General features: G+C 56.4%; 53 protein-coding genes, 2 tRNA genes and 1 rRNA gene. 17 read left to right on the forward strand and 39 right to left on the reverse strand.

Annotation, left to right across the window (positions count from 1 at the left end):
* Window positions 1-157: 157 nt before the first annotated feature.
* The 4 genes from CLM71_RS18415 to gmhB all read right to left on the reverse strand — a co-directional run bounded on the left by CLM71_RS18415 (window position 158) and on the right by gmhB (window position 3,009).
* Window positions 158-233: transfer RNA gene (locus CLM71_RS18415), tRNA-Ala, on the reverse strand.
* 129 nt (window positions 234-362) lie between these two features.
* A tRNA-Ile gene (locus CLM71_RS18420) sits at window positions 363-439 on the reverse strand.
* A 74-nt stretch (window positions 440-513) separates the two neighbouring features.
* A 16S ribosomal RNA gene (locus tag CLM71_RS18425) occupies window positions 514-2,055 on the reverse strand.
* A gap of 390 nt (window positions 2,056-2,445) precedes the next feature.
* Window positions 2,446-3,009: a D-glycero-beta-D-manno-heptose 1,7-bisphosphate 7-phosphatase gene (gene gmhB / locus CLM71_RS18430; protein WP_105232278.1), complete on the reverse strand. Its 564-nt coding sequence runs from the start codon at window positions 3,007-3,009 to the stop codon at window positions 2,446-2,448.
* Window positions 3,010-3,194: 185 nt separating this feature from the next.
* On the opposite strand from gmhB, the gene metN reads away from it, so the two are divergent.
* The 7 genes from metN (at window position 3,195) to CLM71_RS18465 (ending at window position 9,763) form a co-directional block, all read left to right on the forward strand.
* Complete coding sequence (gene metN / locus CLM71_RS18435; RefSeq protein WP_105232279.1) at window positions 3,195-4,226, forward strand: methionine ABC transporter ATP-binding protein MetN; 1,032 nt, start codon at window positions 3,195-3,197, stop codon at window positions 4,224-4,226.
* Window positions 4,219-4,872: a methionine ABC transporter permease MetI gene (locus CLM71_RS18440; protein WP_105232280.1), complete on the forward strand. Its 654-nt coding sequence runs from the start codon at window positions 4,219-4,221 to the stop codon at window positions 4,870-4,872. Before metN ends, CLM71_RS18440 begins: the two co-directional genes overlap by 8 nt.
* Before the next feature lie 56 nt (window positions 4,873-4,928).
* Window positions 4,929-5,744, forward strand: a complete 816-nt coding sequence (locus CLM71_RS18445; protein ID WP_105232281.1) for a MetQ/NlpA family lipoprotein — start codon at window positions 4,929-4,931, stop codon at window positions 5,742-5,744.
* A 154-nt stretch (window positions 5,745-5,898) separates the two neighbouring features.
* Window positions 5,899-6,303, forward strand: a complete 405-nt coding sequence (rcsF, locus tag CLM71_RS18450; RefSeq protein ID WP_105232282.1) for an Rcs stress response system protein RcsF — start codon at window positions 5,899-5,901, stop codon at window positions 6,301-6,303.
* Window positions 6,300-7,007, forward strand: coding sequence for a tRNA (N6-threonylcarbamoyladenosine(37)-N6)-methyltransferase TrmO (tsaA, locus tag CLM71_RS18455; protein ID WP_105232283.1), 708 nt, complete (start codon window positions 6,300-6,302; stop codon window positions 7,005-7,007). Before rcsF ends, tsaA begins: the two co-directional genes overlap by 4 nt.
* A 120-nt stretch (window positions 7,008-7,127) precedes the next feature.
* A complete protein-coding gene (gene proS / locus CLM71_RS18460; protein WP_105232284.1) occupies window positions 7,128-8,846 on the forward strand; it encodes a proline--tRNA ligase in 1,719 nt (572 codons plus the stop codon).
* Between the two features lie 77 nt (window positions 8,847-8,923).
* Window positions 8,924-9,763 carry a YaeF family permuted papain-like enzyme gene (locus tag CLM71_RS18465; RefSeq protein ID WP_105232285.1) on the forward strand — a complete coding sequence of 280 codons (840 nt, stop codon included), beginning with the start codon at window positions 8,924-8,926 and terminating at the stop codon, window positions 9,761-9,763.
* A gap of 61 nt (window positions 9,764-9,824) precedes the next feature.
* On the opposite strand, the gene nlpE is transcribed toward CLM71_RS18465, so the two are convergent.
* The 3 genes from nlpE to CLM71_RS18480 are packed head-to-tail and all read right to left on the reverse strand — an operon-like array spanning window position 9,825 to window position 11,511.
* Entirely contained in the window at window positions 9,825-10,505 is a 681-nt protein-coding gene (gene nlpE / locus CLM71_RS18470; RefSeq protein WP_105232286.1) for an envelope stress response activation lipoprotein NlpE, read from the reverse strand.
* A 40-nt stretch (window positions 10,506-10,545) separates the two neighbouring features.
* Window positions 10,546-10,959, reverse strand: a complete 414-nt coding sequence (gene arfB, locus CLM71_RS18475; protein ID WP_105232287.1) for an alternative ribosome rescue aminoacyl-tRNA hydrolase ArfB — start codon at window positions 10,957-10,959, stop codon at window positions 10,546-10,548.
* A 3-nt stretch (window positions 10,960-10,962) separates the two neighbouring features.
* A complete protein-coding gene (locus tag CLM71_RS18480) occupies window positions 10,963-11,511 on the reverse strand; it encodes a YaeQ family protein (protein WP_105232288.1) in 549 nt (182 codons plus the stop codon).
* Window positions 11,512-11,714: 203 nt separating this feature from the next.
* Between CLM71_RS18480 and CLM71_RS18485 the strand changes: the two genes are divergently transcribed.
* Window positions 11,715-11,915, forward strand: coding sequence for a YaeP family protein (locus CLM71_RS18485; RefSeq protein WP_015673539.1), 201 nt, complete (start codon window positions 11,715-11,717; stop codon window positions 11,913-11,915).
* Window positions 11,902-12,165: a Rho-binding antiterminator gene (gene rof / locus CLM71_RS18490; RefSeq protein WP_105232289.1), complete on the forward strand. Its 264-nt coding sequence runs from the start codon at window positions 11,902-11,904 to the stop codon at window positions 12,163-12,165. Before CLM71_RS18485 ends, rof begins: the two co-directional genes overlap by 14 nt.
* 52 nt (window positions 12,166-12,217) lie before the next feature.
* Here rof and CLM71_RS18495 read toward each other — a convergent pair whose 3' ends face one another.
* From CLM71_RS18495 to rpsB, 24 genes are all read right to left on the reverse strand, one after another.
* Window positions 12,218-12,532: a cytochrome c gene (locus CLM71_RS18495; protein WP_105232290.1), complete on the reverse strand. Its 315-nt coding sequence runs from the start codon at window positions 12,530-12,532 to the stop codon at window positions 12,218-12,220.
* Between the two features lie 19 nt (window positions 12,533-12,551).
* Window positions 12,552-13,862 carry a tRNA lysidine(34) synthetase TilS gene (gene tilS / locus CLM71_RS18500; protein ID WP_105232291.1) on the reverse strand — a complete coding sequence of 437 codons (1,311 nt, stop codon included), beginning with the start codon at window positions 13,860-13,862 and terminating at the stop codon, window positions 12,552-12,554.
* Window positions 13,863-13,918: 56 nt separating this feature from the next.
* Window positions 13,919-15,379: a dipeptide permease DtpD gene (dtpD, locus tag CLM71_RS18505; RefSeq protein ID WP_105232292.1), complete on the reverse strand. Its 1,461-nt coding sequence runs from the start codon at window positions 15,377-15,379 to the stop codon at window positions 13,919-13,921.
* A 70-nt stretch (window positions 15,380-15,449) separates the two neighbouring features.
* The gene (gene cadA / locus CLM71_RS18510) at window positions 15,450-17,591 is read right to left on the reverse strand and encodes a lysine decarboxylase CadA (RefSeq protein ID WP_105232293.1); all 2,142 of its coding nucleotides are present in this window, start codon (window positions 17,589-17,591) and stop codon (window positions 15,450-15,452) included.
* Window positions 17,592-17,686: 95 nt separating this feature from the next.
* Window positions 17,687-19,030: a cadaverine/lysine antiporter gene (gene cadB, locus CLM71_RS18515; RefSeq protein ID WP_105232294.1), complete on the reverse strand. Its 1,344-nt coding sequence runs from the start codon at window positions 19,028-19,030 to the stop codon at window positions 17,687-17,689.
* 354 nt (window positions 19,031-19,384) lie between these two features.
* Entirely contained in the window at window positions 19,385-20,929 is a 1,545-nt protein-coding gene (gene cadC / locus CLM71_RS18520) for a lysine decarboxylation/transport transcriptional activator CadC (protein WP_105232295.1), read from the reverse strand.
* Window positions 20,930-21,019: 90 nt separating this feature from the next.
* Window positions 21,020-21,409 (reverse strand): VOC family protein, encoded by a 390-nt coding sequence (locus tag CLM71_RS18525; protein WP_105232296.1) that lies wholly within the window; start codon window positions 21,407-21,409, stop codon window positions 21,020-21,022.
* A gap of 157 nt (window positions 21,410-21,566) precedes the next feature.
* Window positions 21,567-22,526 carry an acetyl-CoA carboxylase carboxyl transferase subunit alpha gene (gene accA / locus CLM71_RS18530; protein WP_105232297.1) on the reverse strand — a complete coding sequence of 320 codons (960 nt, stop codon included), beginning with the start codon at window positions 22,524-22,526 and terminating at the stop codon, window positions 21,567-21,569.
* Window positions 22,527-22,538: 12 nt separating this feature from the next.
* A complete protein-coding gene (dnaE, locus tag CLM71_RS18535) occupies window positions 22,539-26,027 on the reverse strand; it encodes a DNA polymerase III subunit alpha (protein WP_105232298.1) in 3,489 nt (1,162 codons plus the stop codon).
* An 82-nt stretch (window positions 26,028-26,109) separates the two neighbouring features.
* On the reverse strand, window positions 26,110-26,703 hold the full coding sequence (gene rnhB, locus CLM71_RS18540) for a ribonuclease HII (protein ID WP_105232299.1): 594 nt from the start codon (window positions 26,701-26,703) through the stop codon (window positions 26,110-26,112).
* Entirely contained in the window at window positions 26,700-27,848 is a 1,149-nt protein-coding gene (lpxB, locus tag CLM71_RS18545) for a lipid-A-disaccharide synthase (protein ID WP_105232300.1), read from the reverse strand. The genes rnhB and lpxB overlap by 4 nt, the downstream gene beginning before the upstream one ends.
* A 3-nt stretch (window positions 27,849-27,851) precedes the next feature.
* Window positions 27,852-28,640: an acyl-ACP--UDP-N-acetylglucosamine O-acyltransferase gene (gene lpxA, locus CLM71_RS18550; protein ID WP_105232301.1), complete on the reverse strand. Its 789-nt coding sequence runs from the start codon at window positions 28,638-28,640 to the stop codon at window positions 27,852-27,854.
* 3 nt (window positions 28,641-28,643) lie between these two features.
* A complete protein-coding gene (fabZ, locus tag CLM71_RS18555; RefSeq protein WP_015673553.1) occupies window positions 28,644-29,099 on the reverse strand; it encodes a 3-hydroxyacyl-ACP dehydratase FabZ in 456 nt (151 codons plus the stop codon).
* A gap of 283 nt (window positions 29,100-29,382) precedes the next feature.
* Window positions 29,383-30,417, reverse strand: coding sequence for a UDP-3-O-(3-hydroxymyristoyl)glucosamine N-acyltransferase (gene lpxD / locus CLM71_RS18560; protein WP_105232302.1), 1,035 nt, complete (start codon window positions 30,415-30,417; stop codon window positions 29,383-29,385).
* A 3-nt stretch (window positions 30,418-30,420) separates the two neighbouring features.
* Entirely contained in the window at window positions 30,421-30,918 is a 498-nt protein-coding gene (skp, locus tag CLM71_RS18565; RefSeq protein WP_105232303.1) for a molecular chaperone Skp, read from the reverse strand.
* Window positions 30,919-31,074: 156 nt separating this feature from the next.
* Window positions 31,075-33,477, reverse strand: a complete 2,403-nt coding sequence (bamA, locus tag CLM71_RS18570) for an outer membrane protein assembly factor BamA (protein WP_105232304.1) — start codon at window positions 33,475-33,477, stop codon at window positions 31,075-31,077.
* Window positions 33,478-33,512: 35 nt separating this feature from the next.
* Window positions 33,513-34,865, reverse strand: a complete 1,353-nt coding sequence (gene rseP, locus CLM71_RS18575; RefSeq protein WP_105233490.1) for a sigma E protease regulator RseP — start codon at window positions 34,863-34,865, stop codon at window positions 33,513-33,515.
* Between the two features lie 28 nt (window positions 34,866-34,893).
* The gene (gene cdsA / locus CLM71_RS18580; RefSeq protein WP_015673558.1) at window positions 34,894-35,742 is read right to left on the reverse strand and encodes a phosphatidate cytidylyltransferase; all 849 of its coding nucleotides are present in this window, start codon (window positions 35,740-35,742) and stop codon (window positions 34,894-34,896) included.
* Window positions 35,743-35,751: 9 nt separating this feature from the next.
* The gene (ispU, locus tag CLM71_RS18585) at window positions 35,752-36,510 is read right to left on the reverse strand and encodes a (2E,6E)-farnesyl-diphosphate-specific ditrans,polycis-undecaprenyl-diphosphate synthase (protein WP_054306199.1); all 759 of its coding nucleotides are present in this window, start codon (window positions 36,508-36,510) and stop codon (window positions 35,752-35,754) included.
* A gap of 282 nt (window positions 36,511-36,792) precedes the next feature.
* Window positions 36,793-37,989 (reverse strand): 1-deoxy-D-xylulose-5-phosphate reductoisomerase, encoded by a 1,197-nt coding sequence (ispC, locus tag CLM71_RS18590; protein WP_105232305.1) that lies wholly within the window; start codon window positions 37,987-37,989, stop codon window positions 36,793-36,795.
* Between the two features lie 156 nt (window positions 37,990-38,145).
* Complete coding sequence (gene frr, locus CLM71_RS18595; RefSeq protein ID WP_105232306.1) at window positions 38,146-38,703, reverse strand: ribosome recycling factor; 558 nt, start codon at window positions 38,701-38,703, stop codon at window positions 38,146-38,148.
* 117 nt (window positions 38,704-38,820) lie between these two features.
* The gene (gene pyrH, locus CLM71_RS18600) at window positions 38,821-39,546 is read right to left on the reverse strand and encodes a UMP kinase (RefSeq protein WP_105232307.1); all 726 of its coding nucleotides are present in this window, start codon (window positions 39,544-39,546) and stop codon (window positions 38,821-38,823) included.
* A gap of 227 nt (window positions 39,547-39,773) precedes the next feature.
* Entirely contained in the window at window positions 39,774-40,625 is an 852-nt protein-coding gene (gene tsf, locus CLM71_RS18605) for a translation elongation factor Ts (protein WP_105232308.1), read from the reverse strand.
* Between the two features lie 186 nt (window positions 40,626-40,811).
* Window positions 40,812-41,537, reverse strand: a complete 726-nt coding sequence (gene rpsB / locus CLM71_RS18610) for a 30S ribosomal protein S2 (protein WP_105232309.1) — start codon at window positions 41,535-41,537, stop codon at window positions 40,812-40,814.
* 368 nt (window positions 41,538-41,905) lie between these two features.
* Between rpsB and map the strand changes: the two genes are divergently transcribed.
* From map to CLM71_RS18630, 4 genes are all read left to right on the forward strand, one after another.
* Window positions 41,906-42,700 (forward strand): type I methionyl aminopeptidase, encoded by a 795-nt coding sequence (gene map, locus CLM71_RS18615; RefSeq protein ID WP_015673564.1) that lies wholly within the window; start codon window positions 41,906-41,908, stop codon window positions 42,698-42,700.
* 79 nt (window positions 42,701-42,779) lie between these two features.
* Entirely contained in the window at window positions 42,780-45,449 is a 2,670-nt protein-coding gene (gene glnD, locus CLM71_RS18620; RefSeq protein WP_105233492.1) for a bifunctional uridylyltransferase/uridylyl-removing protein GlnD, read from the forward strand.
* Window positions 45,450-45,616: 167 nt separating this feature from the next.
* On the forward strand, window positions 45,617-46,441 hold the full coding sequence (dapD, locus tag CLM71_RS18625; RefSeq protein WP_105232310.1) for a 2,3,4,5-tetrahydropyridine-2,6-dicarboxylate N-succinyltransferase: 825 nt from the start codon (window positions 45,617-45,619) through the stop codon (window positions 46,439-46,441).
* A 95-nt stretch (window positions 46,442-46,536) separates the two neighbouring features.
* Window positions 46,537-46,926, forward strand: a complete 390-nt coding sequence (locus tag CLM71_RS18630; RefSeq protein ID WP_105232311.1) for a DUF3461 family protein — start codon at window positions 46,537-46,539, stop codon at window positions 46,924-46,926.
* Between the two features lie 33 nt (window positions 46,927-46,959).
* Here CLM71_RS18630 and CLM71_RS18635 read toward each other — a convergent pair whose 3' ends face one another.
* Genes CLM71_RS18635 through CLM71_RS18645 form a run of 3 tightly spaced genes read right to left on the reverse strand, consistent with a single transcriptional unit; the run spans window position 46,960 to window position 48,542 of the window.
* Entirely contained in the window at window positions 46,960-47,409 is a 450-nt protein-coding gene (locus CLM71_RS18635; protein ID WP_105232312.1) for a flavodoxin, read from the reverse strand.
* A gap of 33 nt (window positions 47,410-47,442) precedes the next feature.
* Complete coding sequence (gene truC / locus CLM71_RS18640; protein ID WP_105232313.1) at window positions 47,443-48,213, reverse strand: tRNA pseudouridine(65) synthase TruC; 771 nt, start codon at window positions 48,211-48,213, stop codon at window positions 47,443-47,445.
* Window positions 48,213-48,542 (reverse strand): YqcC family protein, encoded by a 330-nt coding sequence (locus tag CLM71_RS18645; protein ID WP_172606260.1) that lies wholly within the window; start codon window positions 48,540-48,542, stop codon window positions 48,213-48,215. Before CLM71_RS18645 ends, truC begins: the two co-directional genes overlap by 1 nt.
* Window positions 48,543-48,719: 177 nt before the next feature.
* Between CLM71_RS18645 and CLM71_RS18650 the strand changes: the two genes are divergently transcribed.
* Window positions 48,720-49,958, forward strand: coding sequence for an MFS transporter (locus CLM71_RS18650; RefSeq protein ID WP_105232315.1), 1,239 nt, complete (start codon window positions 48,720-48,722; stop codon window positions 49,956-49,958).
* 576 nt (window positions 49,959-50,534) lie between these two features.
* Here the strand turns inward: CLM71_RS18650 and syd are convergent.
* Window positions 50,535-51,086 (reverse strand): SecY-interacting protein, encoded by a 552-nt coding sequence (gene syd / locus CLM71_RS18655; RefSeq protein ID WP_105232316.1) that lies wholly within the window; start codon window positions 51,084-51,086, stop codon window positions 50,535-50,537.
* A gap of 138 nt (window positions 51,087-51,224) precedes the next feature.
* Between syd and queF the strand changes: the two genes are divergently transcribed.
* From queF to xni, 3 genes are all read left to right on the forward strand, one after another.
* On the forward strand, window positions 51,225-52,073 hold the full coding sequence (gene queF, locus CLM71_RS18660) for an NADPH-dependent 7-cyano-7-deazaguanine reductase QueF (RefSeq protein ID WP_105232317.1): 849 nt from the start codon (window positions 51,225-51,227) through the stop codon (window positions 52,071-52,073).
* A 219-nt stretch (window positions 52,074-52,292) separates the two neighbouring features.
* Window positions 52,293-53,657 (forward strand): nucleotide 5'-monophosphate nucleosidase PpnN, encoded by a 1,365-nt coding sequence (gene ppnN, locus CLM71_RS18665; protein ID WP_015673574.1) that lies wholly within the window; start codon window positions 52,293-52,295, stop codon window positions 53,655-53,657.
* Window positions 53,658-53,691: 34 nt separating this feature from the next.
* Window positions 53,692-54,450: a flap endonuclease Xni gene (xni, locus tag CLM71_RS18670; RefSeq protein WP_105232318.1), complete on the forward strand. Its 759-nt coding sequence runs from the start codon at window positions 53,692-53,694 to the stop codon at window positions 54,448-54,450.
* Window positions 54,451-54,477: 27 nt separating this feature from the next.
* On the opposite strand, the gene rlmM is transcribed toward xni, so the two are convergent.
* The 4 genes from rlmM to CLM71_RS18690 all read right to left on the reverse strand — a co-directional run bounded on the left by rlmM (window position 54,478) and on the right by CLM71_RS18690 (window position 57,540).
* A complete protein-coding gene (gene rlmM, locus CLM71_RS18675) occupies window positions 54,478-55,581 on the reverse strand; it encodes a 23S rRNA (cytidine(2498)-2'-O)-methyltransferase RlmM (RefSeq protein WP_105232319.1) in 1,104 nt (367 codons plus the stop codon).
* Window positions 55,574-55,969, reverse strand: a complete 396-nt coding sequence (locus CLM71_RS18680; RefSeq protein WP_099050025.1) for a DUF423 domain-containing protein — start codon at window positions 55,967-55,969, stop codon at window positions 55,574-55,576. The genes rlmM and CLM71_RS18680 overlap by 8 nt, the downstream gene beginning before the upstream one ends.
* 45 nt (window positions 55,970-56,014) lie before the next feature.
* Entirely contained in the window at window positions 56,015-56,932 is a 918-nt protein-coding gene (locus CLM71_RS18685) for a transcriptional regulator GcvA (protein WP_105232320.1), read from the reverse strand.
* A gap of 383 nt (window positions 56,933-57,315) precedes the next feature.
* On the reverse strand, window positions 57,316-57,540 hold the full coding sequence (locus tag CLM71_RS18690) for a YgdI/YgdR family lipoprotein (RefSeq protein ID WP_105233494.1): 225 nt from the start codon (window positions 57,538-57,540) through the stop codon (window positions 57,316-57,318).
* Window positions 57,541-57,671 lie beyond the last annotated feature (131 nt).

The following is a 57,671-nucleotide window of genomic DNA, read 5'->3' on the forward strand; positions in this document are numbered from 1 at the left end:
ACTCTATGACAGGTTACTCCTCATCCCAAACTTCTACGGGGGACAAGTTTCAGCTGCCATGTTTCAATTTTCAGCTTGTTCCAGATTGTTAAAGAGCAAAATACTTCGCAGCATACTGTTGCCAATATACTCTGAAGTATTGATTTTCGGACTTATATGGTGGAGCTAAGCGGGATCGAACCGCTGACCTCCTGCGTGCAAGGCAGGCGCTCTCCCAGCTGAGCTATAGCCCCATATAATCGCGTGCAATACCTTTGTTATTACCAACTCGTAAAGAGTTAATTCTTTCTTAGGCAAGGCATGCGACCGGGAAGTTTACTTTGGTAAACGACCGAGAGCATAACGCAGCATAAGGAAGAATTTGGTAGGCCTGAGTGGACTTGAACCACCGACCTCACCCTTATCAGGGGTGCGCTCTAACCACCTGAGCTACAAGCCTATAAAGGTATTTCTGCTCGTTACTTTTTCATCAGACAATCTGTGTGGACACTGCACAGTCAGGATATCTTTAGGTAAGGAGGTGATCCAACCGCAGGTTCCCCTACGGTTACCTTGTTACGACTTCACCCCAGTCATGAATCACAAAGTGGTAAGCGCCCTCCCGAAGGTTAAGCTACCTACTTCTTTTGCAACCCACTCCCATGGTGTGACGGGCGGTGTGTACAAGGCCCGGGAACGTATTCACCGTAGCATTCTGATCTACGATTACTAGCGATTCCGACTTCATGGAGTCGAGTTGCAGACTCCAATCCGGACTACGACGTACTTTATGAGGTCCGCTTGCCTTCGCAGGTTCGCTTCTCTTTGTATACGCCATTGTAGCACGTGTGTAGCCCTACTCGTAAGGGCCATGATGACTTGACGTCATCCCCACCTTCCTCCAGTTTATCACTGGCAGTCTCCTTTGAGTTCCCGGCCGAACCGCTGGCAACAAAGGATAAGGGTTGCGCTCGTTGCGGGACTTAACCCAACATTTCACAACACGAGCTGACGACAGCCATGCAGCACCTGTCTCAGAGTTCCCGAAGGCACCAAAGCATCTCTGCTAAGTTCTCTGGATGTCAAGAGTAGGTAAGGTTCTTCGCGTTGCATCGAATTAAACCACATGCTCCACCGCTTGTGCGGGCCCCCGTCAATTCATTTGAGTTTTAACCTTGCGGCCGTACTCCCCAGGCGGTCGATTTAACGCGTTAGCTCCGGAAGCCACGCCTCAAGGGCACAGCCTCCAAATCGACATCGTTTACGGCGTGGACTACCAGGGTATCTAATCCTGTTTGCTCCCCACGCTTTCGCACCTGAGCGTCAGTCTTCGTCCAGGGGGCCGCCTTCGCCACCGGTATTCCTCCAGATCTCTACGCATTTCACCGCTACACCTGGAATTCTACCCCCCTCTACGAGACTCTAGTCTGCCAGTTTCAAATGCAGTTCCCAAGTTAAGCTCGGGGATTTCACATCTGACTTAACAAACCGCCTGCGTGCGCTTTACGCCCAGTAATTCCGATTAACGCTTGCACCCTCCGTATTACCGCGGCTGCTGGCACGGAGTTAGCCGGTGCTTCTTCTGCGAGTAACGTCAATGTAATGCCGTATTAAGACACTACCCTTCCTCCTCGCTGAAAGTGCTTTACAACCCGAAGGCCTTCTTCACACACGCGGCATGGCTGCATCAGGCTTGCGCCCATTGTGCAATATTCCCCACTGCTGCCTCCCGTAGGAGTCTGGACCGTGTCTCAGTTCCAGTGTGGCTGGTCATCCTCTCAGACCAGCTAGGGATCGTCGCCTAGGTGAGCCATTACCCCACCTACTAGCTAATCCCATCTGGGCACATCCGATGGTGTGAGGCCCAAAGGTCCCCCACTTTGGTCCGAAGACATTATGCGGTATTAGCCACCGTTTCCAGTGGTTATCCCCCTCCATCGGGCAGTTTCCCAGACATTACTCACCCGTCCGCCGCTCGCCGGCAAAGTAGCAAGCTACTTTCCGCTGCCGCTCGACTTGCATGTGTTAGGCCTGCCGCCAGCGTTCAATCTGAGCCATGATCAAACTCTTCAATTAAAAGCTTGATTCGCTAAGTTAATAGCTGTTGCTCAAAGATTTACTGCATGAATTTTACTTCAGTTAGTCACTCTTCAAGACTTGATATTTTTTTGCATCCGAGGATGCTGGATATCGTCTTGTGAGTGCCCACACAGATTGTCTGATAAATTGTTAAAGAGCAGTGAGTTACACGCTTTCGCTTGCTAACTCGAGGTGGCGTATATTACGCTTTCCTCTTTCAGAGTCAATTCATTTTTTCAGAATTTTTTCCCTGTCGACCCCGGATACTCTGTGATGTTGTTCACATGTTCCGTGTCGATGGAGGCGCATTATAGGGAGGCGATTCAGAATGACAAGGATTAATATTCACTTTTTTCTCAACCGCTCACTATTACGCCACAACGTCGATTAAACCCGCTGTTTTATCGCCTGCGGCAGCTCAGCCAGACTATTTAACACCCAATCGGCCTGTTGCTCCCCTTCTGCCGTTACCGCTTTGCCGGTACGCACCAGAACTTTCATGCCGACACCCGCAGCGGCGGCGGCCTGCATATCTTCCGGTTTATCGCCCACCATATAAGAAGCGGCCATATCAATATTCAGTTCCTGCTGCGCCTGCAGCAGCATGCCCGGCTGTGGTTTGCGGCAGTCGCACACCTGACGCAGCTCTTCTACCGTTCCTTCCGGGTGATGCGGGCAGAAATAGATGCCGTCGAAGTCGACGCCACGGTCAGCCAGCGACCAGTCCATCCATTCGGTGAGATACATAAACTGCTCTTCGCTGAACATCCCGCGCGCAATGCCCGACTGATTGGTTACCAGCACCAACGCAAAGCCCATGTTTTTTAATTCACGGCATGCATCGATCACACCATCAATAAATTGGAAGTCATCGATTTCATGGACATAGCCATGGTCGACATTGATCGTGCCGTCACGATCTAAAAAAATAGCTGGAACGCTTTGTGTCACCGGTTTGCTCCTGAGGGCCTGAAAACGCGGACAGTATCGCATGTTTTACCCCATACTGAGAACGGTAGCGAAAGCTCCCCCGTTGACTTAGACGTCTAGACGCCTTAACATCTGACCATGCCTTGGTTCCACGCCAAGGTTTACTTTTATCTAGCCACGGGCAACCACGCTAAAATAAGAAGAATATGATTAAACTCTCTAACATTACCAAAGTGTTCCAGCAGGGCTCGCGTACCATTAACGCGCTCTCAGACGTGACTCTCCACGTCCCTGCCGGGCAAATTTATGGCGTTATCGGTTCATCCGGGGCCGGTAAGAGTACGCTTATCCGCTGCGCCAATATGCTTGAGCGCCCGACATCAGGCCAGGTTCTGGTGGACGGCCAGGATCTGACCGCCCTGTCAGAAAGCGAACTGACGCGTGCGCGCCGCCAAATCGGCATGATTTTCCAACACTTCAACTTACTGTCGTCCCGTACCGTCTTTGGCAACGTTGCGCTGCCGCTGGAACTGGACAACACCCCACGCGCCGACATCAAAAAGCGCGTCGGCGAACTGCTGGAGCTGGTCGGCCTGGCCGATAAGCACGACGCCTACCCGGCCAACCTGTCCGGCGGGCAAAAGCAGCGTGTGGCGATCGCGCGCGCGCTGGCCAGCCAGCCTAAAGTGCTGCTGTGCGACGAAGCCACCAGCGCCCTGGACCCGGCCACCACCCGTTCGATTCTGGAACTGCTGAAAGACATTAACCGTCGCCTAGGGCTGACCATCCTGCTTATCACCCACGAAATGGACGTGGTAAAACGCATCTGCGATCAGGTCGCCGTTATCAGCCAGGGTCAGCTGATTGAAAAAGACAGCGTCAGCGAAGTGTTCTCGCACCCGAAAACGCCGCTGGCGCAGCAGTTTATTCAGTCCACGCTGCATCTGGATATTCCTGACGATTATGCCGAGCGCCTGAGTCCGGAACGCAGCGGCGACCGTCAACCCCTGCTGCGCCTGGAGTTCACCGGCCAGTCGGTGGATGCGCCGCTGCTGTCCGAAGCAGCTCGCCGCTTCAACGTCAACAACAATATTATCAGCGCGCAGATGGATTATGCGGGCGGAGTGAAATTCGGTGTGATGCTGGCAGAGCTGCACGGCAGCGATGAAGACGCACTGGCGACGATTAAATTCCTGCAAGAAAATCAGGTAAAAGTAGAGGTTCTGGGTTATGTCTGAGGCAATGATGTGGTTAATGGCGCGTGGCGTGTGGGAAACCGTCATGATGACCTTTGTCTCCGGCTTCTTCGGGTTTATCATCGGCCTGCCCGTCGGCGTGCTGCTGTATGTCACCCGTCCGGGACAGATTATCGCCAACCCGGCACTGTATAAAGTGCTGTCCGCGCTGGTGAATATCTTCCGCTCCATTCCATTTATTATTTTGCTGGTCTGGATGATTCCCTTCACGCGCATGATCGTCGGTACCTCCATCGGCCTGCAGGCGGCGATTGTTCCGCTGACCGTCGGCGCAGCACCGTTTATCGCCCGCATGGTGGAGAACGCCCTGCTGGAGATCCCGTCCGGTCTGGTGGAGGCCGCGCGCGCCATGGGCGCCACGCCGCTGCAGATCATCAAAAAAGTTCTGCTGCCGGAAGCGCTTCCGGGTCTGGTTAACGCCGCCACCATCACACTGATCACTCTGGTGGGCTATTCCGCCATGGGCGGTGCCGTCGGCGCCGGCGGCCTGGGGCAGATTGGTTATCAGTATGGTTATATCGGATATAACGCCACGGTGATGAATACCGTATTAGTATTACTGGTGATCCTGGTGTATCTGATCCAGTTCTGCGGCGATCGGGTTGTCAAAGCCGTCACCCATAAATAAGTTTCACAGCAACGCGCACAGCATCTTTGTATGCGAGTCTAATAAGAGGAAGGGATATGTCGTTAAAACTTAAATCCATCGCGGCAATCGGCGCACTGATCGGCTCTCTGGCTCTGGCTGGCTGCGGCCAGGATGAAAAAGATCCAAACCATATCAAGGTCGGCGTGATCGTCGGCGCAGAACAGCAGGTTGCAGAAGTCGCGCAAAAAGTGGCGAAAGACAAATATGGCCTTGACGTTGAGCTGGTAACCTTCAACGACTATGTCCTGCCTAACGAAGCGCTGAGTAAAGGCGATATCGACGTTAACGCCTTCCAGCACAAACCGTATCTGGATCAGCAGATCAAGGATCGCGGTTATAAACTGGTGCCGGTCGGCAATACCTTTGTGTATCCGATTGCTGGTTACTCGAAGAAAATCAAATCGCTGAGCGAACTGCAGCCTGGCTCGCAAATCGCGCTGCCGAACGATCCAACCAACCTGGGCCGTTCTCTGCTGTTACTGCAGTCTGAAGGGCTGATCAAGCTGAAAGACGGCGTGGGCCTGCTGCCGACCATTCTGGACGTGACCGAAAACCCGAAAAACCTGAAGCTGGTTGAATTGGAAGCGCCACAGCTGCCACGCTCGCTGGACGATCAGCAAATCGCGCTGGCGGTAATCAACACCACCTACGCCAGCCAGATAGGTCTGACTCCGGCCAAAGACGGCCTGTTTGTTGAAGGTAAAGATTCGCCTTACGTCAACCTGCTGGTTGCGCGTGAAAACAACAAAGATGCGGAAAACGTGAAAAAATTCGTTCAGGCTTATCAGTCAGACGAAGTGAACGAAGCCGCGAACAAAATCTTCAACGGCGGCGCGGTGAAAGGCTGGTAATTCCACGCTTTTTACGGTGGGATAACATCAGATAGCTCGCAATCTTAAGGCTATTTTGTTCCTATAATTGCAAGACGGGCTTCGGCCCGTCTTGTTATTTCCACCATAGATTGCTTCAATAGCGCCACTTTTATGAAAAGGCAGAGGAATCTCTATGCGTGCTTTACCTCTCTGTTTGTTAGCGCTTGCGCTTAGCGGCTGCTCCATGCTGCATACCGAATCAACCCCGACAAACAGTACCAGCAAACCCACGACCACAACGTCAAGCAAACCTGCGCCAGCGCCCCGCCCTGCGCCGGTAAAACTGTATAAAAGCGCAGAAGAGCTGGTCGGCAAGCCGTTCCGCGATCTGGGTGAAGTCTCCGGCGAATCTTGCCAGACCACCATTCAGGACTCCCCGCCGAACATGACCACCGCACGTAAACGTATGCAGATCCGCGCCTCCTATATGAAGGCCAACGCCGTGCTGCTGCACGACTGCCAGATTGTCAAAGGCGTCGCCGGCTGTTACCAACAGGCCGTCTGCCAGGGTTCTGCGCTTAACGTTTCGTCCAAATGAGTGAATTTGTTGTCAATCAGATCGGAACTATCCGCTCGCCGTATAAAGAAAAATTCGCCGTTCCCAGGCAACCGGGGCTGGTAGAAGACGGCGGCGGCGAGTTGCTGTTGCTGCCGCCTTACAATCAGGCCGAAGCAGTACGCGGCCTTGAGGCGTTCAGCCATCTGTGGGTGATGTTTATTTTTCACCAAACCATGGATGGCGGCTGGCGCCCCACCGTGCGGCCGCCGCGCCTCGGCGGCAATGCCCGCATGGGCGTGTTCGCCACCCGTTCGACCTTCCGCCCCAACCCCATCGGCATGTCGCTGGTCGAGCTGAAAAAAGTGCGCATTCAGGGCGGTGAGGTCGTACTGGAACTCGGCAGTCTGGATCTGGTGGATGGTACGCCGGTGGTGGATATCAAACCCTACCTGCCGTTCGCCGAAAGCCAGCCGCAGGCCGTGGCCGGCTTTGCCCAGGCGGCGCCGGCGGCGGATATGCCCGTCAGCTTTTCACCGCTGGCGGAACAGCAACTGCTGCAGCAACAAACGCGCTACCCTCAGCTGCGCCGTTTCATTACCCAGGTGCTGGCGCAGGATCCGCGTCCAGCCTACCGTAAGGGGGAAGATACAGGGCGAGATTATGCCGTCTGGCTGCTGGACTTCAACGTGCGTTGGCGGGTCGTCGCCGGCATGACCGAGGTGCTGTCGCTGGAGCCGCGTTAAAATTCGTCCCGCTCTCTTTTGGCAACCGTCTCACGCTGTTAAACTAAATCACTTTTGACAATTTTGGCCGCCTTGTCGGCAGCCCGTTGCAATTTGCAGTTCTAACGGAACAAAAACACCATGCGTACTAGCCAATATATGCTCTCCACTCTGAAGGAGACCCCTGCCGATGCCGAAGTGATCAGCCACCAGCTGATGCTGCGCGCCGGGATGATTCGCAAGCTGGCCTCCGGTCTTTACACCTGGCTGCCGACCGGCCTGCGGGTTCTGAAAAAAGTTGAAAACATCGTTCGCGAAGAAATGAACAACGCCAATGCGATCGAAGTTTCCATGCCGGTGGTTCAGCCCGCCGATCTGTGGCAGGAAAGCGGCCGTTGGGAGCAATACGGCCCGGAATTATTGCGCTTCGTCGATCGCGGCGAACGTCCGTTCGTACTCGGCCCTACGCATGAGGAAGTGATTACCGATCTGATTCGCAATGAAATCAGCTCCTATAAACAGCTGCCGCTGAACTTCTTCCAGATTCAGACCAAATTCCGCGATGAAGTGCGCCCACGTTTCGGCGTGATGCGTTCCCGCGAATTCCTGATGAAAGACGCCTATTCGTTCCATACCACGCAGGAATCGCTGCAGGCGACCTATGACGCCATGTATGAAGCCTATAACAAGATCTTCTCCCGCATGGGGCTGGACTTCCGTCCGGTGCTGGCGGATACCGGCTCCATCGGCGGCAGCGCCTCGCATGAATTCCAGGTGCTGGCCGACAGCGGCGAGGACGATATCGTCTTCTCCACCGTGTCCGATTTCGCCGCCAACATCGAGCTGGCCGAAGCCGTCGCGCCGGCGCAGCCGCGCGCGGCCGCTACGGAAGAGCTGCGCATCGTCGATACGCCAAACGCCAAAACCATCGCCGAGCTGGTTGAACAGTTCCAGCTACCGGTGGAAAAAACCGTGAAAACGCTGCTGGTGCGCGCCAGCGAAGAGAGCGGCCATTCGCTGATCGCCCTGCTGGTACGTGGCGACCACGCGCTGAACGAGATCAAAGCGGAGAAACTGCCGCAGGTGGCAACGCCGCTGACCTTCGCCACCGAAGATGAGATTCGCGCCATCGTGGGCGCCGGCCCGGGTTCGCTTGGCCCACTCAATATGCCGGTGCCGGTGGTGATCGACCGCAGCGTCGCGGCTATGAGCGATTTCGGCGCTGGCGCCAACGTTGACGATAAGCACTACTTCGGCATCAACTGGGAACGCGACCTGCCGCTGCCACAGGTGGCTGACATCCGCAACGTGGTTGAAGGCGACGCCAGCCCGGATGGTCAGGGTACGCTGCAGATCAAACGCGGCATCGAAGTCGGTCACATCTTCCAGTTGGGCACCAAATACTCGGAAGCCATGAAGGCGACCGTACAGGGTGAAGACGGCCGTAACCAGGTGCTGACCATGGGCTGCTACGGTATCGGCGTCACGCGTGTAGTGGCGGCGGCTATCGAACAGAACCATGACGAGCGCGGCATCATCTGGCCTGACGCTATCGCGCCGTTCCAGGTGGCGATTCTGCCAATGAACATGCACAAGTCTTTCCGCGTGCAGGAGCTGGCGGAAAAACTGTACGCCGAGCTGCGCGGCCACGGTATCGACGTGATCCTCGACGACCGTAAAGAGCGTCCGGGCGTCATGTTCGCCGATATGGAACTGATTGGCGTCCCGCACTCTATCGTCATCGGCGACCGCAACCTGGACAACGATGAGATCGAGTACAAGAACCGCCGCGGCGGCGAGAAGCAAATGCTCAAGACCGGCGATATCGTTGCCTATCTGGTTGAGCAGATAAAACGCTGATTGCATCTAGCGCTAGATAAAACACCCTGTAACGCAGGGTGTTTTGCTATGGAAGCCATGACTTAAAGGATTAAGCAATGACATCACTCACTCCCCTGCTCGTTTTATTGCCCATCGTTTTGCTGGCGGGCTGCACCATGAATATTACACTGTCTGAACGAGAGAAATTCACCCCTCTGCGTCCAGTCAACATTCAGTTTCAAGCCATCAGCTCTGCACCGCGTGACAACTTCCAGGAAATCGATCCGGCGGCCCTGCAAGCGGGCGATCTGCTGTTTTCCTCAACCATCGGCCTGAACTCACTGGGCATCCGCCTGTTCAGCGCCTCTTCTGTCAGCCATGTCGCCATCTATATTGGCCAAGGCCAGGTTGCTGAAGCCGTCGGCAATGGCGTGCAAATTGTCAGCCTGGAGAATGCACTCGCTCAGAGCGATAAGTTGTTCGCGCTGCGTCTGCCGGGCTTAAGCCATGAGCAAGCCGATCAGATTGCCGCGTTCGCCAGGCAAAAGGTCGGAAGCCGCTATAACTACCGGGGGATTATCAAGATGATGCCCTTTATGATGACCAAACAGCTGTGTTCGCTAAATCCTTTCTCACAGGATTTCCGCCAGCAATGCGTGCAGGGATTGGCTACGGCGCAGCTCAGCTCGCCAACGGGTGATGAAACCAGCTACTTCTGCTCACAGTTCGTCCTCGCGGCCTATCAACAGGCAGGACATCCTCTGACCCAGGCTGAGCCAGGCTGGATAAGCCCCGGAGACCTGTTGCATATGCGGGAAGGAGATATTGCCACTCTGCCGCCAAGCCAGTCGCTGGCCTATATCGGCCATATCAAGCCAGGCATATATTTACGCGCAAAATCGCAGGCCAATAATCGCGCCGTATCGGCAGCAGACAAGCCCGCCGGTGCATTCTGACAGGTAATAAAAAACCCCGTCACACCGTGACGGGGTTTTTATCGTTTGGCTATTGCCGCGCTCAGTTGTCGCAGCTCTTGGCCTTATCAAACTTGATGTTGCCGTCCGGCACCAGCGCCTTCTCCATCATCCCCTCTTCCATCGACGGCTGTACGCTGAAGTGGCCGCTGAGCATCAGGAATACCGGCTCGCCGCCTTCAACGCCGCTGTTGGCGTAACCGCGCTCCAGCGCCAGGTTGTTATCCACCGGGAAGGTTTTACCAGTCGCACAGTCTTTAAACACTGCTGCATCCGCCATATAGGTGTAGCTGCCGCGCAGCGCCATCGGCGTTTTCGGCAAGGATTTTTCCACCGGCTGCAGCTGATAGTTCAGCTTGGAGTCAATCGGCGCGCCGCTTTGGTCCAGCATCTCCAGATTTTTCCCCACCGGATGGAAATAGCGCTTATCGCCGTTGCTGTCGGTCAGCACCAGCTTGTCCGCCGTGCGCGCCCATTTGCCGTAGTTGGCGAAGGTTTTATCACCGTCACGGCTGCCACGGTAGGTTTCCTGCAGCACGAAAGTGCCGTCTTCATCCAGGAACAGCGACGTATCCAGCCCCTCGCAGTCTGCACACGGCAATACGCCCTGATAGCTCTGCTTCATAGGCTGCAGCGCCTGCTCTTTTGGCTGGTAATGGTTGTTACAACCGAACAATGACAGCGTCCCTGCGGCTAATAACAGGGCAATAGTTATTTTTTTCACAGTTTTTCTCCTACTGTGCTTCTTATCTCGATGACAGATGTCAGGGACGAATCTTCCCTCGTAACGCCTTGGTTGCGCCTTTACGTACTTTGCTTTCCACGCGACGCCGCTGTGCGCCTTTGCTTGGCCGGGTCGGGCGGCGCGTTTTTTCTACCACCATCGCCTGACGGATCAACGCCACCAGCCGTGCCAACGCCGCTTCACGATTTAATTCCTGGCTGCGATACTCCTGCGCCTTGATCACCACCACCCCTTCGCTGGTAATCAGATGATGCGTAAAGGCCAGTAATCTTTCTTTATAATACTCTGGCAGGCTGGAGGCCCGGATGTCAAAGCGCAAATGGATCGCCGTTGAGGCTTTGTTCACATGCTGGCCGCCCGCCCCCTGCGCTCGGATGGCCGTCAGCACAATCTCATGGTCCGCAATGGCCACGCTTCGTGACAATTCCAGCAACGGTTACTCTCCGGCCTGCTGCCATTCGGCAAACTGGATTTCCAGACTACTCTGAGCATCGGACAACCAAATAGTTCCCTCCTGCAGTGTCGCCTGCAGCGTCATATTGCGGTTGGCCAGCGCCGCCAGCCGGGTCAGCTGTTCGTCATTTAAAAAGCGGATGCTGAGGTTGCGGTAAGCAGCAACCTTACTCTGCATCGACTGCCACCAGACCTGGGCGGCGCGCTCGCCGTAGGCATACAGCACCACGCGCGGTGACTGGTTGCAGGCCTTTTTTAATCGTTTCTCATCCGGCAGCCCCAATTCAATCCACAGCTCCAGGCCGTTGTGGTCATTGCGCTGCCAGAGCTCCGGCTCATCATCGGCGCTTAGCCCTTTGGTAAACGTCAGGCGCTCATCGGCATGGCAAATCCACGCCAGCAGGCGCAGCATCATGCGCTGCTCGGTTTCCGAAGGGTGTTGAGCAAGGGTAAGCGCGGCGTCGTGATAGAAGTGCCTATCCATATCCGCAATATTGACCGTGGCTTTATAAATTGTCGCTTTCAGTGCCATGCGTAACCTCATTATTTCCAACGCACAGTGTACTTGATTTCATCCGTCAACGCAGGGAAAGCTCGGGATATTCAGCGCTGACCGGGGGTGCTGATAACTTAATAACACCGTGCTATAGTCGTTCAGGATCGACAAACTCCGCAAACCTGCGCGTCATCGCATTAGCATTATTGATGGCTCTGCGGTTCTTAAAGGAGGAAATTGTGCAACAATACTGTGAGTTAGTACGACGTTTTTACGCCGGGATCGGCAGCGGAGATCTCGGCTACGTGCCTGATGCGCTAACCTGTGTCTTAAAGGCATTGGACGATGTGGCCGCCAACGGCGCACTGCCGTCCTCCGTTCGGGAACAGGCGGCCTTTGCCGCCGCTAACTTATTGGTGAGCGACTATGTTGATGAATGATGAGTACCAACCCATCAATTGCGATGATTACGACAACCTGGAACTCGCCTGTCAGCATAAACTTATTCTGAAGCTGGAGTTACGCGACGGTGAAGTGCTTGAAGCCAAAGCCGTCGATATGCTGCAAAAAAAGCGTGTTGAATATTTAACCATCGAACTGAACGGCCAGCAGCGCGATCTGCGCCTGGACCACATCAGCAGTTTCAGCCATCCGGAAATCGGTACCGTGGTCGTCAGTCTTTCCGACTGAACTGTCACGCTCTTCCTCTTACAGGGCAGCCGCCGGCTGCCCTTGTCATAGGCTAAGGCTTCAGACTGGCGTAATACGCCGCCAAATCCGCAATATCCGCGTCCGACAGGCCGGAGACGTAAGCCTTCATCACCTCGGCCTGACCGCCGGAGCGATCGCCGCTCTGATAAGCCTTGAGCGCATGCTCAAGATACAGGGCATTTTGCCCCGCCAGATTCGGGTACATCGGCACCGATACCTTACCCGCCGCGCCATGGCAGGCCAGACAGCTGGCGGACTTATTCTTGCCCGCCGCCGCATCGCCGGCGGCCAGCGCCGGCAGGCTCAGCAGCCCGGCTGCTGCAATAACAACGCTCACAAATTTCATTGCCGTTCCTCTGTGGGACTTAGGTTTTCTGCCACCGCAGCGACCAGAACGCCTGTTCCGGCTGCGGCCGCCCCGCCTCGGTAATAAAAACGCCGGGCGCGGCAATCAGTTGATCATCATAATAGAGTAAGGGGATCCGTTCACGCTGCCAGGGCGGAATACCCAGCTCCTGCCACAGTTTTTTCGCCGAGCGCGAATGCGCCCGTCCGACGATGCGCAGGGTGCCGCTGACGCCGAAGCGTACGCTGACGTGCTGCTGCGGCAGCGGTGCCCGCACGGTATCCGGGCCGCCCTCGCGGCTGAGCACGCCAAGACCGTCCGGCAGGGCCAGCGGCGCCTCATCCGGCCAGGCCAGGCATTGATCGCGTAAATCTGCCAGCGGCGGCAACAGGTATAACCGCTGGCGGAAGCGGCGAATCTGATAGTTCCCCAGACGCAGCTGCGGCTCGGCGTCACGGCGGGCCAGCGCCACTTCCTCCCACACCCGCTGCAGCTGTTCTCTTGCCGGCATGCTGACCGCAAAGCCCGCGATCCAGCGGCGCAACAGGGCAAAGCGGCGCGCGGCGGAGCAGGCGCTCAAGCCGTCAATCGCCAACGATCGCTCATCGTCCAGCAACGTCTGCAGCTGCTCCGCCAGCAGCTCATCCAGCAGCTGTTCCTGTTCGGCGCACAGGCTGGCGCTGCGCGCCGTCGCTTCGGCAAAGTGCGGCCAGCGCTGTTGCAGCAACGGTAAAATCTGCAAACGTAAAAAGTTGCGATCGAAACGCGCATCCTGATTGCTGTCGTCATCAATCCAGTCCAACTGATGCTGTTTTGCATAGTGCTCCAGTTGCTGACGGCTGACGCCAAGCAAGGGGCGCAGCAAAACATGTTTCCCCAGCGCGCCGCAGGCGGCCATCGCCGACAATCCGGCCGGGCCGCTGCCGCGCTTGAGCGCCAGCAGAAAAGTTTCGCACTGGTCATCCAGATGCTGAGCGGTCAGCAGGCTTTCTCCCGGCTGCAACGCCGTCTGCAACGCCTGATAGCGGGCATCGCGCGCCGCCGCCTCAATACCGCCGGCGCGCGGATCAAGCTGCACATGACGCACCGTCAGCGGCACCCGCCATGCATCGCACTGCTGCTGACAGTGCATTACCCAGCGGTCGGCAAACCGGCTCAGGCCGTGATGCACATGCAGCGCGCGCAGCTGCAACTCAGGATGCCGGCGACGCAGTTGCGTCAGCACATACAGCAGGACGCTGGAATCCAGCCCGCCGCTGAAAGCCAGTAGCAACTGCCGGCACGTTCCCAACTGCTCCGCCACCCGGGTGATTAATTGATTGCTGTCCATGAATAGGTTCTATCGTCTCGACATGGCTGCAAGGTAACCCCGGCGGCTATTATCAATCAAGCATTAACCGCCCGCGTTTGACGGCGCGCCAGCAGCCACCAGCCGCCCAGCAGCACAATCATCACGCTGGCGCTGCCGCCGGCCCACCAACCCACCTGAGCGAAAAATTGCGCATAGGCCTGCACGGCGGCGCCGCTGGTCTGCTGCTCCACGGTATGGCTGGCAATCACGCCCGCCAGATAGTTGGCTACCGCGCCGGTCGCCAGCATATAAATACCGGTCAGCACACCGGTAACGCCGGGAATGTTCAGACGGGTAATCTGCGCCATCGCCACCGGATCGATAAACAGTTCAGCCGCACCCATCAGCGCCAGCCCGGCAATCATCATCCCCATCGAGGTCTGTTTACCTAACTGCCCCAGCCGCGCATTGATCGCCATCAGCATAAAACCACTGCCGATCAGCAGCAGGCCAAAAGCGAACTTGCACCAAGTACGCAGCGCACGACGCCCTGTTTCACCGCTGCTCCCCAGCCAGGCCAGCGCCACGCCGCCCAACATCACCGCCAGCGCGTTGATCGACTGGAACAGCGCGGTCGGCACCGTCCAACTGAACCAGCGTCGGTCGACGAAGCGATCGATAAACAGGCTGATAGAACTGCCCCCCTGCTGCGCAAAGGCCCAGAACAGCGTCCCCAACAGCATCAGTGTGATAATTTGCCACAGCGCCCGGCGCTGGTCGGCGTCCGCCCGCCAAAGAATGCGCGCCAGCCACACCACAGCCACCGAACAGACCAGCATCAACAGGTAGCCGGACAAACCATAGATCAACAGAAAGGTGAAAAACAGCGGCGCAAGCAGTAACGCCGCAGCCAACCAGCCCCAGTTCGGCACGCCCCAGCAGACGGCTCGCAGCTGTACCAGGTTGACGCCGCGCACGCCACGAAAATGACGCCCGCCGCACAGGAAAAGGGTCAAGCCGGCAAACATACCGATCCCCGCCAGCGCAAAGCCGATATGCCAGCCATAGCGTTCCGCCGCCAGCCCGCAGGCGATAGGCGCCAGTATCGAGCCGACGTTGCCGGCGGCGTACAGCAGAGAAAAACCGCCTTCGCGCCGTGCGTCATTCGGTTGATACAGCTCCCCCAGCAGGCAACTGATGTTCGATTTAAACAGGCCGTAGCCACAGATAATGATCGCCAGCGCCAGATAAAGCGCCTGGCTGGATGCGCCGCTGAAGCCCAGCACCACATGGCCGAGCGTCATTAACACCGCGCCGGCAATCACCGCCGCGCGGTTGCCTAACAGGCGGTCGGCCAGCCAGCCGCCGAGAATGGGGGTAACGTAAACCAGAGAAGCGTAGGCGCTGTATAGCTCGATGGCATGGCCGTCAGAATAGCCGAGTTGGTGGGTCAGATAGAGAATAAGTAACGCACGCATGCCGTAAAAGCTGAAATATTCCCAAATTTGTATCGCTACGACATAGTAGATTGCGCGCGGCTGTGTGGGTGTTTGCATAGGAGTCTCCCATCAGTCGGTAGCCGACAAAAAGTGGGAGGCGCGAACGCCTCCCGATGACTGATTACGCTTATTTTTCGTTTTTCAGCACTTTAACGGTGTAACGTCCGTCTGCCTGACGGTAAGCGCCGTGGATATCGGTCTCAAAGCCCGGATAATGCGCGCCGATTTCGCACAGCATTTGCAGGAACTCCAGAACCGGGCGGCTCTCTTCGGTCAGCATCTCACCCGGCATTACCAGCGGCACGCCCGGTGGGTATGGCAGGATCATGTTGGCGTTCACCTTACCGACCATCTCTTCCAGATACACCTCTTCCACCTCACCGTGCAGCTCTTTCTGGAAGGCCTGATACGGGTTCATCACCATGCTTGGCAATACTTCAAAGGCGCGGTACATCAGGTCCGGCAGATTGTGCTGCTCAACCAGGCGGTGAATATTCTGCGCCAGATCCTGAATGCGCATATCCTCATAAAACTCGGGCGCTTCCTGATACAGCGACGGCAGCATGTTTTTCACCCGCAGGTTCAGATCGAACGCACGTTTAAATTCGGTCAGCGCACGCAGCAGGCTCAGCGCCTTGGTTTTATCGATGCCGATGCTGAACAGGAACAGCAGGTTATACGGCCCGGTTTTTTCAACGATAATGCCGTGTTCATCCAGGTATTTCGCCACGATGCTGGCCGGAATACCGAACGGCTGCATCTCACCCTCTTTGCTCATCCCCGGCGTCAGGATGGTGACTTTGATCGGGTCGAGGTACATATGCTCGTTATCGATGTTTTTGAAACCGTGCCAGGCGCTGTCGGAACGCAGCGGCCAGCATTCGGCGTCATCGATATGCTCAGGCTGCCAGACGTCAAAGAACCAACCGTCGGACTCCACTTTCAGCCGTTTGATTTCTTTACGGAATTTAATTGCACGGTCGACAGAACCTTCAATCAGACGCTTACCGGCGTTGCCTTTCATCATCGCCGCCGCGGTTTCGGTAGAGGCCACGATACCGTAGTGCGGTGAGGTGGTGGTATGCATCATGTAGGCTTCGTTGAATGTTTCTTCATTAATGTCGCCTTTCACATGAATCATCGACGCCTGCGAAAACGCCGCCAGCAGTTTATGGGTGGACTGGGTTTCATAAATCACTTTGCCTTCCACACGGTCGCCGCTCATCCCGCATTTGCCTTTATAAATCGGATGGAAGTTGGTGTAAGGCACCCAGGCGGAATCAAAGTGAATCGACTTCACGTCCAGCGTGTCTTTGATAAAGTCGGTGTTGTACAGCAGGCCGTCATAGGTGGAGTTGGTGATCACCGCATGCACCGGCCAACTGGCGTTCGGCGTCTCTTTCACCCGTTTGGCGATGGTAGCGCGGCTGAACTCACTCTGCGGGATGCCGCCAAGAATACCGTAGGCATTACGGGTCGGACGGAAATAAATTGGCGTGATGTCGCTCATCATCATCAGATGCGTCAGCGATTTATGGCAGTTACGGTCAATCAGCACCGTGCTTCCCGCCGGCGCCGAGTACATGCCGACGATTTTATTCGCCGTTGACGTACCGTTGGTCACCATATAGCTGCGCTCGGCGTTGAAGACGCGGGAAATATACTCTTCCGCCTCTTTATGCGGGCCGGAGTGATCCAGCAGCGAACCCAGCTCCGAAACGGAAATCGAAATGTCGGACTTCATGGTGTTCGGCCCGAAGAAGTCATAGAACAGGCTGCCGACCGGGCTTTTCTGGAAGGCGGTGCCGCCCATATGGCCCGGAGTACAGAAGGTGTACTTCCCTTCGCGTACGTATTTGAACAGCGCTTTGGTCAGCGGCGGCATAATGCTGTCGATATACTCATCGGTGTTCTGTTTTATCTTGGCGGCGATATCCTGAGCAGCGCCTAACGCATACTCAAAGAAGCGCACCTGCATACGTAAATCGTTCAGGCTGACGTCCAGCGTCGAATAGGTGTTGGCGAATGCATACAGCGGCATGTATTCATTGAGCTGGCTGATTTCTTCACACAGTTCCAGGTTGTATTTGTCCCAGTCGAAGATCACCCCGCACAGGCGGGCGTTGTTTTCGATCAGCTTCAGCAGGTCCGCGCGATCGTTCGGGTAAACCAGGCGGAAGCCCAGATTTTCCAGCGCCTGGTGCAGCTCACGGATCGGCTCTTCTTTGAAGTAGACGCCCATGTGATTCATGATGGCAATAACGTTCATACTCTATCTCCTGGCAAAGCCAGCCCCTTCCCGTCACGGCAGACAGGTCGGCAGGAAAAGGGCTGGATAAATATCAGTGGGTTAACGGCCGCGGCTTAATGTGCTTTCGCTGCGGCGTTATCTTCGATAGCCGCCTGCTTGGCGACCTGACGGGTATTCATCTTCCGGGCGTAGAACATCAGGATGATCAGGCTGACGATAAAGGTGCCGGACAGTTCGAAGGAGTTGGCGCCCATCAGCGCGATAAAGCAGAAGCCACAGCCGCAGACGGAGGCAATCAGGCTCAGCAGGTTGCGTACGTTAACGCCTTCGAAGCGGATCAAATCCACGCAGGAGTAGAAGTAAGGCAGCATGGTCAGCAGCACCGCGATACCGGTCAACTCAGCGAACAGGTCGGACGCCTTGCCGCCGCTGGAGCTCATCACGGTGATCAGCACCATCAACGCGGTCATTTTGCAGCTGGCCAGCAGCAGACCTTTTTTAGGAATGCCGTTTTTATCCAGCTCGCCGTACACTTTCGGGAAGTTGCCGTCATGCGCGGCGCGCACCCCGGCCTGACCCACCAGCATCATCCACGACCCCAATGAAGTCAGGCAGGCAAATGCGGTGAAGGCGGAAACCATCGGCGCGGCCCAGCTGCCCATAATGGCAGAGGCGCTGATGGCGAACGGCGCGCCGCTGGCGGCCATCTGGCTGGCGGGGAACATGCCGCTCATCACCTGCGTTGCGGCGATGTAGACAATGCCGGCCAGGCCAGTGCCCAGCATGGTAGCCAGCGGTACGGTGCGTTTCGGGTTTTTCACCATGCCGGTGCTGACGGCGGCGGATTCCACCCCGATAAACGCCCACAGGCACAGCAGGATGCTTTTAATCACCGCGTGGCTGTCAGTGGTGCCGGAGGTGTTCCAGTTGGCGTGATAGGTGGCAACGTCAAACCAGTGCCAACCGGCAATGGCGGTCACAATCACAGGGATCAGCACCAGTACCAGCCCCATGGTGGTCAGACGGCTGACCCAGGTGCCGCCCAGCATATTCACAAAGGTAAAGACCCAGACAATGGCGATACAGGCAATACCTGCCGGGATCGGGTTATTCAATGCGGGGAAGAAAGTGGAAAGGTAAGATACGGCGGTAATACCGATGGCTAAATTACCAATCCAGTTGGCATGATAATAAAGTACGCCGGTCTGGAAACCGAATGCCGGGGAAATTTCCCCTGCGTAGGCAATCGGGCCGCCTTCCTGTGGATTTTTGGTGGCAAGGCGGGCATATACATAGGCTAAAGACATGGCGCCAATAATAGAGATTACCCATCCCCATATAGCAATGCCGCCGAGGCTAGCCAGGTTCGCGGGTAACAATGCTATCCCGCTCCCCATCATATTACCGGCAACGACACCGGTACAGGCAATAAGCCCAATTTTCTTGGATGAAGCCATGGTCAGTTTCTCCTGAGTGTTATTTTTCTCTAAGTCAGAATGGAAACAACGGCCGGCGCCGCCTGACTTGATGCTCAGGATATTAAGCAGCCACGGGAATAAAGTCCTAAAGATAAAGTGATATTACGCTCATGATCATACAAATGATAAGCTGAGGTTTTCCATTAACACATCAAGGAATCAAGAAAAGATAAACAGCCAATAAAAACATGAAATTAAAAGCACAAAGCGTGTTAAATAAATGCCTAAGACAACAAATTAAGTTAACCTAAAATTAACAGCATAAAAATACCATCCAACAAAAAAAATAACCGCGCCGCCAATCTCATTGGCGGCGCGGTCAGTAAGACATATTTATTGCTTGGCGTAGTTGTTCAGATAAGGCACCACGGTGCTTACCGAGGTCTGAAATATTCCATTATTAATCCAGTGCAGCGTATTTTCACCGGGCCGTAGATTAAACGCGGTAATATAAGAGTCGGCGGCCAAATGATTTTGCCCCTGCATTTCATATACCTTGCCCAGCAGCACATAATTCAGCCATGACATCTGCACATCAATCGCTTTATTAATTGCCTGATGCGCCTCGTCAACCTGCCCTTGCCCCAATGCCTCTACGGTATATATCTGCTGCAGGATCGGGCTGTCTTGTAATTCCGGCACCGAGGCCAACTGCTGAATATCGCGTTGCAGCTGAGCCAACTGCTCGCCGTCGAACGGCTGATAAGAATTACGCAATAAATCGACCAGCGTTTTTTCCGCGGCGATATACAGGAAATCGGGCGAGCTCTTCATCAGGTCGCTCAGCAGCCCGCTGGCGCGCGTCAGCGACGCCATATCGCCCTGAATCAACAGCTGGTGCGCCTGATAGAACTGCTGCAGGGCCGGCCCCTGCTTCGGCAACAGCTTATTCAGCCGCGTCTCCAACTGGGGCGGCCACGGCTGTTTCAGTACGGCAGACATATTGCTCAGCAGGTCCATCAGGATCGTGCGCTGATTATCCTTAGTGAGAAAATAGCGCTTATCCAGCATGATTGAGCTGTCGGCATTATCCACCAGCCGCACGGACAGGAAGCACTGCTGGGCGCGGTAGTGGCGCTGGTTGACGAACTCGATGGTCAGCGACTTGCCGGAGCTGCTCGGCCCCGAGTAGTTGTAGTTGGTCTGGTCATGCACCAGAAAGGTGGAATAGGTATTGAGTGAATCGGCGATCAGTTCGCTGATGCCCACCACGTAGGAGAGCTGCGGCATCCAGTTGCTGCAGCTGTTGCCGCCCTGAATGCGGATATCGATATCGCGCGGATTGAGCAGCATCGGCATGGTAGCGACCGGCACGCGCTGCGACAGCGTGGCAATACCGACAAACGCCACGCAGGCGCAGAGCGCGGCCAGGAAGCACAGCCATACCCAAAATGGCGAACGCTGATAAAACCGCCTGTCACGGCCTTTGGCCGCCGTTGACGTCGTCGGGCGCGGCGGCACATAGACCGGCGCATCCTCTTCATCATCGCCGTCTTCCGGCTCATGCATAATCACCGCCACCTGAGGCGCTGCCAACGGCGTATCTTCAGCTTCGCGGCACCATATCACCGGCGCCGCCAGTTTATAGCCGCGCTTCGGTACCGTGATAATATATTCCGGACTCTGCTCATCGCCGTCTTTCAGGTATTTACGCAGTTCGGAAATACTTTGCGTCACCACATGATTGGTGACGATATTACGCTTCCAGACATTCTCGATCAGTTCATCCCGACTCAGCACCACATCCGGGTGGCAGGCGAAATAGAACAACATATCGATTAAACGTGGCTCCAGCGTCTTCCGACGCCCGTCACGGCTGATTTGGTTGTCAGCCGGCGTAACCAGCCACTCTCCGACGCGAAAAACAGGCTGTTGCATGGCGGAAATAACTCAAAGAGAACCTAAGGCAGGCGCGCGATAATAGCATATTCAGCCTGCAACCTGAGCCATTACGCGCCGATTAAGCATTCATTGTTCATATAATTCTAGCGGCAAGCCATCCGGATCGCTGAAGAATGTGAACCGCGACTCGGTATAAGGGTCAACCCGCACCGGCTCGCACTCTACGCCGGCCGCCTGCAGCTGCGCCACCGCCTGTTCAATATCCGCAACGCTGAACGCCAGATGACGTAGGCCGCAGGCTTCCGGGCGATTGACCCGCGCCGGCGGCGACGGAAAGGAAAACAGCTCAATCACATACTGGCCGTTCAACGCCAGATCGCCCTTCCAGGAGTCACGCTCCGCGCGATAATACTCGCCCTGCAGCGTGAAGCCCAGAATATCGCAGTAAAAACGCTTACTTACGGCATAATCGGACGCGATAATCGCAATATGGTGCACCTGACGTAATGCCAGCATAGTTTTCTCCTTTTATTCAGACCGTTAGCAACATATCGGCCGGCTTTGCCGCCGTCAACGGGGAAACGGCCGAAAACGCCGTTGCCGATCAAAGCGGATGCGCCAAATCGCAGGCATAAAAAAACCGCCCGCAGGCGGTTTTTGATCGGCACCGGGATCAGCAGTAGCCGTAGTTCATCAGGCGCTGATAGCGGCGGTTAAGCAGCTCTTCTTTGTTCAGCCCGTCGAGATCGGTCAGATCCGCCAGCAGTTGCGCCTTCAGCGATTCGGCAATCGCCGGTACATCGCGGTGAGCGCCGCCCAACGGCTCCGGGATAACCGAGTCGATCAGCTGCAGCTCTTTCAGGCGCGGTGCGGTGATGCCCATCGCCTCAGCGGCAATCGGCGCTTTGTCCGCGCTCTTCCACAGGATAGAGGCGCAGCCTTCCGGCGAAATCACCGAATAGGTGCTGTACTGCAGCATATTGACTTTGTCGCCCACGCCGATAGCCAGCGCGCCGCCGGAGCCGCCTTCGCCGATGACCGTACAGATCACCGGCACATTGAGACGCGACATCTCACGCAGGTTGCGGGCAATAGCTTCCGACTGGCCGCGCTCTTCTGCGCCCACGCCCGGATAGGCGCCCGGAGTATCGATAAAGGTGATGATAGGCATGTTAAAGCGCGAGGCCATTTCCATCAGGCGCAGCGCCTTACGGTAGCCTTCCGGCGCCGGCATGCCGAAGTTGCGACGAATTTTTTCCTTCGTCTCACGACCTTTCTGGTGGCCGATAATCATCACCGGACGGCCTTCCAGACGCGCGATGCCGCCGACGATGGCTTTATCATCAGCATAGGCGCGGTCGCCTGCCAGCTCTTCAAAATCGGTAAAGATATGTTCGATATAATCCAGGGTATAAGGACGGCGCGGGTGGCGTGCCAGTTGAGCAACTTGCCAGGCCCCAAGATCGGAAAAAATCTTGCGCGTCAGCTCAACGCTCTTTTCACGCAGGCGCTGAACTTCTTCGTCCAGATTAATATCTAATTTTTCGTCTTGACGGCTGACGGCAGTCAGCGAGTCAATTTTCGCTTCCAGCTCTGCAATCGGCTGTTCAAAATCAAGAAAATTCAGACTCATAGCATTCCTATATTAGTCAAATTCCAGTTCCACCTGCTCATTACCTACCAAAGTCCGTAAGTCTATCAACAAGCGGTCCGTGGGCGTCACTCGCCAGGTTGCGCCAAAACGCAGCTTGGCACGAGCGTCGACCCGTTGATAGTACAGATGCACTGGAATCGTCCCCGATCGATGGGGTTCCAACGACTGGCGGAGACGGTTCAAAAGCTGGTCATCAATTTGCCTGTCCGTCAGCGAGATAGCAAGCCCACGAGCATATTTTTCACGGGCTTCACTGATGTCCATTAGCTCGCGGGCGGTCATTTTAAGCCCACCGCTAAAGTCATCAAAGCTGACCTGTCCACTGGCAATCAGGATACGGTCTTTTTCCAACAAATGCTGGTATTTTTCTAACGCGTCGGTAAATAACATCACCTCCAGGCGTCCGGAACGGTCATCCAGGGTGCAAATACCGATACGATTGCCGCGCTTGGTGACCATCACGCGCGCGGCGACCACCAGCCCGACGGCGGTAGTCATTTTGCCCCGATCCGTCGGGTGCATATCTTTCAAACGCAGGCCGCCGGCGTAGCGTTCGATCTCCTTCAGGTACTGGGTAATCGGGTGGCCGGTCAAATACAGCCCCAGCGTTTCCCGCTCACCGTCCAGCACCACCTGCTCCTGCCACGGCGCCACGTTGGCGTAGGACTGTTCCACCTGTTCCGGCGCTTCCGCCAGTACGCCAAACATATCCACCTGGCCGATAGCCTCGGCCTTGGCATGCTGGTCCGCCGCTTTCAATGCATCAGGCAGCGAGTTCATCAGCGCGGCGCGGTGCGGCCCCAGCCGGTCGAATGCGCCGGACATAATCAGCTTTTCCAGAATACGCCGGTTAAGCTTTTTGATATCCGAGCGCGCGCACAGGTCAAACAGATCTTTAAAATAGCCCTGCTCGCCGCTGTTGCGTGCTTCAAGAATAGCCTCAATCGGCCCTTCACCCACGCCTTTAATCGCGCCGATACCGTAAACGATCTCGCCGTCATCATTGACGTGGAAGTGATACAGGCCGCTGTTGATGTCCGGCGGCAGGATCTTCAGCCCCATGCGCCAGCATTCGTCCACCAGGCCGACCACCTTATCGGTGTTGTCCATATCGGCGGTCATCACCGCCGCCATAAACTCGGCCGGATAATGCGCCTTCAGCCACAGCGTCTGGTAGGATACCAGCGCATAGGCGGCAGAGTGGGATTTGTTAAAGCCGTAACCGGCGAATTTCTCCACTAGGTCAAAGATTTTCATCGACAGTTCGCCGTCGACGCCGATGCTCTTCGCGCCATCTTCAAACACCGAGCGCTGTTTCGCCATCTCTTCCGGCTTTTTCTTACCCATTGCACGACGCAGCATATCCGCGCCGCCCAGCGTATAGCCGGCCAGCACCTGGGCAATCTGCATCACCTGTTCCTGATACAGGATAATGCCGTAGGTCGGCTCCAGCACCGGTTTAAGCGACTCATGCTGCCACTGGATATCCGGGTAGGAGATCTCTTCACGACCGTGCTTACGGTCGATAAAGTTATCTACCATGCCGGACTGCAGCGGCCCCGGGCGGAACAGCGCCACCAGTGCGATCATATCTTCGAAACAGTCGGGCTTCAGGCGTTTGATCAGGTCTTTCATGCCGCGCGATTCAAGCTGGAATACCGCCGTGGTTTCCGAGCGCTGCAGCATATCGAAACTTTTCTTGTCATCGAGCGGGATCGCCGCGATATCTATCGGCTCCTCGCCGCTTTTGGCGCGCCGGGCGTTGATCATCTCCAGCGCCCAGTCGATGATGGTCAGAGTACGCAGCCCCAGGAAGTCAAACTTCACCAGACCGGCGTATTCCACATCGTTCTTGTCGAACTGCGTCACCGGGTGATGCCCTTCGGCGTCGCAGTACAGCGGCGCGAAGTCGGTAATCTTGGTCGGCGCGATCACCACGCCCCCGGCGTGTTTACCGGCGTTACGGGTGACGCCTTCCAGCTTGCGCGCCATATCGATCAGCGCTTTGACCTCTTCATCCGCCTCATAGATTTCCGGCAGCTGCGGCTCGGCGGCAAAGGCTTTCTCCAGCGTCATGCCCGGGTCAGGCGGCACCAGCTTGGAGATACGGTCAACGAAGCCATACGGATGCCCCAGCACGCGGCCCACGTCGCGGATTACCGCTTTCGCCGCCATGGTGCCGAAGGTAATAATCTGCGATACCGCCTCGCGGCCGTACATGTCCGCCACGTGCTCGATCACCCGGTCGCGTTTTTCCATGCAGAAGTCGACATCGAAGTCGGGCATCGAGACACGTTCCGGGTTAAGGAAACGTTCGAACAGCAGATCGAACTCCAGCGGATCCAGATCGGTGATTTTCAGCGCGTAGGCCACCAGTGAGCCGGCACCAGAGCCACGTCCCGGCCCTACCGGCACATCGTTATCCTTCGACCACTGGATAAACTCCATCACGATCAGGAAGTAGCCGGGGAAACCCATCTGGTTGATGACCTTCAGCTCGATATCCAGACGCTCATCATATTCAGGGCGTCGCTGGGCGCGAACCTCCGGATCCGGGTACAGAAACTCGAGGCGCTCTTCCAGCCCCTCTTTCGACTTGGCGACCAGGAAGTCTTCGGTGGTCATCTCACCGGTCGGGAACTGCGGCAGGAAATATTCGCCCAGACGGATGGTGACGTTGCAGCGCTTGGCGATTTCAACGCTGTTGATCAGCGCCTCAGGAATATCGGCAAACAGCTCGCACATCTCATCTTCGCTGCGCATATACTGCTGCGCGCTATAGTTGCGCGGGCGTTTGGGATCGTCGAGGGTAAAGCCGTCATGGATAGCGACGCGAATTTCATGCGCGTCAAAATCGTCTTCTACCAAGAAACGTACGTCGTTGGTGGCCACCACCGGCAGGCCGCGTTCAGCCGCCAACGCCACCGCCGCGTGCAGGTAGTTCTCCTCGTCCGGGCGTCCGGTGCGGATCAGCTCCAGGTAGTAACTGTCGGGGAAGTATTGTTGGTAAAAATCCAGACACTGATCGACCTGCGCCTGGTTGCCGCGCAGCATAAATTTGCCCACGTCGCCCATTCTGGCGCCGGACAGCAGAATCAGCCCTTCGCGGTATTCAATCAGCCAGTCGCGGTCGATAATCGGCCCTGCCGCGCCGTAGCCGCGCTGGTAAGCACGGGAAATCAGCAGCGTCAGGTTTTGATAGCCGGTGTTGTTCGCCGCCAGTACCGTCAGCTCGGCCAGCTCATCGCCCAGCACGTCGCTCTGTACGTGGAAATCTGCGCCGATGATCGGCTTTACCCCGGCGCCGTGCGCCGTGCCATAAAATTTCACCAGGCCGCACAGGTTGGTAAAGTCGGTGATGGCCAGCGCCGGCATGGTAAGCGCCGCGGCCCTCTTCACCAACGGGCCGGTCTTGGCGAGTCCATCTATCATGGAGTAGTCGCTGTGAACGCGCAGGTGAATAAAACGAGGTTCGGCCATATCCAGATACCAAAATGGGGGGCTCAGCAGGCTGAACCCGGGTTAACTCCAGCGTATTGTCAGGCCCGGTTCGGCCCGCAGATTACAGCTCCAGCGCCCGTCTTACCGGGGCAAAGCTGCGACGATGATGTTCGGTGGCGCCCAACGCGGCCAGCCGCTCCAGATGGAAAGCGGTCGGATAGCCTTTATGCTGCGCAAAGCCATATTCCGGAAAAGCGCGATCCAGCTCGGTCATTTCACGGTCGCGCGTCACCTTCGCCAGGATAGACGCCGCGCTGATTTCCGCCACGCGGCTGTCGCCTTTGACCACTGCCTGCGCACGCATCGGCAGCGCCGGGCAGCGATTACCGTCGATTAAAACCATATCCGGCTCAATATGCAACCCGGCCACCGCCCGCTGCATCGCCAGCATCGTGGCATGCAAAATATTCAGACGGTCAATCTCTTCCGGCTCGGCACGCCCGAGGCTCCAGGAGAGCGCCTTGGCGAGGATCTCATCATACAGCGCCAGCCGGCGCTTTTCGCTGAGCTTTTTCGAATCGGCCAGGCCGACGATCGGTTGCGCCGGGTCAAGGATCACCGCGGCGGTAACCACCGCGCCGACCAGCGGGCCGCGCCCGACTTCATCCACGCCGGCAATCAGCCGGGCGTCGGGGTAGATAAAGGCTTCAGTCATTTTTTCGCCAGCTCCAACACAGCCTGAGCGGCCTGTTCGTCTGCATCGCAGCGGATGCTCTGATGCAGTTCAAGGAAAGTCTGTTTCAACTGCTCCGCCTGCGGGCTATCTTCCAGCAGAGGAAGCAACGCCGCGGCCAGCTTGTCCGGTACGCAGTCGTTCTGCAGCAGCTCGGTGACGATTTCACGCCCGGCCAGCAGGTTCGGCAGCGAAACGTACGGCGTTTTCACCAGCCGCTGCGCCAACCAGAAAGTGAACGGCTTCATACGATAGCCCACCACCATCGGACACTTGGCCAACATGCACTCCAGCGCAGCGGTGCCGGAAGCCAGCAGTGCCGCATCGCTGGCGATCATCGCCTCGCGCGCTTTGCCGTCCAGCAGATGGGCGGGCAGATCCGGCGCTACCTGCGCCTTGATGCGCTCGAACTGTTCGCGCCGCTTGGCATTCACCAGCGGCACCACCACTTCGAGGTCCGGATAGCGGGTGCGTAATAGCTGCGCGGTTTGCAGGAAATCGGCGCTCAGCATCTCCACTTCCGCACCGCGGCTGCCCGGCAGCAGCGCCAGACAGCGCGCCTCCGGCGCAATGCCCAATGCGGCACGTGCGGCCAGTTTATCCGGCTGCAGCGGCATCGCATCGGCCATGGTATGGCCGATAAAACGGCAGGGAACGTTGAAACGATCGTAAAACGCTTTTTCAAAAGGGAGAAACGCCAACACCAGGTCGGTCGCTTTGCCTATTTTGAAAACGCGCTTTTGACGCCAGGCCCAGACGGACGGGCTGACATAGTGAATGGTGCGAATGCCGCGCTGTTTCAGGCGGCCTTCCAGCGTGATATTGAAGTCTGGCGCGTCAATACCGACAAACACGTCAGGCGCCAGTTCGCTGAAGCGGCGGGTCAGATCCTTACGAATCTTCAGCAGACGGGGCAAGCGCTCCAGCACTTCCACCACGCCCATTACCGCCAGCTCTTCCATGTCGTACCAGGCTTCGCATCCCTCGGCCTGCATCAGCGGGCCGGCGACGCCGACAAAGCGCGCATTCGGGTGCTTCGCTTTCAGCGCGCGAATCAATCCGGCGCCAAGAATGTCGCCGGAGGTCTCGCCGGCGACCAGTCCGATAGTCAATGGACGCGTTGACATAGATCAGCGAATAATGCCGCGGGTGGAACGCGCGAAGAAATCGAGGAACTGCTTCACTACCGGCTGCTGCTGCGCCAGCGCTTCGATTTCCGTCTTGGCTTCGTCCAGCGTTTTTTCGCTGCGATACAGAGTCTTGTAAGCGTTACGGATCGCCTGCATTTCATCCTTATCAAAGCCGCGACGTTTCAGGCCAACGGCATTCACGCCGAACGGCGTTGCATGGTTGCCCTGCGCGATAACGAAAGGCGGCACATCCTGCGCAACGCCGGAGCAGCCGCCAACCATGACGTGCGCGCCGATAATGCAGAACTGGTGAATAGCCGTCATACCGCCGATGATCGCATGATCGTCGATCTCCACATGGCCCGCCAACGTCGCATTGTTGGCAAGTATGCAGGAATTCCCCACCACGCAGTCGTGAGCCACGTGCACATTAACCATCAGCAGGTTATCATTGCCGACTTTGGTCACGTTGGTGCCCTGCGCCGTACCGCGGTGAATGGTTACGCTCTCGCGAATGCGGTTACGGTCGCCGATTTCAACGCGCGTCGGTTCGCCCGCATATTTCAGATCCTGGTTCACTTCGCCGATAGAGGCGAACTGATAAATCTGGTTTTCGCGGCCAATTTTGGTGATGCCATTGACCACTACGTGAGATTTAAGCACCGTGCCTTCGCCGATTTCCACCTGGGAGCCGACGTAACAGAAAGGGCCAATGTGCGCTCCGGCGCCGATAACGGCACCGTCTTCAACAATTGCGCTTGGGTGGATAAAGGCGGTTTGGTCTATCACGGATTATGCCTCCCGGCTGCGGGCACACATCATGGTTGCTTCGCAGACAATTTTACCGTCGACGGTCGCCACGCCTTTAAAGCGCGTCAGGCCACGACGAGTTTTCTCGAAAGTGACTTCCATAATCATCTGGTCGCCAGGCACGACAGGACGCTTGAAGCGTGCTTCGTCAATACCGGCAAAATAGTACAGCTCGCCCGGCTCCAGCTTGCCGACGCTTTTAAACGCCAGAATACCGGTGGCCTGCGCCATGGCTTCCAGGATCAATACGCCTGGGAAAATCGGCTTGCCAGGGAAGTGGCCCTGGAAAAACGGCTCGTTAACGGAAACGTTTTTTACCGCACGCAGATATTTATGCTCTTCAAACTCAAGTACACGGTCAACCAGCAAGAATGGATAACGATGAGGGAGCAGTTCCAAAATTTCTGCAATATCTAGAGTATGAGTGTCAGTAGTCAAAATACTCTTCCTGTCTCTAAAAACTGATGGCATCAACAACACGGCCTGCGTTGACCCCAAAAAGGAGATCATCAGGCAGGCCGCAAATTCACAACACTTTGCGCTTTTAGCCGCGAGCGGCCAACGCGTTTCGTTTTTCTACCCAGTTAGGCGGGCGGCGGTGATTATACCCATCATCCTGCAAGCTGCATCTTTATTTTGCACTTCGTTTCCCTATACGTGCACGATATTGCCTGCAGTATTTCATTTTGGGACTGAATACGCCGTGATGCAGCGGGCAAGCTTATTGGGAATCGTCGTCTTTACCGACTTTTCGTTCGACAGCTTTCAAACGCTTGCTGATCTCATCGATATTCATCACCAACGCGGCGGTTTTACGCCAAGCTTTATTGGGTTGTAACGGAATACCCGAAGAGTATACCCCAGGTTTGGTGATTGGTCGCATAACCATTCCCATTCCCGTGACCACCACCTGGTCGGCAATCTCCATGTGACCGTTGATCACGCTGGCGCCGCCGATCTGGCAATAGCGGCCTATTTTCAGACTGCCAGCCATGATGACGCCACCGGCAACGGCGGTATTTTCGCCAATCACCACGTTATGCGCAATTTGGCATTGGTTGTCGATGATAACACCATTTCCGATCAGAGTGTTATCCAGCGCACCGCGGTCAATGGTGGTGCAGGCGCCAATCTCGACGCAATCGCCGATGATGACCGTGCCCAGTTGGGGGATCTTCACCCAGTTTCCGCGTTCGTTGGCATAGCCGAAGCCGTCTGCGCCAATCACCGTCCCCGACTGAATCAGGCAGCGTTGCCCAATTTCAACCTCATGATAGACGGTGACGTTTGCCCATAAGCGCGTACCCGCGCCCAGGCGAGCATTCTTGCCGATAAAACAGCCCGGGCCGATAACCACGTTATCGCCGAGCACGGCGCCTGACTCAATAACCGCATTCGCGCCGACGGCCACGTTCTGCCCAAGCTGCGCTTCAGGAGAAATTACCGCGCTTGGCGCGATATCCTGAGCCGGTGCCGGCGTGGTGTCCATCAGTTGCGCCATGCGCGCATAGGTCAGGTAGGGATTCTTTACCACCAGCGCCGCGCTGCGGCAGTGTGGCAGATCTGCTTCAGTCAGCACCACGGCGCTGGCCTGACAGGAAGACAGCTGCTGTTGATAGCGGCTGTTTGACAAAAACGTAATTTGGCCAGTTTGTGCGGAATGCATAGAAGCAATGCCGGTGATGACGAGATCGCCATCACCGTGCAATTGTGCATCCAACTGCTGCGCTAAATCAGCCAGTCGAATTGAAGGCATGTTTTATTTAACCTGTTTCAGCACGTCAGCAGTGATGTCTTTGGAAGAACCTGCGTAAGCTACGGCGTTGGCGTCGATCACCACGTCATAACCTTCTTTGCTGGCAACAGTTTTCACTGCATCCTGAATACGGCTCAGGATCTTGTTACGCTCTTCCATCTGACGACGGCGATTGTCCTGCTCGAAAGACTGAGCTTTCTTGGAGAACTGCTCGCGCTGCGCCATCACGTCTTTTTCCAGCTTGCTGCGTTCGCTCGCCTTCATCGTAGAGCCGTCACGCTGCAGTCGCTGCATTTTAGTCTGCAGGCTGCGTTCCATGTTCTGGAGTTCACTTGCACGGCCTTTGAATTCGTTTTCCAGTTGTTTCGCCACGGTTTCGCGTGCTGGCAACTGTTGGAAAATGCTGGAAACGTTAACGACAGCAATACTGTCAGCAGCCTGAACACTCGCTGAAGCAGCCATTGCTAAACCGAGGCCTGCGGCACACAACCACTTTTTCACTATAAACTCCTTACCATCACCGTTTGTGTCATTCGACACGTGAAATACACAATCTGCCAGACTTATCTCACGAAACAATGAGACTTTTCTCCCTCTGTCGCTTTGACAGTCTGGCTATTGCGATTCTTAGCAACGTTTTACACAGAGGTAAAACCGTTACCAGGTCTTACCAATATTAAACTGGAACTGCTCGGATTTATCGCCTTCGTAATCCTTAAGCGGGTTGGCGTAAGAGAACACCAACGGCCCCAGCGGCGACATCCACTGCAGCGCAATACCGGCGGACACGCGAATGTTGCCTGGTTTGCTGTAATCCGGAATATCGAAACCAGCGGTCTGGTTCTTCTCCCAGTTGGTATCCCACACGGTACCCGCATCGACGAACAGCGAGGTACGTACCGAGTTAGCGTATTTTTCGCTGATAAACGGCGTAGGCGTAATCAACTCCATGCTGGCGACCGCCATGGCGTTGCCGCCGACCGCATCGTCAGAGCCGCACAGCTTGGTGCCGTTGCTGCAGCTGTAGGAGTTGGAATTGTAGTACACCGCTTTCGGACCAATGGTATTGGACTGGAAGCCACGTACGGAGCTGGAACCGCCGGCATAGAAGTTCTCATAGAACGGCATTTCCTTACCGCCCAGACCGTCGGCATAGCCCAGACGGCCACGGCCCAACAGCACCCAGGTGCGATCTTCGTTGATCGGCACGTACTGTACGCTGTCCAACGTCAGTTTGTAGTATTCGTTGTCAGAGCCAGGAATGGTGATTTTACCATTCAGGGTGGTGCGGTTACCGGAGGTCGGGAAATAACCACGGTCAAGGTTGTTGTACGTCCAGCCCAGGTTCAGCGTGAAGTCATCCGCCTTATAGCTGGCGCGATCCATGGTGTTCGGATCCTGCCCCATCGAGTTCAGATAACGCCACATGGCGATCTGCGGCTGCATGTCGGACAGGCTGTTATGCACATAGCCCAGGCCGGCGCGCAGCGAGTTGTTCTCGTTGATTGGGAAACCCAGCGTACCGTCAACGCCGTAGCTGCTGTTGGTATAATCAGACAGGTCTGCGTCGTCGGCCTTAAAGTCGTTATAGAAGATACGACCGCCCAGGCTCACACCGTCAACGGTGAAGTATGGGTTGGTGGCGGACAGTTCCGCATAGGTCTGATAGTCGTTCTTGGTGCCGCTGACGCCCACCGAGTAACCGGTGCCCAGCCAGTTGTCCTGCTGAACGCCAACCTGGAAGCTGACGCCGCTTTCCGTACCGTAACCTACGCCGAAGTTGAACGTACCGGTGTTGCGCTCTTTCACCTTGTAGGTGACGTCAACCTGATCGGCAGTACCCGGCACGCGTTGCGTTTCAACGTCCACGGTTTCGAAGTAGCCCAGACGGTTCAGACGCTCTTTGCCCTGCTCAACCTGGTCATTGCCCAGCCATGAGCCTTCCATCTGACGCATTTCACGGCGCAGTACGGAATCTTTGCTGGTGTCGTTACCTTCGAACTTGATGCGGCGCACATAGAAGCGGTTGCCCGCGTCGATATTGACGTGCAGCTTGACGGTTTTATCCGCATCGTTGATTTCCGGCTGAGTCTGTACGCGCGGGTAGGCGTAACCATAACGGCCCAACATCTTCTTGATGTTGTCTTCCATTTTGGTCACTTTGCTGCCGTTGTACAGTTCGCCCGGCTCAATCTTGGTCAACTGGGCGACTTCGGCCGAATGGCCGGCCAGGTTGCCGTTCACCACCACGTCAGAAAGCTTGTACTGATCGCCTTCGGTGATGTTGATGGTGATGTAGATACCTTTCTTGTCCGGCGTCAGGCTGACCTGCGTCGAATCAATGTTGAAACGCGCGTAACCGCGGTCCAGATAGAAGCTGCGCAGGGTTTCAAGATCGCCCGCCAGTTTCTGCTTCTGGTATTTGCGATCGCCGACCACGTTCCACCATGGCACCTCATCACGCAGTTGGAAACGTGAAATCAGTTCATCGTTGGTGAAGGCATGGTTGCCGACGATGTTGATCTGTTGAATTTTTGCGGAAACCCCTTCCGTGAACACCAGCTTCAGGTCAACACGGTTGCGCGGCAGTGGCGTCACCACGGCTTTCACCGAGGCGCTGTACTTACCAACGCTGTAGTAGAAGTCTTCCAGGCCTTTTTCAATACTGGAAATCGTGGTGCGGTCGAGCGCTTCGCCAACCCGGACGCCAGAGGCTTCCAGGTTTTGCTTGAGCATGTCATCTTTCACCGACTTGTTGCCGGAGAAGGTGATGCTGGCAATGGTAGGACGTTCCTTAACCTGCACGATCAACGTATTACCATCGCGCAGTACGCGCACGTCCTCGAAGTTGCCGGTGGCAAACAAGGCACGAATGGTATTACTGATGTCATCGTCAGTGACGGTATCGCCTACGCGAACCGGCATGTTGAGTAACGCCGCACCGACGGCGACCCGCTGCAGGCCTTCGAAATGAATGTCTTTCACCACGAACCCGTCTGCACCGTATACGGTGGCGCTGCCAAACAGCAGCGACGCTATGAGCAACTTTTTCATCGCCATCGTTGTTATGCGTTCTTCCTAACCTATCCCCGCCCTTACAGGCGAGAAAAATCATTGAAAAGTGCAAGACCCATTAACAGTACCAGCAAAATCGAACCTATGCGGTAGCTGTAGTCCTGTACTCGCTCGGAAACCGGGCCACCCTTCAGCTTTTCTATCGCCAGGAAGAGGAGGTGCCCACCATCTAACACCGGTAATGGGAACAGGTTGATGATCCCCAGGTTGACGCTAATCAACGCCAGGAACATCAGGTAATACACAAACCCGACCCCGGCTGAAGCCCCGGCGCCCTGTGCTATGGAAATCGGGCCGCTCAGGTTGTTCAGCTTCACATCACCGGTTATTAATTTACCCAGCATGCTGACCGTTAGGCGCATGATTTGCCAGGTCTTGTCCCCGGCCTGATACAGCGCCGAGAACGGTCCAAACTGACGAATCGTCTTGTACTCATCCGGCAGCGGCAACACTTTCGGAATAATACCGGCAAAGCCGATGTCCTTTCCTGCCGCCGTCTTGCTATCCGGAACCAGCGTCAATGACAACGGCGCGCCGTTTCGCTCAATCTCTAAAGCCAGTGGCTGCCCCGGGCCGTCGTGAATTCGCTTCACCAACGTTTGCCAACGTCCTAAAGGCTGACCATCGACTTTAACGATCCTGTCCCCGGCTTGCAAACCCGCTTTTTGCGCTGCCGAACCGGATTGCACCTGTGCCAATACCGATTCAATCTGCGGCCCGCGGGGAATAATCCCCAGTGAAACCACCGGATCCTGCTTGTCTGGCTCAAAATTCCACTGGCGTAAATCCAGGGTTTTATTTACCACCTGCGATGTGCCAAAAGGCGCAATCCCTACTTCGGTTTTCTCATCGCCAATCTTGGTCACCAGCGCCAGACGAACAGCTTCCCAATCAGGCGTTTCGATACCGCCAACGGACTTTAGTTCCATTCCTGGTGAAATTTGCGCCTGAGCGGCGATAGATTGTGGTGATATTTCGCCAATAACCGGACGAAAACTAGGGACGCCGATGATAAACACCAGCCAGTAAGCAACCACGGCGAACAGGAAGTTCGCGATTGGCCCTGCGCTGACAATGGCGGCGCGCTGCCAGACGGTTTTATTGTTAAAGGCCTGGTGACGCCGCTCAGGCGCCACCGTCTCCACGCGCTCATCCAGCATTTTGACGTAGCCGCCCAGCGGGATCAACGCGATAACGAATTCGGTGCCGTGACGGTCGGTGCGCCGCCACAGGGCGCGGCCAAAGCCGATGGAGAAGCGTTCAACGCGGACGCCGCAGCGACGGGCCACCCAAAAGTGCCCGAACTCATGCACGGTAATCAATATACCGAGTGCAATAATAAACGCTACCAGGTTCCAGAGCACGCTGAACATCATCCCTACACTCCCCGTCACGGACGGATTAAAACACTAACAGCATCAAACAGGCAAATACCGGCACGGCGGCGGTCAGGCTGTCGATACGATCCAGTATCCCGCCATGTCCCGGAATCAGATGGCCGCTGTCCTTGATGCCCGCTTCCCGTTTGAACATGCTCTCGGTGAGGTCGCCCAGCACCGAGGCCAGCGCGGCAGTCACCGAACAAACCAGCAGAGTTGCCGGCACCACGTTCAGCGGCGCATAGCGGCCAAACAGCCAGGAAATCAGCGCCGAGGTCACCAGACCGCCAATCAGACCTTCCCAGGTTTTACCCGGCGAAACCTTCGGTGCCAGCTTGTGTTTGCCGAACAGTTTGCCGAAGACGTAGGCGCCGGAATCCGCACCCCATACCAGCAGCATCACATACAGCAGCCACCAGGCACCGGTAAAATGGTTTTGCTCATAGCCGAACTGACGCAGCGCCAGCATGCCCCAAAAGAACGGCACGATAGTCAGGATACCGAATACCAGCCGCAGCGGGCGTGAATTACGCCACAGCCCTGCGGAGCCCGGATAAAACAGCACCAGCAGCAACGCAGCCAGCCACCATCCGAGCGACATCCACAGCGGCCCGCCAACCTGCAGCAGGTGAACGGACTGATGATAGGCCGGTACGCTCAGCATCATCAGCGCCAGTAAAAAGCCGCAGAGTATCGCCAACCAGATACGTTGAGAACGGGAGGCAAACCCGGCCAACTGGCCCCACTCCCACGCAGCTAACATGCACACTACCAGCGTTACCAGGGCAAATCCCACCGGAGGCAGCAAAAACAGCGCTGCAATAACGATCGGTATTAAAATCAGAGCAGTTATGAGGCGATACTTCAGCAAAAGTTCCCCCTAGGACGCATTAGCGCCGATAGGTGTTGTTCCCCCGAAGCGGCGCTCACGTTGTGCAAATGCATTCAGCGCACCTTCAAAGACAAGTTCATCAAAATCAGGCCAGAGTACATCAGTAAAGTAAAGTTCGGCATAAGCGATCTGCCACAGTAAGAAGTTGCTGATGCGGTGTTCACCGCCGGTACGGATCACCAGATCCACCGGCGCCAGATCGCTCATGCAAACCTGTTCGCTTAGCAACTCTTCGCTGATTTGGTCCGGGCGCAGTAAACCTTCCTGCACTTTTTCGGCCAAAGTCTTTACTCCCTGCATGATATCCCAACGACCGCCGTAGTTGGCGGCAATGTTGAGCGTCAGGCCATCGTTATTTTCAGTCAGTTGCTCGGAGCGACGAATACGCTCCTGCAAACGTGCGCTGAATCGGCTGACATCGCCAATCACGCGCAATCTGACGTTATGTTTGTGCAGGCTTTTCACTTCACTGTCCAGGGCGCGCACAAAAAGCTCCATCAATGCGGAGACCTCCTGCGCCGGACGATTCCAGTTCTCACTGCTGAAGGCATAAAGCGTGAGCGCATCCAAATGATGGCTGGCGGCAAAGCTGACGGCTCGGCGCACCGATTTCACCCCTGCTTTATGACCGAAGACACGTAACTTGCCCTGACGTTTAGCCCAACGTCCGTTACCGTCCATAATGATGGCAACGTGACGTGGCCCTGAAATGGACGGATTAGCTTCTTGTTGATTTGCGGACGACATAACTCGTACTTATTTCCTCGATAGAAACACAACAGCCTTTCCGGAACTTCAGGCCCTTGCGCGCAAAAAAAGCCGTGTGCCCGACACGGCTTTTTCGTCTGCACGTCCTGATAGCCCAGACGTCGTCTGGGACGAAGAGGTATTCGGCATACCAATCAGGCCATTATTCAACGGTATAACCGCTGACAGGTGGCGCAGACTATATCACCTCAGCGAAGCCTGAACAAACAGGCCCAGAGCGGCGCGCGCAATTTACGAACAAAATCAGACAATATCACGGGCTCAGGCGCGCTGCGCCTTCACAATTTCAGCGGCAACAACACGCGCCTGGCGATCGATATCTAAGACCGCGTCAACGCAGGTCGGTTCCTGCAAAGACAGCCGTTCGACAACTTTTTGGTTCACCGCCGCGATATCGGTGAAGCGAATCTGCGCCTGCAGGAAAGCGGCCACCGCCACTTCGTTGGCGGCATTGAGCGCGGTGGTCGCCGCCTGCCCCGCATCAAAGGCCGCAATGGCCAGATGCAGGCAGGGATAACGTTCACGCTCAGGCTCGGAGAAGGTCAACGCGCCGATGCGGCAAAAGTCCAGCGCGGCAACGCCGGAATTCACGCGCTGCGGATAGGCCATCGCGTGGGCGATCGGCGTACGCATATCCGGCGTGCCCAACTGCGCCAGTACGCTGCCGTCGACATAACGCACCATCGAGTGAATGACCGACTGCGGGTGCAGAATCACTTCCATTTGTTCGGCCGAGGCATTAAACAGCCAGCGGGCCTCAATATATTCCAGACCTTTATTCATCATGGTGGCGGAATCCACCGAGATCTTGCGCCCCATCGACCAGTTGGGATGGGCACACGCCTGATCCGGCGTCATCGCGGCAAACTGCTCCAGCGGCGTGGTACGGAACGGGCCGCCGGAACCGGTCAGCACAATGCGCGAAACACCATGATCTTCCAGTGAAGAGTATCCCAACTGGCGCTGAATGCTCTCAGGTAAACTCTGAAAAATCGCGTTATGCTCGCTATCGAGCGGTAAAAGCTGCGCCTGACTCTGCCGCACCGCATCCATAAACAGACGGCCGCAGGTCACCAGCGACTCTTTATTCGCCAGCAGCACCTGCTTGCCAGCGCGGATTGCCGACAGCGTTGGCAGCAAACCGGCGGCGCCGACGATGGCCGCAGTCACCTGATCGACGTCGTCCAGCGCCGCCAGCTCGCAGGCGGCCTGTTCACCCGCCATCACTTCGGTCGTCACGCCCTGCTCCGCCAGCAGCGTGCGCAGTTGCGCCGCCGAGGCTTCGTCCGCCATCGCCGCATAGGTCGGGCGGAACTCCAGGCACTGCTGCGCCATCACCGTTGCATTACGGCCGGCGACCAGCGCCTTCACGACGAAACGTTCAGGATTCTCCCGTACGACGGCCAGCGTGCTGGTGCCGACGGAGCCGGTGGAGCCAAGAATAGTCAGTTGCTTCATGAGTTCACTCTGAGTAACTGTCTGATAAGATCGATGGGGCTCCAGTGTGAAACCTTGCGCACCGGATGTCCACGATCTTTCAGTACGATAAAACGAGATCTGCGCTGCAAAAAATAAAGCGCCGCCTAAGCGACGCTTTGTTCAGCGCAAAGCCGATTAGAATTCCATCAGCTCTTTTTCTTTCTCCGCCAGAGCGGTGTCTACCAGCTTGATGTAAGCATCGGTCATTTTCTGAATGTCGTCTTGCGCACGACGTTCTTCATCTTCGCTGATTTCCTTGTCTTTCAGCAACGCCTTGACCTTATCGTTGGCATCGCGACGCACGTTACGCACGGACACACGGCCCTGCTCTGCTTCACCACGCACGATCTTAATCAGATCTTTACGACGCTCTTCGGTCAGCGCAGGCAGCGGCACGCGGATATCAGAACCGGCGGAAGACGGGTTCAGACCCAGATCGGAGGTCATGATGGCTTTTTCCACCGCCTGGCTCAGGGAACGATCGAACACGTTGATTTTCAGCGTACGGGAATCTTCCACCGTGATGCTGGCCAGCTGGCGCAGCGGCGTCGCAGCGCCGTAGTATTCCACCATGATGCCGTCAAGAATGCTTGGCGACGCGCGGCCGGTGCGGATTTTGCTGATTTGGTTTTTGAATGCTTCGACGCTTTTTTCCATGCGTGCGTCAGCATCTTTTCTGATGTCATTAATCACGTTGCGAACCTTTGGAAACGGGTTACTTGGCAGGCTTATTATAGCCCGTGAATTTTACTTGCTGGGGACAGGCGCGCACGTCGCCACCCGCCCCGCTCAATCAGTATCGAGCAGCAATTACTTGCTGATCAATGTACCTTCGTTCTCACCCATCACGACGCGACGCAGCGCACCCGGCTTGTTCATATTGAACACGCGGATCGGCAGGCTGTGATCGCGCGCCAGCGTAAACGCGGCCAGATCCATGACTTTCAGTTCACGTTCCAGCACGTCCTGATAGGTTAACTGTTCGTACAGCGTCGCATCCGGGTTTTTCACCGGATCGGCGGAGTATACACCATCCACTTTGGTGGCTTTCAATACCACGTCTGCTTCAATTTCGATCCCACGCAGGCAGGCGGCAGAGTCGGTGGTAAAGAACGGGTTGCCGGTACCGGCGGAGAAAATCACTACGCGGTTGTTACGCAGCAGGCTGATGGCCTCTGCCCAGCTGTAGTTATCACACACGCCATTCAGCGGGATAGCCGACATCAGGCGGGCGTTCACATAGGCACGGTGCAGTGCATCACGCATAGCCAGGCCGTTCATCACGGTAGCCAGCATTCCCATGTGGTCGCCCACTACGCGGTTCATCCCGGCTTGCGCCAGGCCCGCGCCGCGGAACAGGTTGCCACCGCCAATAACTACACCGACCTGAATGCCCAGCTCGACCAGCTCTTTCACTTCCTGAGCCATGCGATCCAAAACGCTCGCGTCGATACCAAAACCTTCTGCGCCTTGCAGGGCTTCGCCGCTCAGTTTGAGCAGGATACGCTGATATACGGGTTTTGCATTGGTTGCCATGGTTATTCTGTCCTAAGCAGCAGTAATAGTATTGGGGGTTTTAGCCGATGAAATGCGCCTGCGCAGAGTATAACCCGGCAGGGCTCGCCATCGGAGTAAATCTGGCTGGATCCGGATAAAGATATATCCTAAATAATTCAGGTTGCAGGAAAAAGGCACCCTACCCGCTGCCTGAAATACGGCGGATATAAAATGGAACCGCCAGACGGCGGTTCCATTAACAGTCATTAAGACTGCTTGCTCATTGCTGCAACTTCAGCAGCAAAGTCAGCTTCAACTTTCTCGATGCCTTCGCCCACTTCGAAGCGGATGAAGTTAACAACGTCAGCGTTGTGCTCTTTCAGCACCTGACCAACGGATTTGCTTGGCTCGATAACGAAAGGCTGACCGGTCAGAGAAACTTCGCCGGTGAATTTCTTCATGCGGCCTTCAACCATTTTCTCTGCGATTTCTTTCGGCTTGCCGGACTGCATAGCGATGTCCAGCTGAACCTGATACTCTTTTTCCACCACTTCGGCAGAAACGTCTTCAGGCTTCACGAACTCAGGCTTGCTGGCCGCAACGTGCATTGCGATCTGCTTAACCAGCTCTTCGTCAGCGCCTTTAGCGGAAACCAGAACGCCGATACGTGCGCCGTGCAGGTAGCTGCCCAGCACGTCGCCTTCCAGTACGGCTACGCGACGAATGTTGATGTTTTCACCAATTTTCGCCACCAGAGCAACGCGCTCTTCTTCGAACTGTGCTTTCAGTACTTCGATGTCAGTTACTTTACCGGCAACGGCCGCGTCCAGCACTTTGTCAGCGAATGCCTGGAAACCAGCGTCTTTAGCCACGAAGTCAGTCTGGCAGTTAACTTCCAGAATCACGCCGTAGTTGCCTTCGATTTTGGTTTTGATCACGCCGTCAGCAGCTACGTTGCCTGCTTTTTTCGCTGCTTTGATCGCACCAGACTTACGCATGTTTTCGATTGCCAGCTCGATGTCGCCGTTGGATTCAACCAGCGCCTTTTTGCAATCCATCATGCCAGCGCCAGTACGCTCGCGCAGTTCTTTTACCAGGGCAGCGGTAATATCAGCCATTTTTTAATTCCTCGGTTATCTCACTCGGAGATTTACCCGATACCTTTCGCGCCGTCGCGCCGGGCAACAACGCGGAACCTATCGGACAGGGTTCTCATTCAGATAAGCAAAGGGGGCCTTTAAGGCCCCCCTAACCAACATATGTCAATACCTGGTTAATAAGGGCTCGAGTTCGAGCTTGCCTTATTATTCAGCTTCTACCAAGCCTTCTTCCGCCTGAACGGCCAGATCTTGAGAGCGACCTTCGCGTACTGCGGCAGCAACGGCGGTCAGGTACAGGTTTACTGCACGGATTGCGTCGTCGTTACCAGGGATGATGAAGTCAACGCCGTCTGGATCGGAGTTGGTATCAACGATAGAGAATACCGGGATACCCAGGTTGTTGGCTTCTTTGATCGCGATGTGTTCGTGATCGGCATCGATAACGAACAGAGCGTCTGGCAGACCGCCCATATCCTTGATACCGCCCAGAGAGTTTTCCAACTTCTGCAGTTCACGGGTACGCATCAGCGCTTCTTTTTTGGTCAGCTTGTCGAAGGTGCCGTCTTGAGACTGGGTTTCCAGATCTTTCAAACGTTTGATGGACTGACGAACGGTTTTCCAGTTAGTCAGCATACCGCCCAACCAGCGATGGTTCACGAAGAACTGGTCGCAGTTGTTGGCAGCTTCTTTTACCGCTTCGCTTGCTGCGCGCTTGGTACCAACAAACAGGATCTTGCCTTTACGGGCAGAGATCTTGCTCAGCTCAGCCAGAGCGTCGTTGAACATTGGTACGGTTTTTTCCAGGTTGATGATGTGAACCTTGTTACGAGCGCCGAAGATGAATGGCTTCATTTTCGGGTTCCAGTAACGGGTCTGGTGACCGAAGTGTACACCGGCCTGGAGCATGTCGCGCATGGAAACAGTTGCCATGATTAAACCTCTATAGATTAAATTGGGGTTATGCCTCCACGTATCCCATAACGCCGACCCCAGAGCGAAGTTCTCACCTGAGGCACCCCGGCGCATGTGCCGATACGTGTGTGTTATTTACACAAATCGAGTGCAGTTAAGTAGTTTCAGCCTCACCGGCCACCGTCTTTTGGACGGAAGTCGCGGATCGCCGGCGCGCTTTATACCATAAACCCGTCGCCGACTCCAACTTTTGTTGCAGTATAACCCCTGAACGCCGCCCGCGCGCGCAAATCAAATTTGGCAGCCCTCCGGCGGGCTGATACCATAGCAAACTGCTTCTATATTCTTAATATTGTCGGCAAGCACGACACCTTCGGACGAATTTCATGGCCATCTCAATCAAAAACGCTGATGACATCCAAAAAATGCGCGTAGCCGGCCGCCTGGCCGCCGAAGTGCTGGAAATCATCGAGCCTTACGTCAAACCCGGCGTCACCACCGGTGAACTGGACCGTATCTGTCACGAATACATCACGGAAAAGCAGCAGGCGATCTCCGCCTGCCTAGGCTACCACGGCTTCCCGAAATCCGTCTGCATCTCGGTGAATGAAGTGGTGTGCCACGGCATCCCGAGCGATGACAAAGTGCTGAAAGACGGCGATATCGTCAATATCGACGTCACCGTTATCAAAGACGGCTGGCACGGCGACACCTCCAAGATGTTCCTGGTGGGCAAACCGACGATTCTGGGCGAGCGCCTGTGCCGCATCACGCAGGAAAGCCTGTACCTGGCGCTGAAAATGGTCAAGCCGGGCATCCGCCTGCGCACGCTGGGCAAAGCCATTCAGCAGTTCGTAGAGGCCGAGAAGTTCTCCGTGGTGCGTGAATACTGCGGACACGGCATCGGCGAAGTGTTCCACGAAGAGCCGCAGGTGCTGCATTACGACGCCGACGACGGCGGCGTGGTGCTGCAGGCGGGCATGGCCTTCACCATCGAGCCGATGGTCAACGCCGGCGACTACCGCATCCGCACCATGAAAGACGGCTGGACGGTAAAAACCAAAGATCGCAGCTTGTCGGCACAGTATGAGCATACTATTGTGGTGACTGAAAACGGCTGCGAGATAATGACGTTGCGCAAGGATGACACCATCCCCAACATCATTACGCATGACATGTAAGCGCGGCGGCAACGCCGTACGCTAAACGCATAACACAGGCCGGCTTTTGCCGGCCTTTTTTATTTTTATAGGCCATCCCATGTCTGAAGATTTTCGTGCATCCGCCCCGCCGGTCGTCGCGCCACTGACGCCGCCAGCCTCGCCCCATACCTATGGCGATGATGAGCTGGACTGCGGCACGCTGAAACAGCGACTGGAGCAGTTTCAGCACTGGCTGGCGACATCCTTTGACGCCGGAGCCAGCGCCGAAAGCCTGGTAGCGGCGCGCAGTGAGTTCGTCGACCGCCTGCTGCGCCGCCTGTGGCGTTTTTACGGCTTTGAGCAGGTTGCCGAAACCGCACTGGTCGCGGTGGGCGGCTACGGCCGCGATGAGCTGCATCCGCTGTCGGACATCGACGTGCTGGTGCTCAGCCAGCAGCGGTTGAGCGAGCCGCAGGCGGCGCGCGTCGGCGAATTCATCACCCTGCTGTGGGATCTGAAACTGGAGGTCGGCCACAGCGTGCGCACGCTGGAAGAGTGCCTACTGGAAGGGCTGGCCGATCTGACCGTGGCCACCAACCTGATCGAATCGCGGATGATCTGCGGCGACGTGGCGCTGTTCCTGCAGATGCAAAAACACATTTTCAGCGACGGCTTCTGGCCCTCCCCCGACTTTTTCCACGCAAAAATAGAGGAGCAGCAGGAGCGCCACCAGCGCTACCACGGCACCAGCTACAACCTGGAGCCGGACATCAAAAGCAGCCCCGGCGGCCTGCGCGATATCCATACCCTGTTATGGGTGGCGCGGCGCCACTTCGGCGCCACCTCGCTGGATGAAATGGTCGGTTTCGGCTTTCTGACACAGGCGGAACGCAACGAGCTGAACGAATGTCAGAGCCTGCTGTGGCGTATCCGCTTCGCGCTGCATCTGGAGCTGTCGCGTTATGATAACCGGCTGCTGTTCGACCGCCAGCTCAGCGTAGCGCAGCGGCTGCGCTACCAAGGCGAAGGCAATGAGCCGGTCGAGCGCATGATGAAAGACTTCTACCGCGTGACGCGCCGCGTCAGCGAACTGAACAACATGCTGCTGCAGCTGTTTGATGAAGCAATTCTGGCGCTGGACGCCACGGAAAAACCGCGCCCGCTGAACGATGATTTCCAGCTGCGCGGCGATCTGATCGATCTGCGCGACGAGACGCTGTTTGAACGCCAACCGGAAGCCATCATGCGCATGTTCTATCTGATGGTGCGTAACCGCGATATCCGCGGCATCTACTCCACCACCGTGCGCCAGCTGCGCCATGCGCGTCGCCATCTGAAGCAGCCGCTGTGCACCATTCCCGAAGCCCGCGAGCTGTTTATGGCGATTCTGCGCCATCCCGGCGCGGTGGCGCGCGCCCTGCTGCCAATGCACCGCCACAGCGTGCTGTGGGCCTATATGCCGCAATGGGGAAAAATCGTCGGCCAGATGCAGTTTGACCTGTTCCACGCCTACACCGTAGATGAACACACGATTCGCGTGCTGCAAAAGCTGGAAAGCTTCGCCGATGAAGAAACCCGGCCGCGCCACCCGCTGTGCGTCGAGCTGTATCCGCGCCTGCCCCACCCGGAGCTGCTGCTGATCGCCGCGCTGTTTCACGATATTGCCAAAGGACGCGGCGGCGATCACTCTATTCTGGGGGCGGAAGACGTGGTGGAGTTCGCCGCGCTGCACGGCCTCAACTCGCGGGAAACCCAGCTGGTCGCCTGGCTGGTGCGCTGTCACCTGTTGATGTCGGTCACCGCCCAGCGGCGAGATATTCAGGACCCGACGGTGATCCAGCAGTTCAGCGCCGAAGTACAGAGCGAAACACGGCTGCGCTATCTGGTCTGCCTGACGGTGGCGGATATCTGCGCCACCAACGAAACGCTGTGGAACAGCTGGAAACAGAGCCTGTTGCGCGAGCTCTATTTCGCCACGGAAAAGCAGCTGCGCCGCGGCATGCAAAACAGCCCGGACCTGCGCGAACGCGTACGCCACCACCGCCTGCAGGCGCTGGCGCTGCTGCGCATGGACAATATCGACGAAGAGGCGCTGCACCGCATCTGGAGCCGCTGCCGCGCCGACTATTTCCTGCGTCATTCGCCCAATCAGTTGGCCTGGCATGCACGCCACCTGCTGGCCCACGACTCCACCAAACCGCTGGTGCTGGTCAGCCGGCAGGCGACGCGCGGCGGCACCGAAATCTTTATCTGGAGCCCGGATCGTCCCTACCTGTTCGCCGCCGTCGCCGGAGAGATGGACCGCCGCAACCTGAGCGTACACGACGCGCAGATTTTCACCAACCGCGACGGAATGGCGATGGACACCTTTATCGTTCTGGAACCGGACGGCAGCCCGCTGGCGCAGGATCGCCACAACGCCATTCGTCAGGCGCTGCTGCAGGCAATCACCCAACGCGACTATCAGCCGCCGCGGGTGCGCCGGCCATCGTCCAAACTGCGCCACTTCAGCGTGCCGACGGAGGCCAGCTTTCTACCGACCCACACCGACCGGCGCAGTTACTTGGAGCTGACCGCGCTGGATCAGCCCGGCCTGCTGGCGCGCGTCGGTGAAGTGTTTGCCGATATGGGGCTTTCCCTGCACGGCGCGCGCATTTCCACTATCGGCGAGCGGGTTGAGGATTTATTTATTCTGGCCGACGGCGATCGGCGTGCTTTAAACGCCCAAACGCGCAGAAAGTTGGAACAACGGTTGACAGAGGCCCTCAATCCAAACGATAAAATGTGATATACCCTTCATCTTTCAAGCGGCAGCGTTGTTGGCTGCCCTTACTCACCCCAGTCACTTACCGACGTAAGCTCCGGGGAACTCGTGCGGTTGCCGCCTCGCCGCCACTCGAAATCTTTTGGGTAAACCAGTAACCTTTAGCTAAACATTATCAGGACGAGAACAGAATGCAGCAATTACAGAACGTTATCGAGAGCGCCTTTGAACGTCGTGCGGACATTACCCCGACGAGCGTAGACACCGTAACGCGCGAAGCGGTAAACCAGGCCATCGCCCTGCTGGACAGCGGCGCCCTGCGCGTCGCCGAAAAGATTGACGGCCAGTGGGTAACCCATCAGTGGCTGAAAAAAGCCGTGCTGCTCTCTTTCCGCATCAACGACAACAAGGTGATGGACGGGGCTGAAACCCGCTATTACGACAAAGTGCCGATGAAATTCGCCGACTACGACGAAGCGCGCTTCCAGAAAGAAGGTTTCCGCGTCGTACCACCGGCCACCGTGCGCCAGGGCGCGTTTATCGCACGCAACACCGTGCTGATGCCATCCTACGTCAATATCGGCGCCTACGTTGACGAAGGCACCATGGTCGATACCTGGGCCACCGTCGGTTCCTGCGCGCAGATCGGTAAAAATGTTCACCTGTCCGGCGGCGTCGGTATCGGCGGCGTGCTGGAGCCGCTGCAGGCCAACCCGACCATCATCGAAGACAACTGCTTTATCGGCGCACGTTCCGAAGTGGTTGAAGGGGTGATCGTGGAAGAAGGCTCGGTGATCTCCATGGGCGTTTACCTCGGCCAGAGCACCCGTATTTACGACCGTGAAACCGGCGAAATCCACTACGGTCGCGTCCCAGCGGGTTCCGTCGTGGTATCCGGCAACCTGCCGTCCAAAGATGGTTCCTACAGCCTGTACTGTGCGGTGATCGTCAAAAAAGTGGACGCCAAGACGCGCGGAAAAGTCGGCATTAATGAGTTATTGCGCACCATCGACTAAGCTGAATAGCGGGTGATTCACCCGCTATTTTTTTATCTTAAGCAACGCGGGCATCCTCACTAACGTGGAATAACACTTATTACTAGGGGCGACGTATGTACGATAATTTGAAAAGCTTGGGCATTAATCAACCGGAAGATATCGATCGTTATAGCCTGCGGCAAGAGGCCAATAACGACATCCTCAAGATCTATTTCCGCAAGGATAAAGGCGAGTTCTTCGCCAAAAGCGTGAAATTCAAATATCCACGTCAGCGTAAAACCGTGGTGGCCGACAACGCCGGTCAGGGTTATAAAGAGATCCACGAGATAAACCCCAACCTGCGCTATGTGATCGATGAGCTGGATCAGCTGTGTCAGCGCGATCAGGCGGAAGTCGATTTGAAACGCAAGATCCTCGAAGACCTGCGCCATCTGGAAGGCGTGGTGTCGCACAAGATTGCCGAGATTGAAGCCGACCTGGAAAAGCTGACCCGCGGCAAATAATCATCAGGGCGCGGTCACCGCGCCCTTCAGGGTTTACTTCAGCAATGCCGCCCATTTTTCTACCCACGGGCAGGAAACCACTTCGGGTTCAGGCTGTTCCATGGCATCAATTTCCAGCACTTCCCCTACGCGCGTCGCCCCCTGCTCCTGCAGCAATGCATCAAACGCCCGGCCGGCGCCGCAGAAATTGTCATAGCTGCTGTCGCCCAGCGCAATCACTCCGTAGCGCAGCTCCGGCTGATAACCGACCCGATCGCGAATCGCCACGAACAGCGGCGCGATGCTGTCCGGCAAATCTCCCTGCCCGGTGGTCGAGGTCACCACCAGCGCATAATGCTGATGATAGGCCTGCCACTCTTCCAGCGTCCCCTCTTCGAACAGTTTGACCTCGTGCCCCTGCTCGATAAGGATGGTTTCCGCTTCTTCCGCCACCAACAACGCATTACCGTATACCGTGCCGACGAAAATACCGACCTGAGCCATGCTTACAACTCCCTTAATGCTCTGAAAAAATTCTCAGCTAGCTTGACCGTAAGCCGCCGGAAACTCAACCCTGACGAGCTCAGGGAGAACATCCAGCCAGCCAAACTGTGACATTACGCCCTGCCAGGCCTGATCCCAACGGGCGGAAATCTGCAGCGGCTGTCCGCTCACCGGGTGATTAAGCCGCAGGTGGCTGGCGTGCAGCATCAGGCGCGGACAGGAAAAATGCTGCGCCATGCCGCGGTTTTGCCGCAGATCGCCGTGTTTGCTGTCGCCGATGATCGGGTGGCGCAAATGCGTCATATGGCGCCGTAACTGATGCTTGCGACCGGTTTCCGGCTGCAGCTCCATCAGGCTGTAGCGCGCGCTGTCATAGCGCCCGATCGCCACCGGCATTTCCACCTGCGCCAACGGCCGATAGTGGGTCAGTGCCGGCTGCGGCGCTTTATCCGCATCAGAAAACTTATCGGCGATCTTGTCCCGCTCCTGCGTCAGCGGATAGTCGAGCGTCGCGGCTTCATTGACAAAGCCGCGCACCACCGCATGGTAAGTTTTCTCTACCTGATGCTGTTCAAACTGCTGCGACAACAGATGAGCAACCTCGCTGGACAGCGCCATCAACAATACGCCGGACGTCGGCCGGTCAAGCCGGTGAACGGTAAAAACGTGCTGGCCGATCTGATCGCGCACCGTCTGCATCACAAACACGCTTTCATGGCGGTCCAGCCAGCTGCGGTGCACCAGCCAGCCGGCGGGCTTGTTCACCGCCACCAGATGCTCATCCTGATAAAGAATCTCCAGCATTACTGCGGCTCTTGATTCAGTAAGTCATCCAGGCGCTGAAGCACCACCAACAACGGCAGACAGCCAGGCTCTTTGTCTTTCAGCGCCTCTTCAAAATAGGGCGTGATGGCAAAGCGCGTCGGCAACGGCGCATTGGCGTCCAGCAGGGCATACATGCGCGGCAGCATCACCCACTGCAGCCACTCCTCCGCCTGCATGCTGTCAATGCAAAACGGTTCGCTGCTGTTAAACGCCTCAGGCGCCGGCGGCGTAGCCTGCCACAGCGCCAGATCGCGCATGGATTGTTCGATAGTCTGCAAGTAAAGGCGAACCTGATTATGTATATTCATCTGCATTTCCGATCGTTCGAAGCGATAAAACTCAGCGCGCAGGCTGAAAGGCGGCAGAGCATAGCATTTAACCGGTTATAGCCCAAATTCCGTCGGCAAGACAGATTTTACGCTGGTGGCTGAACTGCGCGCGCGGCACAATATCCATTAAGTAAACCAATAAATAAGATGATACACATGACCGCAACATCAGCAGTAAAACAACACGCAACGCCCGGTAAAGCCATGCTGGCCTCGGTGACCGGCTATGCCATGGATGGTTTTGACCTGCTTATTCTAGGCTTTATGCTGCCGGTTATCGCCGCCGAACTACACCTCACCTCTGCCGAATCCGGCTCGCTGGTCACCTGGACGCTGATCGGCGCGGTATTGGGCGGCATAATTTTCGGCCACCTCAGTGACCGCTTCGGCCGGATCCGCATCCTTACCGTCACTATTTTGATGTTTTCACTGTTTACCGGCCTGTGTGCGCTGGCGGTCGGCTATTGGGATCTGCTGGCTTACCGCACGCTGGCAGGTATCGGGCTGGGCGGCGAGTTCGGCATCGGTATGGCGCTGATCGCCGAAGCCTGGCCGGCGGAAAAGCGCAACCGCGCCTCCGCCTACGTGGGCATGGGCTGGCAGCTTGGCGTGCTGGCTGCGGCGTTTCTGACGCCGCTGCTGCTGACGCATATCGGCTGGCGCGGCATGTTTCTGGTCGGCCTGGTGCCGGCCCTGGCCTCCTTCCTGATCCGCCGCACGCTGGGAGAGCCGGAAGAATTCGAGCGGCAAAAAAGCACGGCGCCGGTTTTATCCTTCAGCCAGCGTCTCGGCCTGCTGTTCAAGGACCGCGCTACCGGACGCGCCAGCATCGGCATTTTTATTCTTTGTTCGGTGCAAAATTTTGGTTACTACGGGCTGATGATCTGGATGCCCACCTATCTGGCGACCAACTTTGGCTTTTCCCTGACCAAATCCGGCATCTGGACGGCGGTAACGGTGATCGGCATGACCTTGGGCATCTGGCTGTTCGGCATGTTGGCCGACCGCTTTGCACGCTGGAAGATTTTCATCGCTTATCAGTTGGGTGCGGTGGTGATGGTGGTGTGCTACGCACAACTCAGCGACCCGACCTGGATGCTGCTGGCCGGCGCGGTGATGGGGTTGTTCGTCAATGGCATGATTGGCGGTTACGGCGCACTGATTTCAGACACCTACCCAACGCAGGCTCGGGCTACGGCGCAAAATATTCTGTTTAATCTGGGACGCGGCGTTGGCGGGTTGGGGCCGCTGGTCATTGGCGCACTGGTGACGCAGGTATCCTTCACCGCGGCCATCAGCCTGTTGGCCGCCATTTATCTGCTGGATATCTACGCCACGCTGTTCCTGCTGCCGAAAAAACAGGGCCAAGGGGATACGCTGGGAGCGATCGGCTAAATGCGCAAGGCAGGCAAAAAGTTGGGGGCACTGTATGAACAGTGCCCCCGGTTCGTTTTATAGCTTTCCCGCTACACGGAATGCTCCCTGCTCAATCCCTGAAAACTTTTCCTGCGGCCATCCTGACCCAACGTCCATGCCTTATCCTTTAACTAGCATCATCCTGACGCGGTCCTCGGTCTCCCTGACCCACCAGCCATCCCGTACCGGCTCTCAATCTCCATCCTGGAGGTGTCCCTGATTTCTTTCCTGAAATATCCTGAGCATCGCCCTGACGCCATCCCGCCACCCTTCACTGGGCGCATCCGCTTCTTCATCCAGAAGTCTGCATCATCCCGATGCTTCCAGCTCCAGCCGCCTTCCGTCCGGCATGTATAAGATCGCTTAATTCCTTTCTCGCCACAAGGGATTGTGAGACAAAAGTACAAAAAGGCGTTACACGATAGTTTTTAGCGATACGTTAACCAACTGATACATCTAGCAATAAATCAATTTTTGCCATTAGGCGTCTATAAATTAAAAGCGATCTCGCACAAGGTTTGTGCGAGATATCTCACAAGCATTTTGGGTTTTAGCTCAATCACCAGCTAACGGGCGCAGCGCATCAAGGAAGTTGCCCAACGTAGCAGCCAACAGCGTACGCCGATCGCTGCCAAACTGTTCCAGCACCACATTGCCGCTGATGTTGCACAGTGACACCATCTCCATCTCTGATTCCGTGGTCGCCAGGAACAGCGTCGGCGACAGCTTCAGACGTTTTTGCGTCACCAGATGACCGATCAGGTTTTCCTGCAGGCGGATAAAATCATCCGCGCTCCACACCTGCAGCAGGCTAAGACGATGCTCGCCGAACTGCGCGCTCATATCCCCGGCATATTGCTGCGTATAAAAGGTGTGAATATCCGGCTGCAGCCGCAGCTCCAGCGCAGTTTCTACCTTTTCCAGCGTTGCCGCAGGCGTAAACGGCTGCGGCAGCCACAGCACCTCATCGTCGCGATTTTCTACCACGCACGGTGAAGGCACGCCGTACAATTCGCGGCTGGTCGGCGCATGGCCACGCTGCTGCTGCCAGAGCGCCACATAGCGCTGGGTAAATTCACGCAAGGCGTGAGTCACATCATGGTCCATATTTTCTCTCGCATACGGTAAACTGACGGCCATTGTACCCATAACCTTGCATACTTGCTTGCAGCGACGCCGGCGTTAAGCACGTTGCCGCGTCTGCAATGCCATTTTTCAGCACTAACCGGAGTAAGGTGACAGCAGATGTCCTCCTATCAAAATCATCAGGCATTATCAGGGCTGACGCTCGGTAAACCCACCGCTTACCACGACCAGTACGACGCCACGCTGCTGCAGCCGGTGCCGCGCAGCATGAACCGCGAGCCGCTGGGCCTTTACCCCGATAGCCTGCCGTTCCACGGCGCGGATATCTGGACGCTGTACGAGCTCTCCTGGCTCAACGCTAAAGGTCTGCCGCAGGTGGCGGTGGGAGAAATCAGCCTCAATGCCTTCAGCCTGAATTTGATCGAATCGAAAAGCTTCAAACTCTACCTGAACAGCTTCAACCAGACCCGTTTTGAGAACTGGGAAGCGGTGCGCTGCACGCTGTTGCGCGATCTGGCGGCCTGCGCGCAGGGAGAGGTGGAAGTGAAACTGTTCCGCCTGGATGAAATTGAAGGGCGTCCTATTGCGCAGCTGCAGGGCGAATGCCTGGACCAGCAGGACATCAGCATCGATGACTATCAGTTCAGCGCCGACTATCTGCAGGATGCGGCAGCGGGCAGCCCCGTGGTGGAAGAAACGCTGGTCAGCCATCTGCTGAAGTCCAACTGCCTGATCACCAATCAGCCCGACTGGGGCTCGGTGCAAATCGCCTACCGCGGCGCGCAGATTAACCGCGAGGCGTTGCTGCGCTATTTAGTCTCTTTCCGCCATCATAATGAATTTCATGAACAGTGCGTGGAGCGCATTTTCAACGATATCATGCGTTTTTGTCAGCCTGAACGCCTCTCGGTCTATGCGCGCTATACCCGCCGCGGCGGCCTGGACATCAACCCGTGGCGCAGCAACGTCGCCTTTGCGCCGGCGCACGGCCGTCTGGCACGCCAATAAATGCGAGGCGTTGCTCAACAACTGAGCTAATAGCAGGTTTGCATTGGTAAAAATCAGGGGACGGCGGTAAGGTTAATTCTCGGCGCCCTCACGCATAGCGGGTGCCGCAGAGCAGATAGGCGTTATTAACCGCAGCGTGCACAAGCGGGGTCGTCATAATGACAGGCGGTCCTGCCGTATGGATTGCCACCGCCCCGCCATGGGTGCAAAGGAGTTACCTTGATTACACATATCAGCCCGCTTGGCTCAATGGATTTGCTGTCGCAGTTGGAAGTAGACATGCTGAAGCGTACCGCCAGCAGCGACCTGTATCGTTTATTCCGCAACTGTTCACTGGCGGTGCTGAACTCCGGCAGCCAGACCGACAACAGCAAACAGCTGCTGTCACGCTATGAAACGTTTGATATCAATGTACTGCGCCGTGAGCGCGGCGTAAAACTCGAGCTGGTCAACCCGCCGGAAGACGCCTTTGTCGATGGGCGCATTATCCGTTCCCTGCAGGCCAACCTGTTCGCGGTGCTGCGCGATATTCTGTTCGTGCACGGGCAAATCGCCAGCGCCGGGCGCTTCCAGCACCTGAATCTGGAAAACTCCGTCCATATCACCAACCTGGTGTTCTCGATTCTGCGAAATGCGCGCACGCTGCATCTGGATGAAGATCCCAATATGGTGGTGTGCTGGGGCGGCCACTCGATCAATCAGAACGAATACCTGTACGCGCGTAAAGTCGGCAGCGAGCTGGGCCTGCGCGAACTGAACATCTGCACCGGCTGCGGCCCGGGCGCCATGGAGGCGCCAATGAAAGGCGCAGCGGTCGGCCATGCTCAGCAGCGCTATCGCAACAGCCGGTTTATCGGCATGACCGAGCCATCCATCATCGCCGCCGAGCCGCCTAACCCATTGGTCAACGAACTGGTGATCATGCCGGATATCGAAAAGCGTCTGGAAGCCTTCGTGCGCATCGCCCACGGTATCATTATTTTCCCGGGCGGCGTGGGCACGGCGGAAGAGCTGCTGTACCTGCTGGGCATCCTGATGAATCCGGAAAACAGCGAGCAGGTGCTGCCGCTGATCCTCACCGGGCCGAAAGAGAGCGCCGACTACTTCCGGGTGCTGGATGAGTTCATCATGAATACCCTCGGCGACGCGGCGCGCCGCCATTACACCATTATCATCGACGACCCGGCCGAAGTGGCGCGCCAGATGAAGAAGGCGATGCCGCTGGTGAAAGAAAACCGCCGCAATACCGGTGACGCCTACAGCTTCAACTGGTCGATGCGCATCGCTCCGGATCTGCAGCTGCCGTTTGAGCCGACCCATGAGAATATGGCCAACCTCAACCTGTCGCCGCAGCAGCCGCCGGAAGAACTGGCCGCCGCGCTGCGCCGCGCGTTCTCCGGCATCGTCGCCGGCAACGTGAAAGAGAACGGCATTCACGCCATTGAGCAGTTCGGCCCGTACAAACTGCATGGCGACCCGCAAATGATGAAGCAGATGGATCAGCTGCTGCAGGGCTTCGTCGCCCAGCACCGCATGAAGCTGCCGGGCAGCGCCTACGTGCCCTGCTATGAAATCATTACCTGACCAGCCGCCCTGCCTTTTTGCTAGCTAAAACGCTATGGCCATACATCTACTGATCGTCGATGCCCTGAACCTGATTCGCCGTATCCACGCCGTACAAGGTTCTCCGTGCGTCGATGCCTGCCGTCATGCGCTGACGCAGCTGATTCAGCACAGCAAGCCAACCCACGCGGTCGCGGTCTTTGACGAAGACGACCGGGGCGACAGCTGGCGTCACCAGTTGCTGCCGGACTATAAGGCCGGCCGTTCGCCCATGCCGGACACTCTACAGCAGGAAATGCCGCAGCTGCGCGAGGCGTTTGCCAGTCTCGGCGTCGCCTGCTGGCACTCCCCCGGCAACGAAGCGGACGACCTGGCTGCAACGCTGGCCGCCAAGGTATCCGGCGGCGGCCACCAGGTTACCATCGTGTCGACCGATAAGGGCTACTGCCAGCTGCTGGCGCCCCAGGTGCAAATCCGCGATTACTTCCAAAAACGCTGGCTGGATCTGCCTTTCGTGCAGAAAGAGTTCGGCGTAGCGCCGCAGCAGCTGCCGGATTACTGGGGGCTGGCCGGTATCAGCAGCAGTAAAATCCCCGGAGTTGCCGGCGTCGGGCCGAAGACCGCCGTGCAGCTTCTGCAGCAGGCGGCGGATCTGGATACGCTGTATCAGCAGTTGGATACGGTGCCGGAGAAGTGGCGCAAAAAACTGGAACAGCACCGCGAGATGGCCTACGTCAGCAAACAGATCGCCACGCTGCGTACCGATCTGACGCTGGACGGCAACCTGCAACAGCTGCGGCTGCCGATAAACTAAGGGCGCTGCAAGCAGCGCCCTGTCATATCAGTCCCGTTCGTCGCGGCGGCCCGGCACGGCGGACCACATGCGGCGTACGTGCACCGTCACCTCTTCACGGTCATGATACAGCTGCTTGGCATGCACATCCGCGCTGATGCCTGCCGCACCCAACGCCTCCCGGATGCTCTGCAGATTCTGCGAGACCTCTTCGTAACGCTTCTTCATCGGCAGCTTCAGGTTGAAGATCGCCTCACGGCACCAGCCTTTGACCAGCCACTGAATCATCAGGCTGGTGACCTTAGCCGGCTTCTCCACCATATCGCACACCAGCCAGTAGATTTTGCTGCTGTTCGGCTCAAATTTAAAACCGTCGGCGCGATGATGGGTAACCTGACCGGTATCCATCAGGCTTGGCGCCATCGGGCCGTTATCCACCGCATGCACCATCATGCTGCGCTTCACCAACTGATAGGTCCAGCCGCCAGGGCAGGCCCCAAGATCCACGGCGTGCATGCCGCTGCCCAGACGTTCGTCCCACTCATCGGCGGGAATAAACACGTGGAACGCTTCTTCCAGCTTCAACGTTGAACGGCTTGGCGCATCGGCCGGGAATTTCAGCCGCGGGATGCCCATATAGAACGGCGAGTTATTGTTGCTGTATGAATAGCCGACATAGCAGCATCCCGGCGCGATAAAGAACACGTGCACCACCGGCCGCGTCGGATTTTCACGCGCCATCAGCACCTTCTGCTCACGCATCGCGGCGCGCAGCGGCACCGTCAGCTTGCGGCAGAACTTCATCAGTTCTTTGCTTTCGTTGGTGTCCGCCACTTCTACCCGCAGCTCGCCGCCGCGATCGACCACGCCGATCAGCATACCGACAATCGGCGAAACGCGGTCTTCCGGCGGCAGATCGCGCAGCAGCTCACCGACGACAATCAGCTGGCGGGCAAAAATTAGCTCGCGGAAGGGAATTTCTTTCGCCAGCCGGTCAGCATCGTCCGGCTGATAGCACTCAAACAGCACATAGCCGCTGTTTTCTTTTACCCGGGCAAAGCCGAAAATCTCCAACTGAGAGGCTTTATCCGTAATTTCCGCCGCGCACTCTTTTTCAAAGCCGGGGCGGCAGTACAATGCAACTTTATTCATGGCGCTCGGCCTTTTTCCTCAGACGCAAAGCGCCAATCAACATCAATGCCCAACCGATCAGGAAACACACGCCGCCTACCGGCGTGATATAGACCCAGACCTTCAGGTGCGACAGCGCCAAACAATACAGGCTGCCGCTAAACAACACGGTGCCGAGCGCCAGCAGCGCTCCGCTCCAGTAAAACCACAGGCTGACGCGGCGTTGCATCGCTACCGCCAGTGCCAGCACCGCCAGGGTATGCACCCCTTGATAATCCAGCCCGGTGCGGATCCACGCCATTTCATTAGCGCCCAGCGTACCGCTCAGCACGTGCGCGCCAAATGCCCCCAAAGCAACAAATACAAAACCGCTGATCGCGGCAAAAATCAGCATAGAACGACTGCTCATCGTTATTTACCTTTAGTCGATAACCGACCGCCTGAGGCCGCCGGTTTATTGTTCATAGCGGAAACGATATTTTTCCTGCTCGCTGGCAGCACGCGCCAGTATCCATTGGCGAAAGGCGGCTATTTTACCCAGTTCTGCCTGGCTGTCATGACATACCAGATAAAAAGCGTTTTTGCTGACCAAAACATCATTAAACGGACATACCAACCTGCCCGCTTCAATTTCCGTCTGCGCAATCACGTTGTTCACCAGCGCAATGCCCTGACCATGCACCGCCGCCTGTACCACCATCGCGCTGTGGCTGAAAATCGGCCCCTGCTGCACATTAATATGCTGTAAACCCAGTTGCCGGGTATAGGCCAACCAGTCGCGGCGTGAAGTATCGTGCAGCAGCGTGTGATTAGCCAGATCGTCCGGCGATTTTAAGGCGCGCTCGCCGGTCAGCAGGCTGGGAGAACACACCGGCAGCAGATATTCGGCATACAATCGCTCCGCACGCAGCCCCGGCCAATTGCCGCGGCCATAAAAAATGGCGACGTCAACGTCGTCGGCCAGTTTATCCTCTTCCCGGTCAACGGCTTGTATACGAACATCAATTCCCGGATAAGCTGAGTTAAAGCCAGACAGGCGCGGCACCAGCCACTGAATAGCGAAACTCGGCGGCAAACTGACCGTCAATGCGCCCTTGGCGCTGCGCGCCTGCAGCTTACGCGTTGCTTCATTGATGGAGGAGAATATCTCTTTGATATCCAGATAATAACTCTGCCCTTCTTCGGTCAGCAGCAGAGAACGGTTGCGCCGGCGGAACAGTTTAAGGCCGAGGAAATCCTCCAGAGACTTGATCTGGTGGCTCACCGCAGCCTGAGTGACAAAAAGCTCTTCGGCCGCTTTAGTGAAACTGAGATGGCGGGCTGCCGCATCAAACACCCGCAACGCATTAAGGGGTGGTAAACGTTTAGACATTAATTAGCTACTTTTGTGTAACAAAATTACAACACCATCAACCCTAAAAGCGGGTTGCGTTGACAGACGCGCGCTGGCTCGCTTTCTCCACGTCCATTTCATTAGTTTTTTTTATCCGATGCATTATAAATTGTCCGTTGAGCAGACGCCAGCAAATACCTATAGTGGCGGCACTTCCCGGGCCGGAACGAAAAGGGATTGGGTGTCGAGGACGCCGATGAACTTTTGGCTTGTGGTTGTGATGTTGTGTTTGCAAATTGTCCGGCGATTCCGGACATGGTAGCTAAGCTACTGTTTTTTTCACTTCCTGTACATTTACCCTGTCTGTCCATAGTGATTTATGCAGCACCGCAAACATTGCGGTGCTTTTTTTTACCTGACGCTTACTGGTCGCTTTCTGCCAGCTCTTTCACGTCGGCACGGTTAATTTGCTGTTCGACGCCGTTCGCATCTTTATAGCTGATCATCCCGGTATCTTCATCAACCTGCGGTTTACCGTCGGCAACAATGGTTCGTCCATCATTGGTGTGCATCACATAGTTACTGGAACAAGCTGCCAACGTGAACGTCAGCATCAGAGCAGAGATAACTGCGGCCGTTTTCTTCATCTTGGACTCCTTGTAGATAAAAATGCTGTAAAAGACCTTTAGATACATAAAGGCAAGGTTGCGCACCCGTAGAAACAGCATAACAAACTCACACCGGAATGCCAGACAACCGCTGCAATGGACTTGTCAGT

Origin of the sequence: Serratia sp. MYb239 (genome assembly GCF_002966855.1) — a bacterium.
GTDB classification, from domain to species: domain Bacteria; phylum Pseudomonadota; class Gammaproteobacteria; order Enterobacterales; family Enterobacteriaceae; genus Serratia_B; species Serratia_B rhizosphaerae.

What these genes read in the sequence shown, in the direction of transcription:
- metN (WP_105232279.1), top strand. Translation starts at nt 3,195, where the DNA reads ATGATTAAACTCTCTAACATTACCAAAGTGTTCCAGCAGGGCTCGCGT.
- CLM71_RS18440 (WP_105232280.1), top strand. Translation starts at nt 4,219, where the DNA reads ATGTCTGAGGCAATGATGTGGTTAATGGCGCGTGGCGTGTGGGAAACC.
- CLM71_RS18445 (WP_105232281.1), top strand. Translation starts at nt 4,929, where the DNA reads ATGTCGTTAAAACTTAAATCCATCGCGGCAATCGGCGCACTGATCGGC.
- rcsF (WP_105232282.1), top strand. Translation starts at nt 5,899, where the DNA reads ATGCGTGCTTTACCTCTCTGTTTGTTAGCGCTTGCGCTTAGCGGCTGC.
- tsaA (WP_105232283.1), top strand. Translation starts at nt 6,300, where the DNA reads ATGAGTGAATTTGTTGTCAATCAGATCGGAACTATCCGCTCGCCGTAT.
- proS (WP_105232284.1), top strand. Translation starts at nt 7,128, where the DNA reads ATGCGTACTAGCCAATATATGCTCTCCACTCTGAAGGAGACCCCTGCC.
- CLM71_RS18465 (WP_105232285.1), top strand. Translation starts at nt 8,924, where the DNA reads ATGACATCACTCACTCCCCTGCTCGTTTTATTGCCCATCGTTTTGCTG.
- CLM71_RS18480 (WP_105232288.1), bottom strand. Translation starts at nt 11,511, where the DNA reads ATGGCACTGAAAGCGACAATTTATAAAGCCACGGTCAATATTGCGGAT.
- rof (WP_105232289.1), top strand. Translation starts at nt 11,902, where the DNA reads ATGTTGATGAATGATGAGTACCAACCCATCAATTGCGATGATTACGAC.
- CLM71_RS18495 (WP_105232290.1), bottom strand. Translation starts at nt 12,532, where the DNA reads ATGAAATTTGTGAGCGTTGTTATTGCAGCAGCCGGGCTGCTGAGCCTG.
- tilS (WP_105232291.1), bottom strand. Translation starts at nt 13,862, where the DNA reads ATGGACAGCAATCAATTAATCACCCGGGTGGCGGAGCAGTTGGGAACG.
- dtpD (WP_105232292.1), bottom strand. Translation starts at nt 15,379, where the DNA reads ATGCAAACACCCACACAGCCGCGCGCAATCTACTATGTCGTAGCGATA.
- cadA (WP_105232293.1), bottom strand. Translation starts at nt 17,591, where the DNA reads ATGAACGTTATTGCCATCATGAATCACATGGGCGTCTACTTCAAAGAA.
- cadB (WP_105232294.1), bottom strand. Translation starts at nt 19,030, where the DNA reads ATGGCTTCATCCAAGAAAATTGGGCTTATTGCCTGTACCGGTGTCGTT.
- cadC (WP_105232295.1), bottom strand. Translation starts at nt 20,929, where the DNA reads ATGCAACAGCCTGTTTTTCGCGTCGGAGAGTGGCTGGTTACGCCGGCT.
- CLM71_RS18525 (WP_105232296.1), bottom strand. Translation starts at nt 21,409, where the DNA reads ATGCTGGCATTACGTCAGGTGCACCATATTGCGATTATCGCGTCCGAT.
- accA (WP_105232297.1), bottom strand. Translation starts at nt 22,526, where the DNA reads ATGAGTCTGAATTTTCTTGATTTTGAACAGCCGATTGCAGAGCTGGAA.
- dnaE (WP_105232298.1), bottom strand. Translation starts at nt 26,027, where the DNA reads ATGGCCGAACCTCGTTTTATTCACCTGCGCGTTCACAGCGACTACTCC.
- rnhB (WP_105232299.1), bottom strand. Translation starts at nt 26,703, where the DNA reads ATGACTGAAGCCTTTATCTACCCCGACGCCCGGCTGATTGCCGGCGTG.
- lpxB (WP_105232300.1), bottom strand. Translation starts at nt 27,848, where the DNA reads ATGTCAACGCGTCCATTGACTATCGGACTGGTCGCCGGCGAGACCTCC.
- lpxD (WP_105232302.1), bottom strand. Translation starts at nt 30,417, where the DNA reads ATGCCTTCAATTCGACTGGCTGATTTAGCGCAGCAGTTGGATGCACAA.
- bamA (WP_105232304.1), bottom strand. Translation starts at nt 33,477, where the DNA reads ATGGCGATGAAAAAGTTGCTCATAGCGTCGCTGCTGTTTGGCAGCGCC.
- rseP (WP_105233490.1), bottom strand. Translation starts at nt 34,865, where the DNA reads ATGTTCAGCGTGCTCTGGAACCTGGTAGCGTTTATTATTGCACTCGGT.
- ispU (WP_054306199.1), bottom strand. Translation starts at nt 36,510, where the DNA reads ATGTCGTCCGCAAATCAACAAGAAGCTAATCCGTCCATTTCAGGGCCA.
- ispC (WP_105232305.1), bottom strand. Translation starts at nt 37,989, where the DNA reads ATGAAGCAACTGACTATTCTTGGCTCCACCGGCTCCGTCGGCACCAGC.
- pyrH (WP_105232307.1), bottom strand. Translation starts at nt 39,546, where the DNA reads ATGGCAACCAATGCAAAACCCGTATATCAGCGTATCCTGCTCAAACTG.
- tsf (WP_105232308.1), bottom strand. Translation starts at nt 40,625, where the DNA reads ATGGCTGATATTACCGCTGCCCTGGTAAAAGAACTGCGCGAGCGTACT.
- rpsB (WP_105232309.1), bottom strand. Translation starts at nt 41,537, where the DNA reads ATGGCAACTGTTTCCATGCGCGACATGCTCCAGGCCGGTGTACACTTC.
- map (WP_015673564.1), top strand. Translation starts at nt 41,906, where the DNA reads ATGGCCATCTCAATCAAAAACGCTGATGACATCCAAAAAATGCGCGTA.
- glnD (WP_105233492.1), top strand. Translation starts at nt 42,780, where the DNA reads ATGTCTGAAGATTTTCGTGCATCCGCCCCGCCGGTCGTCGCGCCACTG.
- dapD (WP_105232310.1), top strand. Translation starts at nt 45,617, where the DNA reads ATGCAGCAATTACAGAACGTTATCGAGAGCGCCTTTGAACGTCGTGCG.
- CLM71_RS18630 (WP_105232311.1), top strand. Translation starts at nt 46,537, where the DNA reads ATGTACGATAATTTGAAAAGCTTGGGCATTAATCAACCGGAAGATATC.
- CLM71_RS18635 (WP_105232312.1), bottom strand. Translation starts at nt 47,409, where the DNA reads ATGGCTCAGGTCGGTATTTTCGTCGGCACGGTATACGGTAATGCGTTG.
- truC (WP_105232313.1), bottom strand. Translation starts at nt 48,213, where the DNA reads ATGCTGGAGATTCTTTATCAGGATGAGCATCTGGTGGCGGTGAACAAG.
- CLM71_RS18645 (WP_172606260.1), bottom strand. Translation starts at nt 48,542, where the DNA reads ATGAATATACATAATCAGGTTCGCCTTTACTTGCAGACTATCGAACAA.
- CLM71_RS18650 (WP_105232315.1), top strand. Translation starts at nt 48,720, where the DNA reads ATGACCGCAACATCAGCAGTAAAACAACACGCAACGCCCGGTAAAGCC.
- syd (WP_105232316.1), bottom strand. Translation starts at nt 51,086, where the DNA reads ATGGACCATGATGTGACTCACGCCTTGCGTGAATTTACCCAGCGCTAT.
- queF (WP_105232317.1), top strand. Translation starts at nt 51,225, where the DNA reads ATGTCCTCCTATCAAAATCATCAGGCATTATCAGGGCTGACGCTCGGT.
- xni (WP_105232318.1), top strand. Translation starts at nt 53,692, where the DNA reads ATGGCCATACATCTACTGATCGTCGATGCCCTGAACCTGATTCGCCGT.
- rlmM (WP_105232319.1), bottom strand. Translation starts at nt 55,581, where the DNA reads ATGAATAAAGTTGCATTGTACTGCCGCCCCGGCTTTGAAAAAGAGTGC.
- CLM71_RS18680 (WP_099050025.1), bottom strand. Translation starts at nt 55,969, where the DNA reads ATGAGCAGTCGTTCTATGCTGATTTTTGCCGCGATCAGCGGTTTTGTA.
- CLM71_RS18685 (WP_105232320.1), bottom strand. Translation starts at nt 56,932, where the DNA reads ATGTCTAAACGTTTACCACCCCTTAATGCGTTGCGGGTGTTTGATGCG.
- CLM71_RS18690 (WP_105233494.1), bottom strand. Translation starts at nt 57,540, where the DNA reads ATGAAGAAAACGGCCGCAGTTATCTCTGCTCTGATGCTGACGTTCACG.